The sequence below is a fragment of the Bacillus sp. SRB_331 genome (assembly GCF_003264175.1).
In the GTDB taxonomy this organism is placed as follows: Bacteria; Bacillota; Bacilli; order Bacillales; family Bacillaceae_G; genus Bacillus_A; species Bacillus_A mycoides.
The window spans coordinates 820-58,490 of record NZ_NADV01000020.1; the positions used below are offsets into that span (position 1 = coordinate 820).

Sequence of the window (57,671 nt, forward strand, 5' to 3'; positions counted from 1 at the left end):
TTTCCATATTATTTCCTCCTCTTTTTTCGTATTAAGATATGATAATTTTTATAAATAATTGCGGAATAATGAACTTACATTACTGCTTTTAGAAGTTCTGTTACTAATGGAAGTACTCCACCTAAGAATGATAAAACTGCCATTGCGATTGTCATATTATTTCCTCCTCTGTTGTTGATGCTAAGATGTGATTTATCTTTATGCTTTCATTATAGTAAGCGCTTACATTTTTATCAATACATTCTTATATGCAATATTGCATATTTATATATTCAGACAAAAATTAGACCTCTATTAGTTATTCTTTAATGTTATCATAGCGAGGTGAGAGTCTTGAAGGGTTCTCCTTAATAGGAGGAAACGAATATGGAAAGAGTGCAAGCGATTATTGACAGTAATCTGAAACTCAAGAGCTGGGGTAAACAGGTACTAGCTGTAGGCGGAATGTTAGGGTTCTGCTACTTGGTATTATATGTTTTATGTTTCTTAATTGTTATGTAAATATATACAGCTATACTAGTGAAGCCTTACCTACAGAGGTAAGGCTCTTTTGTTGTATCTGAGGTGAATTTTTTTGGGAGGTACTCCAAAATATTGGGTTGATGGGCATGGGGTGGAATCCCAATAATCACTAAATTCTCCTCTCTCCTTACAACGAGAATAACAACGTATTTTTTATTTACTCAATTACCGAAGCCTCAAATGTTTTAAATAGCTTCTTATCCCCTAATCACCGAGTACGTTTATTTCTCCAAATTACTGTCCATAATAATAAACAAAGACAAACCCTTTATCCTTAAGATATAGACGCTTTCTCAATGGTATCAAACTCGGTGATTAGGAGGGAGTGGTATAATTACATAGTAAAATTTTGTTCTGCAAGTACACTCATACTGAACTTCCTTTTAAAAAAAATGTTTTTAAACAATCAAAAACATCTGCTTTATTCTTTAATATATAATACCTAAACTTCTCATCTTCAATGTTTTTATAAACAGAAAAAAGGGTAGATGATGAGCGATTATACTGGTTTAGTTAGCTAGTGTATACCCTAGTTTTCTATTACCTTTAAAAACTTTTTTTCTTTTAGTGCATCCATAATTAAATGAATTAATCCATTCATTATTCCAAACGTAGCTTCCTTAACCTGAGTATATTCTTCTTCGCTAATTCCTTTTCCCTCAGTACCATGAGCAATATTATTTCTTCTATTTAATAAAGTTTTTATAGCTATTTCATACTCACTAAAATTTTCAAATGGAAGACCAATTCGAAAAAGCATTTTCTTTAATACAACCGGCCATAAATTATCTGTTGATTAAGTCCTTCAGGACTTATAAGGACACCTGTAGATGCTTCTAGACAGCTACATAATTGTGTAAGCGGAGTACTCGCAACCTGTTGACTAAGCCATACACATAAAGCAATTAATTCTGGTGCTTGATATTTACTCTTTCGCTGAACGAATCCTTTTTCTTTGGCCAGATGTTCTAGAACATGAGAAGACATATGTCGTTGTAATTCTTCAGCAATTGGTTGAAGTTCATCAAGAATCACAGGATTCATAAAGAAACGCCATCCTTTCCTATAATTCTACAGAAAGGATAACGTCTTTTTTACTTTATGGCTAGTGTAAAACCTTAGCTTGATAGCAATGTGGCGGTACCCCTTATATAGGAAAAAGAAAACTGGAAAAAATCGCTAGTCCAGTCGCCAATAACACCCATTTCCCTTTTTGTAAAACCGCCTTCATATTCACTTTTGCCTCTCCCCTTACCTGCTATGATTCCAGGTTATTTTTTAGCAAATTCAAGTTCAATCCTCCCACTTTGCGAAAGTTTAAGATACGCATCAAACGGCTTCTCTTTCTTTCCTACCATGCCTTTGACAAGTCCTGTCTTCTTTCCTTCTAATAATTTTTTAGCATTAGTTTCACTTATTTTCTTTCCTAAAAACTCTCCTGGAAGCGAAAACTTACAACTTTCTTTATATCCGTTACAACCATAAAACGTTTTGCGATTCACAATTTCTTTCCCACATTTCGGGCATTTCCCCACTGAATCTTTTTCTTTCATCTCCTGGATCTTGCTGTCTACTTGAAGCTGATCTATTGATTTTGTAGCATTTTCAATTAATTGTTTTGTAAATTCCCCAATCTTCGCTAAAAACACATCTTTAGAATCAAAAAATACTATTTGATCACTTAGTTGTTCTGAAACCTCCTCAACAATTGGAGCTAATTGTCTACACCCAGAACACCAATCTGCCGTAAATTTTAATACAATAGTTTCACTTCTTTCTTCTACTTGTTATTCAAGTTCATTTAAATTGATTTCTTTCAACATGGGTAACTTTGCCCATCCCCCGAAAAAGGGGAATAATACATAATATACCAATTTCATGTTAGATTGAAAACAGATTGTTGTAAACTAATAACCAATCAATGTAACAAAAAGGTAGAAGATTAATATTGTGACGATTTATTTTTGGTACAGTATTTAGTTACATCTAATTTCAACATAATCAGTGTTAGAATTTGAAAACAAAAACTGTAACATAAATGTTCGTTTTTGTTACAGTTTAGTCTTTTTACCGATTTTAAATTTTAATCCAAGTCTAATTTGGGATAATTTGTCTTAATCCTCCTTTTCGGGGGATGGGCAAAGAAACCCAACATAGATAATCCCTCCTTAAAAATAAAAATGTAAGTTTTTCACTCTCATCATTTAACTAACAATTTGACTTTTCAAGTTATCTAATCCAAAACGATTAACAAATTTGAAGAAAGGTTCTCTTTTTTTTCCATGTTCAGAATAAATATCAATGATTTTTTCTACCACTTCATAAAGTTTTTCAGGAATTAACTGCTCCATAAATAACGTACCAACTTGTGCATCCATCCCTTTTGCTTTACCACCAATATATAGATTGTATCCGTTTCTTATTTTCATAATTCCAATATCATTAACAAGTGGTTCACCACATCCAATTGGACATCCAGTGTATGCAGGTCGAATTGTAAAAGGTACCGATTTCCCAGCTATCCTCTTATTTAATTCAATTGCAACTGGCATGCCTTCTTCTTCTGCACCTTTACAAAAGTTACAGGTTCTTAAACTTTTTACAAAATTCCCTATCGGGTAACAGGACAAACCAACTTCCTTAAATTTTTCTTCCACTAGTCCTAACTTATTTTTAGGTACTTTGATGTACAGCTGTTGGAAGGTTGTTAATTCTATCTCATCACCATCATTCATATACTCAGCAATTACAGAAAGTTGTTTGGCATTTAATTTTGCACCAAATGATATCCCACCGTTTACAGCTAATTTAACCATTGTTTCTTTTGGCTCCATTGTGAGCTTCACATCCTTTTTTCTATTTCATATTTGTTTACAACCTCATCATACTATACCCTTGTAAGGTATAGTATAGGCTGTTATATTTTATATCTTCACTTTCTAATACTAAGTAAAGTTTTTATTTCACTTTGATTCCTTTTTAAACACGAAAGCTGGAACAATTCTTGTGCCAGATACAGCTTTCAGTTCTTCTTCTTTAATGGTTGCTTACTGAGATCATACTCTACATATTGCACTTTATTCTCAGAAAGAAACTCTTTTGCAGCTTTACAGTCTGAACAAGTAGGTCTAGTTCAAGTTGCGTATTTCTCATCATTAATCATCCTCCATTGAGCGATTTTCTAAAACAATTTGTTATAATCAAACCTTTCATATATTTATTAAGTTTACTTTTCTTGTCTTGTCTTATAAATTAAGCTTCTATCTCTAAAAATAATATGAAAAGCCATGCAGAAAACTTGCGTGGCTTTTCGTTTCTTATTTTACTTCTATAACATATGGGTAGGCATTTACTTGCCCTCCAAACTTGAATTCAGCCCAAAGCTTATATACACCTGGCTTGTTAAAGTGCGTTTCAAACACTGTATTATCATTTGAAACCGGATGAACATGGATAAATTTTTCACCTTTTTCATCTAGGATGACCACATGCCCTAAAGCTCCTAGATATGGTTCTGGTTTATTATTTTTCACATCAAAGTTAAGTTTAATTTCTTTGTTCACTTCAAATTCTCTAGTTGTTAATTCAACTACTTGATTTTTTATTGTCTTTGTAAAATCTGTATCGACAACTAAGTCATTTACATGCTGTTCCTTATGCGCTTCACCTACATGTAACTGAATAGGCTCTACTACATAATTTAAATCTTTCGGTTTTATATCAACAAATACTTTATAAGAATTGTCGGGCAAATTGAACTTCTGTGAATATACTCCTTTGTTCTTTTCTTCCGGATGTAAGTGATGATATTCTTTTAAGTCTGAACTAACTACAATTAAATGCAGGAGCTTTTCATGGGAAACTTCCAGTTCAGGAGCATTATTATTTTTGTCTTTTAATTCAATTGTAATTTCTCCATTAGTATAGGACACCTTTGGTGTAACCTCACTATTCCCTTTTGTATCGTGGCCTGCATGTGCGTTATATTGTTTATCTCCTTTTTCTTCCTTCTGATTGTTGACTGCATGATTAGTATTTTCTGCAGTTTTTGGATTGACACTTGCATATATACTGTATCCTCCAATAACTACTCCAAGATACACAATACCCGAAATTGCCCAAATCATTATACTACGTTTCATACGTACGCCCTCCTTCCTATTATTAAGCTTTTAACTTAATTCTCTGTAGTCTTAATGCGTTAAGAACAACTGATACAGAACTAAATGCCATCGCTGCACCGGCTAACCATGGAGCTAAGAAACCTGCTGCCGCTATTGGAACACCTATACAGTTATACGCAATGGCCCAGAAAAGATTTTGTTTAATATTTCTAATCGTCATTTTACTCATATAAATAGCATCTGCAATACTATTTAAATCGCCTCGGATAAGAGTAATATCTGCTGCTTCCATCGCTACATCAGTACCTGTACCAATCGCCATACCAATATCAGCTGTTGCTAATGCAGGAGCATCGTTAATTCCATCCCCTACCATGGCTACTTTTTTACCGGACTGTTGAAGCTTTTTCACTTCTTCCGCTTTACCTTCTGGTAAAACTTCAGCGATAACATGCTTAATGCCAACTTGCTCAGCAATAGCCTTCGCTGTTTGGCTATTATCTCCTGTTATCATAACCACTTCTAAGCCCATTTTTTGTAAACGAGCAATCGCTTCTTTTGATGTACCCTTCACTGTATCTGCTACTGCTACAATACCTGCATAGTGATGATCGATGGCAACTAGCATAGCTGTTCTACCCTGCTTTTCTAAATTCTCCATTTTCGATAATTCAGTTTGAACATTGATGTTATATTTCGCCATCAGTCTACGTGTACCAATTAATAACTCTTTACCGTTAACTGTTGATTGTATTCCAAAACCAGGAATTGCTTCGAAAGTGTCGGAAGATCCTAACGCAATCCCTTTTTCTTTAATACCTTCGACGATCGCTTCGGCAAGTGGGTGTTCTGAGTTTTTCTCGGCGGCACCAACCAGTTGTAGAAACTCAGTTTTATCGATACCTTCTGCTAAAATAATATCTGTTAAAGTTGGCTTACCATTTGTAACCGTACCTGTTTTATCAAGAATAATTGTATCTAATCGATGTGTCGTTTCAAGGTGCTCTCCACCTTTAAATAAAATACCGAATTCTGCCGCACGACCTGATCCAGCCATAATAGAAGTTGGCGTTGCAAGACCAAGTGCACAAGGACAAGCGATAACTAAAACGGCAATAAATTTTTCAAGAGCAACTGCAAACTCTCCAGGACTAACAGCAAAATACCAAACAAGGAAAGTTACGATAGCTATCCCAACGACAATCGGGACAAATATACCTGAGATGACATCAGCTAAACGTTGAATTGGTGCTTTTGAGCCTTGTGCTTCTTCAACGACCTTAATAATTTGAGCTAACGCTGTATCTTTTCCAACTTTTGTTGCTTTTATTTTTAAGAATCCATTTTTGTTAATCGTTGAACCAATAACAGTGTCTCCAACTGTTTTATCAACTGGAATACTTTCACCAGTTAGCATAGATTCATCAAGTGCTGATCTTCCTTCAACAATTTCACCGTCAACTGGTACTTTTTCACCTGGTTTTACGTAAACAATGTCCTCTTTCAAAACTTCTTCAATTGGAATTACCAACTCTTTTCCATCACGAACGACTGTTGCATTTTTCGCCTGCAATCCCATCAATTTCTTGATTGCCTCAGATGAACGTCCTTTCGCCTTAGCTTCAAACAGTTTACCTAATATAATTAATGTAATAAGAACTGCACTTGTTTCGTAATATAGGTCTACCATATGAGCATTTGAACCAATTGACATAAAGCTTAAATAAAGACTATAGAAATAAGCAGCTGATGTACCTAGTGCAACAAGTACATCCATATTTGCACTCTTATTTCTTAATGCTTTAAAAGCTCCGACGTAAAATTGTTTCCCAACTATAAATTGAACTGGTGTTGCGAGAGCTAATTGTACCCACGGATTCATAAACATATCTGGCAACCAAATAAAACGTGTAAATTCAAAATGACTCACCATTGCCCATAACAGTGGGATTGATAAGATGAGAGAGAAAATAAATTTTCCTTGTTGTTTTTCAATTTCTTTTTGACGATGGTCTACTTGTTCTCCCATTTTTTCTTGCTTTTGTTCCAGTCCATAGCCAAGCTTTTTGATTGCCTCTTTCATATCAGGAATAGAAACTTGATTAGAGTTGTATTCTACAAGAACTGTTTCTAGCGCAAAGTTAACGGTTGCTTTTTCACCCCCATTTAACTTGTTTAAACGTTTTTCAATTTTGTTTGCACAGGCTGCACATGTCATTCCTGTAATATCAAATTCAACTTTATCACTTACAATGCTATACCCTAAAGATTGGACTTTTTCTTTAAATTCCTTTATGTCCGTTTTATCTGGATCATATTTGATTTGTGTTTTTTCAAGCGCGAAATTAACATTTGCATCTTCTACACCCTCAATTTTTTTTAGCCCTTTTTCAATTCTGTTTGCACAAGCTGCGCATGTCATTCCTGATATTTGGAGAGTGGTTTCTTTTTGTCCATTCATTTCATTCACCTCTGTCTCATACCCGATAGGAGTATATTTTTCATCGAAAGAAATCGTACCATTATAGTACGATTCCCATTATATATAATAATCTATTATTGAATTTCGTACCCTTGGTCTTCAATTACAGCTAAAATATCTTTCAGAGTAACGACCGAAGAATCAAATTTTACTTCTACACTCCCTTTATCTAAATGAACCTTTACATTTTCAACACCATTTAAAGCTCCAACATTCCCTTCGATAGAGTTTACACAGTGACCACAAGACATGCCTTCAACTTGTAATGTTACGTTTTCCATTATAATTCCTCCTTGGAGTAGTTAAGATTTTGATTACACACCGATATTACCATACCCCCCTACGGTAATCAATAGGGGTTTGAAATTTTATTTTGTTATTTTAGAAATTGTTTTTAAAAACTCATTTATTATTTCTGGATCATCTTGCTTCAATCTTTCAATCACACATGTATTTATATGATTTTCTAATAACAAACATAAAACTGAACTTAATGCAGCTTGTGCTGCAGATATTTGGTGTAAAATGTCATCACAATAAGTTTTTTTCACAATCATGTTTTTTATACCTTTCACTTGCCCTTCAATCCTATTTATTCTATTAATTAAATTATTTTGAATTTCTTCTGGATAATTTCCATTCATATGCCTTGTATTACAACATGTTTCATTAGCGTTCATAAACATAAATTAATATACTGTACTAACTAGAAACTAATGTCTTTCTAATACGAATTTACCATACCCCTATTAGGTATTTAAACATAAAAAAAAATAAACCAGTTAATAAACCGGCTTGCTATATACTACATTATGATTTTGAGAAACGGTCAAATACTGCCATTAACTCTTCGATTGATTCCTCACCATTCTCATTTTTTATCGCATTGGATACACAGTGACTGGTATGATTTTTTAGTATACTCATACCAACCTTTTTCATAGCAGCATTAATTGCTGAAATCTGTACTAAAATGTCCACACAGTAACGGTCATTTTCAACCATTTTTTGAATTTTTTTTATTGCGCAAAGTAATGCTGGTGCTTTTCCTGTTGTTAGAACCGCTGATTCTCCAACCATTTTCACCAGTCTTTTCATAAGGGAGCGTAAATAATGAAGAAGAAACAGCATGGAATTGTGGAATGGTATAGAGCTGAAGAAGGATATGGTTTCATTCAATTAAATGGAGAGGACGAAAATAAAGTCTTCATCCATTTCAGTTCCATTATACTTGATTCGAATCGATTTCCAGATGGGTATCGATTCTTGAAAAAGGGATAACGAGTAGCATTCAATCTCATTGAAAAGTCCTTTTAAAGGAGATAGATCAAGCGATGGTTGCTCAAAATGTTATCATTCTTGCTGGTTAATCCGAAGCTTCATCTCCTTATTCCATTTTTGTAACAATTTTTGCTAATAAGAGCAACGTTTATTTAGAAGTTTCTCTTTTGATATAACACTTACAGCTATAAGAAAGACCCACTTATTCCATGAAATAAGTGGGTCTTTTCTAGAGAAACCTGAACTAATTTATATCCTTAACCTAGGATTGTCATATTAAAAGCCTTTGCAACTTTTACAAGGTGTTGAAGCTCTTCTGGAGAAGGCGTTTTTACTTCAGGAAGGTCTGCATCTTTAGACACAGGAGTACCTAATTCTTTTACAAATGCATCAAATTTTGCTGGGGTTGACGTAACAAGAAATTCTGCTTGCTCTGGACCTGATACTAACCTATGAGGAATACCTTTAGGTGCAAATACATAGTCTCCAGTTGATGCTTCAATAATCTCGTCTCCTATATAGAAGGTGACCTGTCCTTTTAAGATATAAAATGATTCATCATCTTCATGGTGAATATGAAGTGGTGGTCCTAATTTTGGTGGTTCAGTAACATGTGCCAAGGCATATTCTCCGTTTTTTTGTTCTCCTGATACTATCACTGTTATTTTTCCAGTCAAAAAATGATAGGTTTTTTGTTAATTTTGGGTACAATGAAAAGCCTTTTTATTCTCATTTTCAATTATTGTCATTTTTCTATCTCCCTTTTAGGAAATTCAATACAAGCTCAATTTCTACATAAATGGCTGAATTCCCTTTCATACCCTAAAAGAATTTTATTTTCTCTATTTCTACAAATTCAACGTGATAATTTTTTAAATCAATTAATTCTATTTCTAAATACGGATTTTGTTTTTGGCTTTCATTAACACTTCATTTACTGTCTTTTTTCCACCTAAATATCCTGGTACACTTAATAACTTCATTTTATTAACTCCCTATTTAAACACACTCGTACTATGCAAAGGCTGAACACGTGATGACGGATCAATAAATGATTTTGCATTATTAACCGCAATAGGTGCTTCGCCTAATCCAACCGCAATCAGTTTCACTTTACCTTCATAAGTACAAATATCACCCGCTGCATAAATACCCTTTACATTTGTTTCCATTTTTGTATTTACAATTATAGAATTTTTGTCCATATTTAAATTCCAATTTTTAATTGGTCCCAGTGAAGATACGCTTCCATAATTCACAATAACATGATCTATCTCAATCTCTTCTTCCGTACCATTTTTATCTACAATTATTACTTTATGAATGCTTTCTCTATCCCCTATCAACTCTTTAATTGCGTAAGGTGTTTTTATCTTTACATTTGAGTTTAAAAGAGCATCGACACTACTTTCATGCGCTCTAAAATCTGAACGTCTGTGACAAAGTGTAACTTCTGCAGCAATATCTTTTAACATTAAAGACCAATCAACTGCTGAATCGCCCCCACCACATACAAGCACTTTGGAATCTTTGAAATGATTTATATCTTTCACCTGATAGTATAAATTTTTACCTTCATACTCTTTTTCGTTACTAATATTTAATTTTCTAGGTTCAAAAGCACCAATACCAGACGTTATAAGGATAGTTTTAGAATAGTGAACCCCTTTATTTGTAATTAATACAAAATATCCATCATCTTGTTTAATTTCTAAAACAGTCTCCTCTAAACATGTTTCCGGAGAAGCATACTCTGCTTGACTAACTAAACTCTTAACTAAATCTTTAGCCAATACTTTAGGAAAACCGCCCACATCATAAATATATTTATCTGGATATAACTCACCCAGTTGTCCACCTAATTGATGTAAGCTATCAATGATTTTCACTTTCATATTCCGCATGCCTGCATAAAAAGTAGCAAATAAACCAGTGGGGCCACCACCAATAATTGTAATATCAAATACTTGTTGTTTTTCCATAGATGTTACACCTCTTTTATACCTTATTTATTTATCTATTTATCCCTCATTAACGGGCAGTAATACTTCAAACTTAACATTCGGCAGAAACAAAGAAGTTAAGTGGAATATAAACCGCCCGTAAAATCCCGATTGATGAGGGCTAATAATCAGTGAAGGATGAAGAACTCCCCACTGATTAAAGTTTCACTTTATTTAATCGCTTCATTGTACTTTTCCGAAACTACATTCCAATTAATTACATTAAAGAAGTTTGATATATATTCAGGACGTCTATTTTGATAATTTAAATAGTACGCATGCTCCCATACATCTAATCCAAGGATAGCCGTTTTCCCATCCATGATTGGATTATCTTGATTAGCTGTACTCATAACTTCTAATTTTTTATTCTCATTTACAACAAGCCATGCCCAACCTGATCCGAATCGGCTTACAGCAGCATTTGTAAATTGTTCTTTAAATGTATTGCATCCACATGTACCACCTAAATCATTTTGGATTGCTGTATGAATCGAACCTGTTGGTTTGTTTTCTCCTCCTGGTTTCAATATTTCCCAAAATAGAGAGTGGTTCAAATGGCCTCCTCCATTATTTCGAACAGCGTTTTGAATTTCCATTGGAAGTTGATCAATATCTTTTAACAGATTAACTACACTTTTATCATGTAGCTCTGGATAATTTGCAATTGCATCATTTAATTTATCGACATACGTTTGGTGATGTTTTCCATGATGTAGTTTCATCGTTTCTTCATCAATAAATGCTGTTAATTCATTAAATCCATATGGTAAAATAGGTAATACGTGTTTATTCATTGTTAATTCCTCCATTTTTTTAACTTTAATAACTAAAAAGTTAATAAAGTTTCGAAATAATGTATTATAGCAACTAATCTATAAATTGCCTGTTCATTTTAAAATACGATTTACGATACAATCATTGACAAGGTGGGTGAAAGAAATATGGTTGCACGAACTAACACAAGAGATAAAGTGCTAACATTATTGAAAAGAGAACACCAACTTTCAGTAAAAGAACTTGCTCAATTATTAAATATTAGTGAAGTAGCTGTTAGAAAACATCTAAATACTTTAGAACGCGATTCTCTAATTCAAATAAATGAAATCAAACAACCAATGGGCCGACCTTTACAGGTATACTCATTAACCTCTAAATCCGAAGAACGATTCCCTAAAAATTACGAAAGTATGACTGTAGAATTTTTACATGACTTACAAGAATCTCAAGGAAATGAAGTTATCGATTTTTTATTTGATAAAAGACAAGATAGATTAGAAAAAGAATATCTTTCAAATATGTTAAATAAAAATCCAGAACAAAAAGTGACAGAACTAGCAAAAATTCAAAACGAAAAAGGCTACATGACTGAACTTACAAAAATCGATGATGATTCCTATGAATTGATCGAATACAATTGTCCTATCTTTTCTGTAGCAAGTCACTTTAAAAAAGCCTGCCGTTGTGAAACAGCTATGTTCCAAAATGTATTAGGAACAAAACATGTTGATAGGGTATGTTGTCAAACTGATGGTGAAACCCATTGTAAATTTTCAATACAATTTAACAACTAATAATAGCCCCACTACATGATATGTTTGTTTTTACTTTTACTATTCTCCCTCTAAGATTAAGCTTCTTCGGGGGAGATAAATAATTATCAAATGCTATTTTTAAAGATTTTATCAAGAATCTCATTCGAAAAAATCAACTCTTTCTCTGATAACCCTTGTGTAACCTTTTTTTCATATTCTATACTGACTGAATATACTTCAGATTTAATTTCTATTTCTTTCTTTGTTACATAAACACTCAAAAATCGACGATCTTTTTTATCTTGCAAGCGCTGAATAAAACCTTTTTTCTCTATATTGTATATCATGCGACCAACAATTGTTTCATCTCTATATGCTTTTTCTGCTATTTCTTTTTGTGTTATGCCATCTTTTCCCCAAAGAATCATCATAATTATCCACTGATCTGGAGTTATATCAAAGGAGCTAATATCTACTTATAATAATTTTTTAATCCTAGATATGTACGATGTATAGAAAATCCACAAAAGTCTTCTAAATGGTATCTCAATAATCACACCTCAATTATTTTTTATACTTAATAATTAATATGCTCATTGTACCATTCTTCTATAATACTTTAATATTTTAGGAACGATTGATAATGATCCACGGAAACGGGTTCTATTATTACATGGAGAGTAAAAGTGAGAGTAAAATCACACCAATCATTCCTTGATTATATAATAATACTAACTTTAAACTTTTTCAACTTTTAAGTTTAAAAAGTTTAAAAACAATTCAATAAATAAATAAATAAATAAATCCCCTTGAAATACATGAACAACTATATTTATTACATTTGCTAAGAAATTGTTTTCATTATTCATACAAAGGATAGTAGAGCAGTTCAAAATCTACTGCCCAAACAACAAAGAGCTTTCATCTTGAAGCAGAAACTCATGAATCTGCTGGTAATTCCTTCTGTATTGGTCGGTTTTACCGGCGTACATAAAACGCTTGCAGCTTATACCATTGATAAGGACTGCGAGGATTTCCAATCCCAAAAAGAAGCGCAAATATACTTTTTAGAGCAGGGAGGTTCCATCAATAATAACGTGAACCGATTGGATGTCGTCCGTAATGATCAGCGTAACGGCATCGCCTGTGACAAATATCCATATCAAAATAAAGAACGCTATGAAGAACTCACATTACCAGGTCAAGGCGATAATAACAATGGGTCTGACATGAATAACGGATTCGACATGGGTAATGGCATGAATGAAAATAACAACGCGGACAATGGTGGAGAAATGCCAAATACCACAACATCTTATGGAAATTATGCTGTATTCTGTCTAGGAATGATATTGACTGGACTATTCTTGATAATCCATAGAAAACGCAGCAACTGATTGAATACAATACTAAACAAGAGAGGCGGATCCAATCCATCTCTCTTGTGTTTGTTCTAGTTTCTAAAATACTAAATGAGATAAAATTCGGCACTTGACATTAGGTGCCTGTTCAGCTCCCTTGCTATTGTACCTTAGAAGGGACATTTAAATTGCTCTTAAAAATATTCTCAGGATCATATCGTTTTTTTAATTTAATTAATCTATCGAGTGTCTTGTCAGGATAAACATCATTTAGGCGATTTTTCTCATCATCCCCTAGAAAATTGATTTCTGCTCCAGCAGAAAAGGCTTGGATTGTTTGCCAGAGTTTTTTATTTAGTGCACGACTTCCTTCTTCTTGCTCTTTAGTCATGAAAATGTTCTGAACTATGACTAAAAAGGGTTTATCCCGATGAGCAAAGGCAGTTTCATCAGCTGGTACACGACTTACGGCACCGCCAAGGACACGCAATTGTATTACCGCGAAAGGAGGAAATGGATGCTCATTAATATCTTTAACAAATGTTTCGGCTGTTTGATGGTCAAATGAAGGAAGATACATATTTCGGCTAATATAGCCGAATCGATTATCTAAATTTTCCATAAGATCAGGATAAGCCATTGGTTTAACCATATCGGCAATGACTGTTCCAATTTCTCTAAAAGGTGCAATTACTCGTTCGCCTTCTTCCAAATTACCTGTGTAACAAAACATCACAGCTAAAACAGGCTTATTATGGTACTCCGATGGAACAAATGGGTCTGGTGCTGTCATAATGGATATGCTGGTTGTAAGCTCTTCCGGTGCTTTTTCGGCTAATTGTCCTATTTTAAGGAGGTCTGCAGCATTTGCACCTTCGTAGAATAGAAATCCACCCAAAACTTCACCGCCATCGTGAACATCAAATTCCAGAGCAGTCACAATTCCAAAGTTACCAGCTCCCCCGCGTATACCCCAAAATAAATCTGGATGTTCATTTTTACTAGAACGAATGATTTCCCCTTCTGCAGTTACGAGTTCAACTGCTTTTAATCGATCAATTGTTAAACCATATTTACGTACCATAAAACCAATCCCACTTCCTTGAGTAAGGCCACCGACACCGACACCAGCATTATCACCCGATGTGATTGCAAGACCATGCGGTTGTAGGACATCGACTACGTCTCCCCAAGTTGCTCCTGGTTCAATTCGAGCAGTACGGGATGCCACATCAAGTTCAATTTGTTTCATTTGTGACAAGTCAATTACTAAGCATTGATGCCCAGCACTAAATCCTGCTAAGCTGTGACCAGCGCTTCGCACAGCAATCGGTAATTGGTGTTCCTTTGCGAAAGCAAGTGAGGCAACTACATCTTCGGTATTTTTACAACGTACAATTAAAGCAGGTTGTGCATCGACGACCAGATTCCAAATGTGGCGAACTTCTTCAAAATCTGAATGTTCCTTCAATAAAATTGTTCCATTGATTTTTTTTTCAAAATCTTGAATGATTGAATCAGTAGCTGAGAATAAATTCTTATTCATTATATTTTCATCCTTTTCTTGTTCTTTAGTATTAATAGTGAATCAAAAAATCAGTATAAATTTGTTCGTTGTCAGTAAAAAATGTGGTTGAAATAACGGCTAGTAATTGACCAAATAGACCGCTGAAATAAAGAATTACAAAGATAATATGTCCAATAAGCCACCATTATTTGAGCTTATGGCTGGATTATTTTGATTATTTATTTCCAATAAAATACGATAACTAATATTGATAGTGCTCTTCCGAAAAAAAACACCGTTCAATACACCCTCCTAATTCGAAATGTTGTTATCTATTCAATCTTCAAATCCCTATGATTCAACTGCTAGTAATTGGGTTGTAAGTTATTTAACTCAACATTATTGTTAAATAGTTAATAATAATGTTAAGTGAATTCTAAACTCACAACATCAATTTGTCAACAATAATTACTTTATAAGAATTATTATCAATTAGAAGTTAGTGTAATATTAAGTCCTACGTTAGGAGTAGCGCTTGCGAGTACATTATTTGCGGTTGCTTTACTTGCTTCAGGACAAAATGCTACGATTACTGGAACGATCCGTGGTCAAATCGTTATGGAGGGATTTATTCAATTAAGAATTTAACCTTGGCTTCGTCGCTTGATTACACGCTTAAAAGCAGTCATTCCTGCTTTTTTTGTTGTAACTATAGAAACTAAAATCAACATTTCGTTGCTTTTTGAAAATTACAATCATTTATTTTATATCCTGGTGATTTCCAAAAAGATGATACATATAAAGAAAATACAGCATAATTTTCACAGAAATTACATGTACGTGTATTTGGTAATAACATTTGTATATGGGGTATCTGTAATTCTTTTAAAGCAGTTACAACATGATCTTCACATACCAACAATTTAATTCCTCCCTATATAAAACTCTATGACTTATTAACTTTTGAAGATGTTTCTTCCATAACATTTAAGTTTTCAATTGTATCTGTATAACGTAATTTACTTAACATTGTAATTAAAGCTACAAATATAACAAGAGAACCATTAATAATAAATAAATTAGAAACATAGAAAAAGTCCCAAAACCCATTACCAAAAACAAAGTACCGATGAAAATATTCGCCTGGCTATGTACCGTTTTGATCGTCATTTTGAATATATTCTTAATCGGTTATATTGTTGTTACAGGTCAAGAGATAGGATCGGAATTATTCATTTAAACAAAAGGTGAAAACAAAAAAGAAAAGAGTCCTAATTATTCAGAACTCTTTTTCAAATTAATGAATTATAACTTTAATCGAACTGATACATGGATTCCTAAAAAGAGCCCATTTAATTATTTCCTTTTAATAATCGCAAGCCATTTAAAATAACAAGAATTGTGCTTCCTTCATGACCAATAACGCCAAGTGGAAGAGCTAAAAATTGTAAAAAGTTTGAACAAATTAACATCGCAATTACTGTTAGTGAAAAAATAACATTTTGTTTTACAATACGATTCATTCGTTTTGATAAACGAATTGCTTGAGCAAGGCGAGAGAGTTCATTTTTCATAAGAACAACATCTGCTGTTTCTAAAGCAACATCTGTTCCTCCTCCCATAGCAACGCCAATGCTTGCTGTAGCGAGGGCAGGTGCATCGTTAATACCGTCACCAACCATTGCTACTGTACCGTATTTCTCTTTTAGTTGTTTAATCGTTTCTACTTTCGTTTCTGGTAAGCATGATGCATAGTATTCTTTTATATTACTTTCAGTTGCGATTGCTTTAGCTGTTTGTTCATTATCGCCGGTAATCATAATTGCTTCTACACCAAGACTTTGTAAATCGCGAATTGCAGCAATGGTTTCTTGGCGCAGGGTATCTTGTAAGGCAATAAGACCTAGAACCCCTTCTTCATCACCAATATATACAACTGTTTTTCCTTCTTGCTCAAGTGTAGTCACGATACCATTATGAAATGTTTTTGCTTCTTCGCCGATAAAATCTGCCTTTCCAATTTTATAAGCTTTATTGTCTAATACACCCTTTAGACCAAATCCAGTTACATCCTCTACCTTTTCTGGTTTTGTTAATGTAATGTCATACGCGTGTTTTGCATATTTGACGATTGCTTCTGCTAGCGGATGTGTTGAATGACTTTCAATAGAAGCTATAATATGCAATACTTCTTTCTCGGATATTTCCTCACGTACATATACGTCTGTTACAGATGGTTTTCCTTGTGTTAATGTGCCTGTTTTATCAAAAGCAATTGCTTTTACAGAAGCGAGTCGCTCAAGGTGAATGCCGCCTTTAAATAAAATGCCGCTCCGTGCCCCATTAGAAATAGCAGATAGCGTTGCCGGTGTAATCGCTGCAACAAGCGCACAAGGAGATGCGACAACGAGTAAAATCATAGCCCGGTAAAATGTTTCATTCCAGCTCCAATCTAGTAAAAAATGGGGAACAAACATCATAAGAGCAACGATGATGAGTACAGCTTTTACATACGTACCTTCAAATTTTTCAATAAAAAGCTGCGATGGTGACTTTTCACTTTGAGCATTTTGAACGAGACTAATAATTTTTTGGAACAATGTTTGATCGCTTCGCTTTGTAATTTCAACTTCAATAGCACCGCGTAAGTTCACAGTTCCAGCAAACACTTCATCTCCAATTTTTTTCTCATTCGGGATTGATTCCCCTGTAATTGCTGCTTCATCAATATTCGTTTCACCATTGTGAATGATACCGTCAGCCGGGACACGCTCACCTGGTTTGATTAAAATGATATCTTTAATTTGTAATTGACTTACTGGAATACGTTCTTCTTTTCCATTTGAAATACATAAAGCTTCTTCGGGTTGTAAATCAAGCAGTGCAGAAATTTCTTTTTGGCTTTTGTTTAATGTATAAGATTCCATTGCACCGCTTAATGCAAAGATAAATATTAGGATGGCACCTTCTGCCCAGTAGCCAATAATAGCGGCACCAATTGCTGCAAAGAGCATTAACATTTCAACGTTTAGTTCTTTTTCTTCGATTGTATCTTTAACACCTTCTTTGGCTTTTACATAACCCCCAGTGAGATATGCAAAAATATAAAAAACAATTCCAGCTGTTATTGCTCCGTTTTTTGTTAATATCCAGCCAGCTAAAATGAAGATACCAGATATAATCGCAAAGATAAGTTCATAATGTTTTTGTAATGTTTGCATCCATGAAAACCTAGATGCATTCTCTTTTATTGGCAATATTTTTTCTTGTGAATTCATTATTACTCACTCCATTTACATTTTTATTGAGAAAAAGAATCAAAATCGAAACCTCTATAAAACGACGAAAGCTGCCATCCCTATGGATAACAGCTTTTTAAAGTTTGCATCCATGAAAAATTAGATGCATTCTTTTTTATTGGTAATATTTTTCCTTCTGAATTTATTATTACTCACTCCTTTTACATTTTTATTGAGAAAAAGAATCAAAATCGAAACCCCTATAAAACGACGAAAGCTGCCATCCGTATGGATAGCAGCTTTTTAAATAACTACACTTTGTGCAGTTATTTATTTTATAGTTATTTTACATTATAACATATGTTATGATTTGTAGAAAAGTATTTTTGCATTAAAGGGTAGTGACGTCATTTCGCGGATTTTATACGTTAAGACAAATATTGTGAATTAACGTAGCCAAAAACGTTTATATGGGGGTGCCGCCACATGCCCATCAAGCTCAGATTTTCAGAAACCTCCCATAACAAAAATTTTACCTTTTCACAGTTATTCATACGAGTTCGGCTCATTTTTTCTTTTTTTGGGCCTTTATTTTTCTTAAGTTGATGAGTATGTATGGTGCCCCCCTCATGCCTCCTTACAGGGAGAATGATAAGGCATTTTTTATTTACCCAATTACCGAGCTCTCAAATGTTTTAAGTAGTAACCTATCCCCTAATCACCGAGTATGTTTATTTCTCTAAATCACTGTCCATAATAATAAATAAAGACAAACCCTTTATTCTTAAGATACAAGCTCTTTCTCAAGAGTATCAAACTCGGTGATTAGGGTAGAGTGGTATACGTTAAGAGATAAAAGTACTAAATCCATTAGGGTTGAACCCTGGCGCTCTTTTAAAGAGGAAATGAAGGTGCTTGGTATTACGGATAATGACATTTTTCAAATTCAACTAATTAAGCGTGTGTGAAATTGAAAATCCTTTTATATATTTTGTAAAACTAATTATTTTTCCATCTCACAATATATAAAATTAAATATTATATATATTCTGTAAAATAAGGTATAATTAAACAATAACTTACTGTTATTACAAGTTATTTATAATACGAAAATATTCTTGAGGAGGGATTTATCATGTTCAAAAAATCATCAAATAATGAACAAGCTAGTGTTATTACTGCTAGTGAAACTTATGATGTATTTTTATTTCCCAATATTAGCGATAATAGATTCCATTTAATTACAGAAAACTTTCACAATATGGGATGTAATCATTTTGAGTTATATGTTGATACAGAAAATAATTTATTACATATTTATGATGATATTGGTTGGGGTACAAGAGGAACAAGTGCAATCAATAGAATTAATAAATACTTAGTAGACAAAATATACACTTCTCTACACCTATCTAATTCCGAAGAAGCCAAAGTCCTTATCTATTTTCCTGAAAGCAACACAAAAGGGGTAGGCATTGTCACATACGGTTATCATGCAGAAGAAGGTAAATATGGTTTCGGACATCCTTTTGATGAAACGAGTACATATGAACCATTTATCAGCATGGCTAAGCAACGAAAATACTAAAGTAATCCTCAAGAGATAAGACGCTTAATTTGGGTCTGAACGACTATATAAGTATTAACCAAAAGGGGAGGAATTCAAATGAAATATATAAGTTATAAATACGCAGATGGAAACACTGGCTATTATATTGATGAACCAGGTGTAGGCTGGAAATATGCACATAAAAATGCTGGTGATCATCACCTTCCAGGCGGGGGCGGTCATTAACAAATAACACCTACAGATATATCTGTAGGTGTTATTTGTTAATTTATTTATGATTGTAAAATTCCTTGTATTTCTTCAATACGTAAATTCGTGAATTTTGCAATATCTTCTATTGGCATTCCGTTTTTATGCATTCCACGAATCAATTGGATTTTGCCTTCTTCAATTCCCTCTTGACGCCCTTCTTTCTTTCCTTCATTACGAGCATGAGCAAATTTTGCGGCCTCATCCATAAGAACTTTTTCCCTTGCTTCATACGCTTGTCGGAAAGAAGAATCTTGACTCATACGTTCCCATTTATTCATTGCTTTTTGTAAAATGGGGTCTTGGTTCATCGCAATATCCTCCAATGTTTGGGTTAATTTTTCATCTTCATTCGCTGGAAGTAATAATAACCAACGAACAAATGAATCCTCCCAGGGATTGACTTGTTCATTTCGCCACTGTTGCATGAGTTTTGGAATCTCCACAATGTGAACTTCGATATCACTACTCAATATCTTTTGTTGTTGTTGATTCCATAGGATTCCTGTTGTATGGAATGCCTCGTATTCAGGAAACATAACGAAATTTAACAAATTAATCGTAATTGTTTTATGAAGAGAACTATATGGCATTCCTTTTTGAAGTTGGGATGTGTATAGCCTTCCCCAGTAATATAAACTTCTCTTAATCATGTCATGATTATTATTCAGCTGTATTTCAACATTTACCTTTGTTCCTGTATCTAATGTCGCAGAAATATCTAAAATCGATAATTTATCCTCTTCGTGTTCTCGATGCAGGTGCGGGTCTTCTAACTGTAATGAAGCAATAGGTGATTCTAATGAATCTTGTAACATAGCATTTAAAAAAGCAATCAAAATATCTTCATTTCCACTTGTACCAAATAATTGTTTAAAAGCAAAATCAATACGTAAATTGACTAATTGTTGGTTGGACATGGGCTTTCTCTCCCCATCTCATACGATGTTTTTCTTTTATTGTACATAAAAGATTGATAAACATGCAAATAGACCATTAGGATGGATTATACGAACCTGTTCATTCTCATTCTTTTTTCTTGAAAAGGTTTAATATATTGTGTATTTAACAATGGTTTGTATTCCTTTATTAGTTGTTTTTCAATCAAATTCGTATGATCGCTTGTATATTTTCCTATCTCAAAATAAATCAATATAAAATTAATTAATCCTCTGTTGGCATAATATCTTGTTCTAGGCTCATACCCCTTTAAATGATAGAGTAATCTATCACGAACTTTTGATGATTTACCTATATAAAGTGGTGTATTAGGGTAATGAGCTTTTGACTCAAATAATACATATACTGCGTTACAATTCATCTGTAAATTATCTTTGATATCATTAGCCTCAATAAATAAATGCGGGTACATGAATTCTTCTTTTTTCTCAAAAGCAAAAAGAATGTCTTCGGGATTCCTATACAATATAAATTTGTCTTTCATCACAATACTCTCCTTTTTCTAAAAGAGTTTTCCATTTATCCAAAACTGAATTGATTTCAAGAAAAAATTTATACAAACTTTCTTTCGCTTGGCTATTACCTTTGTAAATACCCGTATTTATTTCCCTTTTATGTACAACAATCCCTTGATTATTATAAAAGGACACCTCAACTAGATACATTTCCCACTTTAATTTTACTAATGAAGTAGCATATGATAAATCTTGCAGTGGAATTAAAAACACCTCATCTTCGGTATATTGATTGTATATTTGAATTAATTTAACACTTAACATGTTCTTTTGTAGTCCAATAAAAAGTGTTCCTTCTATAGGATTCCAAAAGTGGTTTTCAAAATCCGTTACTAACCTTTCATTAGAGATATTTCCAGACAAAGTAATTTCGGTTTTCCAAGCTTTATATGTGTCATTTTCAACATCTGTAATAGAAAATGCAAAGAAAAAATTATTTAACTTATTCTGCTGAATTAATAAAACACAACGCTTCAAGTTACTATCCATCAAAATAGTTCCTCCTTACCTTTTCAGTCACAATTCTATCCAATCTAACTTATTAAAACACCATTTTGCTTCATTTCTTATCCAAACAAAAGGATTGATACTCCATTTTTTAAATTTACTCGCCATCTGTCACATAATAAGAACTACATACCTTTAAGCACATATACCTGGATTATGAAAAAAGCTTGTCATTTCAACATTTTTTAACACTTTTCTCCCCAAAAAACAAAAGATTATACAGCTTTCAAAACCGCAACTTAATACCCTTTTACAATAAGGAATTTCATGTGAAAACAGACATACAAAATAAAAAGGGAAAAGTCTTGCTTTAGAAACAAGACTTTTCCCTTTTTATTTTTTCTCTATTGCATACCGACTATCCTCTGCAACACATAAGCTTGCCGCGTTAACTTTTATACTACATTTTCCTAATCGCCGCTTTACCTCCGATTGTAATTTTTCATTTGCTTCCTCTAAAGAACTTGCTGGAATAATCGTAGATTGTGAGTCTGTTACCTTGCCGCCATACATCACTGAAAAGTTCAATTCATATTGATGTATCAAGTTTTCTCCACTCCTTTTCCCTAGATTTCCTCACAGATCATTCTTACTTGTCGCTTCTTTTTGCAGTTTTTGAAGAGTACGCATTTGTGGTACATACCAGCTTTTTCTTAATCGGATGATCGTAATTCCTACAATTAAAATCAAAAAGGCTTGTAGGAAAATATCTTGTGTTTCCCATAACGTGCACAAATACAGAAGACTTCCCGAACAAAAATAATACATGGCCAATATTAGATTTATATTTGCGATTATCATTTGTTTCTTTACAATCGCGGCTATTCCTGCTAAAACAACTGTACAAACACCTATACTTAACAAAATATATGCAATAACTTTTAAAAAAATCATCCCCACACCCCTTTCCCTCCCAAAAACTCATTTAAACCACTTAAAAGACTGAATAAAGATCATAATCTTATTCGATACCAAATGTATTAACAGTTTCTTTAAAATCAATTACAAGCGGATTTGAAGCGTCATTTTTTCTGAAAGGGAAACTTTTTATGCTGAAAATCATATATGCATTGTTTTCCAACGCATCCAATTGAAAATCCTGTAAAAAAGGTTGCACCAGCGATTTTCACTCCCCATTGCCATATATTTTCTTGTAAAAAATGATGTGAAATATAGAGGCATATCCCTGTACAAATAATGATCCAGATTCCATATTCGTCATATTTTCTTTGTTCTAACTTTTGTTCACGAAACGGATACACCTGGATAAACAAAAAGGCTATCAGCAAAACTGACAGCCCAATTCCCAATACAATCATTTTTTATCGCCCCATTTCCACTCGATTACACCTCTTTATAGCGCTTCCGTAACAATTGTTGTACACGTGCCGCATACATTCTAAAATAGGGAATGTTTTGTGCGGCAACCTTTCCAAAATCCATTTGCATTAATGTTTCTTCTAACAGTTTGAACTCAAATTCTAAGAATTTATCATGTTGTTTCTGAATCGAATGCGGGATATTATGCAAGGCATCCGCAATTTCTCGTACATATGTCACACTGTATTCATCTTCGTTTGAATAAGAAAATACATTTCGAATTAATGCAAACGTTTCTTGCAATACTTCATATCCGATATGATGCAATACATTTTGATGTATCAACTCCCCCTCATTCCTTTCTCTATGGTCCTTCAATTCCTGTATTGATTTGAAACTCGTAATTTTCTACAAACCACTTGTCACCTTCTAATAATAAATTCAATTTCATGGTGTGTTTTTCTTGTTGTTCTGTTCCATCTATCGTTACAAGATAATCATATTTAACCGTTACATCTGCTTTATTATCAGCGGTTTTGATGTAGTACATATCTGTTATCTTTGCTTTCGTTTGAATATGCATAGAGCCATCATCTTCTATATGTTTATGTTCATCCTCTGGCGCGTTTAACAATTTGTTTCGTGCTTCTCCTGTTATCATTTCTTTGATTTTCTCAAACCCTGGCTTTTCTTTTTGTTTATTATCATTCTGTATTAACAGCTCTACAAACTGTTTTGCCACTTCTTGCCCTTTATCTTGGGTGTTTTCTGTTAAAACTGTCACACGCTTTTCCAATGCTCGATTCTCTGTTTTTAGCTCTTTTACTTGTTCCGTCCATTTCTTTTCCGTTTGCTCGACTTTATGCTGTAAAGTGCGATTTTGATTCCATAACCATACACTGATACCTACAAGTACAAGTATGACTAAACCAACGATTCCCTGTTTCATCCCTAATCCTCCCTTTCTTTCCGCTTATTTCGGCAAATATGGCGCTGGATCGACTTGCCCAAATTTAAAGGCTGTTTTAATTTCAAAATGCAAATGTGGCCCTGTTACTTGCCCTGTTCTTCCGCAAACGCCTACCTGTTGACCGACTCCAATGTTTTGCCCTTTCTGTACGGTAATGGATGACATATGACCGTATAGACTCCAATATCCATTTCCATGATTAATTACAACTACGTTTCCATACCCGCCGAAGCCGCTTCCGCCTGCGCCAAATTCCGCCAACTCTACAACGCCACCTTTCGACGCGGCAATTGCGGTGACACCGTCCTGGCAAGAATAATCGATACCTTTATGAATTGTGCCCCAGCGTGGTCCAAATGGGCTTGTAATCGTCGTTTGAGCGATAGGACGAATAAATCCTTGTGAACTTGCTGATCCCGTATCTACAACGCCGCCTGGCTTTCCCGCTTCACAATTAAAAGTAAGGCCGCCCATTTGCGCCACAAACTTTGTTACTAATACAGGCCATAAACCATTTGTACCATGCGGATCATTGGCGGCTCCTGGCGGTGCATATTTCGCTCCAATTGCTTCTATTGTTGTAATCCCCATACCGATATAGTTTTTATATAAATTTCGCGCCATAGCGTTGATTCCTTCATCCAAAGTGGCAAACTTCATAAATCCTTTCATTTGTGAACTGCTAGGGTCCATGAGGCCCCCAGGGTTGTTATAGTTCTTTACTGCATTAGAAGTACCATTACCCGTTTCCAATCTTGCAATGGCCGCTAGTAAAACGGGATCGATTTGGTTTTGTGTTCCTGCATTTAAAAAGGCTTGTGCTTTCCCTGTAAAAACGCCGCCCAGGTGGGGTTGTAGTTCTTCTGGTGCCACTGTTTTTCCACCTGGCCGACAAACCGTCATTCCATTACTTGGGATGGTTGCTGGTGCTTCCTCTTCTTTTTTGCCAATGCCTTGCCCCAAAACGATAAATAAAAGAAATCCAATACAGACGAACAATCCTATTGTGAAAGTAGAACTCCCAAAAAGAAATGTCAGTAACCAGGATTTCTTTTTCTTCTTCTTTTTTTGCTCTTGTGCAATCTCTTCTTGTATCGTTTTGTCTACGACTTCTTTTATTTCTGGTCTCATATCATCCCTCCCCCCTTACAACATGTATCAAGATTGATTAGAATATTTTCGAACAATTAGCCCATATGTAAGGGCCAAAAGAATAGGTATAATCGCAAAAACATGGAATAGTAATGTTAAAACAGTAGATTGCTGGTTTTGTATAAAGTCTAATAATCCAAAATGACCGATTCCTACAAACCAAATGAAAAAGGCTAGTTTGGCCCTGTCATCAATACGACAATTTGTTTCACGATGGATGATTTGGAGAGCAAGAAGAATGAGCGTATACCAAATAAGTAACCCTAAACCAATCCATCCTAATAAATCTGTTGGCCATTCTCTCTGTATGAAAAGAATAATTATGTTCATCCATCCCAAACACCCGATACAAAGAAAAATGCTGATACTCACCATTTTCATACACGTTAATCCCCAGTATTTCATAGCTATATCGCTCCTTTTTTTATGAAAAGATAGTAAAGTCCTATAAAACTAGGACTCTACTCATCTTTTTTTGGTGGCTCCAAATCATCTAAGTTATCTAAGTTTTGTGGATCAGTAGAAGGCATCCAATTTTCACTTCCAACGGCTACAGCTCCATATTGTATATCTGGTGTATCGATCGTTACCGCTCTTTCTTGAATCGGCTCATTTTTGCTTACTTCTTTCTCATTTACTTGTGCCAAATCGGAAGTGGAAACGGATTCCGTTGGGATAAATGAGTCAGAAGAGTTTGATACTTGTACGGTTGACTCGACATCTATATCAAGTCTTTTAGCGACAATTTGCCCCGCTTCATTCACTTCTGCAGGTATAGCATCTGGAATGTCTGCATTGGATATAGAAGAACCTGTTTCCATTGTACGTGGGACAATGACACCTTCTTCATTTACATCTGCACGAATTGTATCTGGTATTAACGGTTCATTTACATCTGTTTCAATCGGTGTGGATACTTCTTGTGTTGAAATTTCTTGTTGTGGGATATTTGTTGAAATGTCCTGTTCTGACTGGATTTCTTCTCTTGAAATATCCAGCGGAATTTCTTCTGTTGGAATGTCTTGTTGTGGGATATCGGATGGGATTTCTTCAAATGTTTCATGATCTGCTGATACTTCCTCTAATGGAAGTTCTTGCGTTGGTACTTCTGTCTGGATTTCTTCATACGCTCCCATATCGCTTGGAACTTCTTCTAGTGGTATTTCTTGTTCTGGTACTTCTTGTTGTACATCTTCATGTACTTCTATATCAGTCGGAATTTCTTCTAGTGGTACTTCTTGTTGAATTTCTTCATAAGCCTCCATACCAGCTTGTGTTTCTTCCCCTATTGGGATTTCCTCATCTTCTAAAGATACAAGCTCTGGTTGAACCTCCATTTCTGATTCTTCTACCTCTGTTCCTTCTTGTTGTCCTTCCATTTCTTGTTCTAATGCTTCTTTATCTAAGCTGATAAGGTCTTGTTGCACTGGCGCCTCTTCCTCACCTGGTAACGTTTGTTCTTTTCCTTCCTCTCCTTGCTGTGGTAAATTCTCCTCTTTATCACGATCTTGTAAAGAAATAAGTTTTCCTTTCTTTTGATTCTCTTCTTTTTCTTGTTCCATTTGGTTATTTGGTATATCTTTCGGTATATTGGCTTGCATTAATGGATTGGCCTTTGTCTTTTCATCGTCTGTTCCTGCATTTTCTATTTGACTACCTGCCGCCGCCAATTCAGCCGCATTGTTAAAATGTGCTCCCATTTTGTCCCCAATATAAGACATTGTATTTCCAGTGTACTCTTTTCCTTTATCTACAAAGTTTTCAGTCATAAGGGATATATTTGTGACCGTTTCATACACGCCACGTGCTTTACTAAAGGCCGCAACAATATTTCCTCTAAAGATGTAACATAAAACGAAAACAAGAATTTGGAAAATCATTGTAGACACATATCCTGCAACGCCCGCTTCTGGTAACACGTATAGCAATTCTGCTATTGTAAAGATAATGACAAGCATAACAGACATAAAAATTTTTAATGCCAATGGGCGAATCCATTGTGAGGCCCAGCTTTCAATTACGCGTCGATGTCCTGGCAATAGGGCAACCGCCATAACAATCGGTGAAATAATACTCATGACAAGGAACCATAATTGGAATGCTACAATCAGTAAACAAAATGCAATTACTGGAACACCTGCGAATGTATTCACGACATAATACATGACTGTAAATACAAGACGCTCTCCTACAGAGGAAATCACCATCATTTGGTTTCCTTGATCCTTTACCTCTTTTTGTACTATTTTTACACGATCTTCACCTGGCGCTTTCGCCAATAATTCATCTACTCGTTTAGCTCCCAATTTTTCTTTTGAGTCTTCTCCATACTGTAAAAATAAATATGGTCGTTCAACTAACAAATCCCAAATTTGCTTTTTCACTGAAAAGATTGCGTCCGCTTTAGAACGTCCTGGATCACCCGCAACCGTTCCCGTTGCCTTCGCTAATACTGTTACACTAATTTCGGAACTAATCGTATTTGCACTCTTTAAAATCGTACTTGCGTTTCCAATGTACGTAACAATAAAAGCAATAACAAGTACCGTTTTTACTAACTCGCTTAGACCTTTTGAGGGTTGGCGCTTAATAAAGAAGATATAGCCTGCGTAACAAGCGGATAACACACACGCAATGCCGATAATTGCTGGGAATAGTCCAGAAGATAAAAAGCCGCCTTTTTCAATACCAGCAATATTTTGCATAGCCGCTCCTAATTTATCCGCTACCGCATCTACAATATCCAGGTTCAACGCTTGATCGACTAAAAAGATTGTTAATTGGCCGAGAATCACATTTAACTGAAAGGCCATATTCGCAAACCATTGACAAGTTGTATACAACATCCTTTGTAAATCTTTACCCACACTATCATCACCAAATAAGTATCCACCAACTTTTTGAAACACGTTCTTATCCTCTTCTTTTGGCTGATAAGTGTCGATTTCGTAATACTTATCTTTGTAAATACCATCTGTGTACCCACTAAATAGATTTTCAGAAATTCGCGCCCCTTTTTGTTCCTGTTTCTCTTCCTTTTTTGTATCTTCCGCTAGGGCCACATGGGACCCTAACGGTAGTAAGAAGAATACAAGAATCATACAAATAGAGAAAAGTTTTTTCATTCCTTTTGCCCCCATTTATGGACATGTACAGGTTTCACATCTCCCACAATTGAACTAAGACTATTTGTTGAATCCCATGCCCATTCATAATTTTTCCACTTATTATCCTTTTTATCTTTAACCATTCGGAGGTATAACCCCATTTGAGCCTTTTCTACAGGATCATAAAATTTTATTCTGTAATAAAATTCATCCTCACCCTCTTGTAAATCATATCTATACAAATCGTAGCGCTCTTTCATTTCTTTACTAATGCCTGGATTTTTTACTCGATCTTCCCCAAAATCATATTTTTTGTACTGTAGTTGATTCAATTTTTTTCGGTCCATTTCAATATAAGCCTTTAAATACTCAACTGCGGCTTTATCTGATTCTTTCAGATCACGTTCTTTCTGGCTCTCTTGTTGATTCGCATTGCTTTTTGTTTCATTTGAGCAACCTGCAATCCCCGTTACCATCAACATTCCTGCTACACATAATCCAGATAACATACGTAATTTTTTCATTGTTCCATCCTCCATATACAGATAATTTAGAATACTCTTATCTGTATTGTAATACGAATTACGCCAATTGTTGTGCGCGTTCTTCGTCTGTTTTCGTAGAGGAATCAAATGCAGTCTTTAATTCTTGGAAAACAGGATCAATTTCTACAACAGCGGTTCGGCCAAAAATATCCTGGAACAAGGCTTCACCGCGTCGTAGCTGGCGTAACATCAAGATATTTTCTTCTGTGATCGGTAAGTTATAGTAACGCAACATTTCTTCCGCTTCTTTATCATATTTCAGCGCAAAACAGAACTTCATACCCACATTTGCAACCTCTTTGTTTTCAGATTGATAATCGGATGCGTTTTGTGTTCCTAAATACAAGCCAATATTGTGATAACGTCCTTCTCGAATGATTTTGTCAGAGGAAGCCGCACCCTCTTTATTTTTCAGAATACTTGACGCCTCATCCTGTAGGTATACTTTGAAAATACTACGATCGGAATGCATTAAGGATTTACCAAATGCCGCTAATGCGATTAAGATACTACGAGATAATTTGTCTGTAACACTCTCATTCTTTTCCTCTGATTTCGGAATGCGTAAATGTTGAATTTGTAATACTTGTAATGGACGCTCTAGGCTCAATACGCGGTATTCTTGACCTGGTCTACCAAACAATAAATCTCCCAACTGAATGCCTTCTAAGGTTGCTAAACGATTGGTAAGAGCGTTTAACCGTTCTAATTCAGTTGGTAATAAGTTGGGTTCTAACTTCATTTCCTCTAGTTCTACACGAACCAAAGTTAAACACGCATCTTTCTTTTTCGCTACTCGTTCAATGGCTTTATATAAATAGTCATATCTGATATCCTCTAAGCCTACATCCGATAGGAACGTCAAAATTTCAAGTGCTAAACTCTTCGCATCTTCTATCGTTGCGCTTATTCGGAATGGGTCTAAACAGCCCGCATCCTCTTTATTCTTCCCAAGTGTCCATACCTGCAAGGTATCTTCATTAAACCCTGGTAATAATTCTGGCCACCTTGTACGGTCCCCTTTTGGATCGATTATAAATGCCCTTCCACCACTCATAACAATCCAGAAAGCAAGTAGGTTCATTAAGAATGATTTCCCTTTCCCTGTTTGCCCCGCAAACATAACCGATAAACTTTCAAACGCCGTCACAATGTTATCTAATGCTTTCGCCGCTAGTTCGGGACGAACAAAAACAGGACGATTTAATTTCTTTGTCTTTCCAATATAAAACCCTTGATTGTCACCAATTTGTGTTGTGGCCCCGAACATTCCCATTGCAAGCACGCCTGGTTCCACAAACAATTTGAAGTCCGTATTATAACGTTTAGAACCTGGTAAGAACTCGTAGAAGTATGCTAACTGTTCTCCAAATGGATTGACCAATTCAATTTTCATTTTGCGATATTCTGTAATGAGCGTATTTACACGTGATTTTAATGTTTTTTCATCTTCGGCATACACGCAAAACAGTACACTTAATTCATATCCAGGTGCCCCCGTTGTTTCAAATCGATCTTTTACAATTTTGACGCCTCTTGCTTTACGATCAATTGTTAAATCTGTTGTGCGACCGCCTACCATTGCTTGTTGACGTTGATCGTTTAATTCCAGTTCACTGTTCGAGAGCTTTTGTGTAACCATCTGGTTTTCTAAATGATAAGCTCGAATACTCATTTCAACAGGAAACTTTAACGAATGAGATTGAATGCGATAAATCCACTCTCCACCAGGAAAAGCTGATATTTCGGGCATATCTTTCACCGCAAGAAAAGCCACATGGGATGTTTCGATTTCTCCTTCTTCATTTTGTCTTTCGAGTATAAGAGAACGCCCTGGGCTTTCATCGATTACCGTATCTGTTAATTGGACCATTTCTTGTAAATCTGGACGGCGTACTTTTACCGCCTTTCCTTCTTCATTTTGCAACGTAACTGTAGAACCTACTTTCCAGTTTTGATCCCGATTCAGTTCTTTCATGCCACGTTTGAAGTTATGATGGAATAAAAAGCGCGTCGTAGACGGTTTCGCACGTCTTGTATTAGGAAATGCCCCTCTAACCTGGCTAAATAACACGTCTTCTACTTCTAAATAATTTTCGATTTCCTCTTCTAAAATATCCGTCACATTCATACCCGATATGTTTTGGGCTGTCTCTGCAAAACCTTCTCTTATCTTCTTCATAAACTTCCATGTTTCTACAACAGGGTTACGAATTTGTCTTTCTTTCTGTTCCATGTTCAGTTGTACTAAAACGAAAAAGCGATATTCCATGTTCTCTTTCGCAATGGCCGCATTTCGTAAGTATTCTTTTACTTTTTTAAAAAGAAAGCGGCCTGTTGGTGCCATTGGTCCTTTTAAAGTGGAAATATGTTCATCCAGAATTTCATCTGAATTTGTTGTACGAGGAATCACAAGCAAGTGGACATCATATTCTTGATGGGTAAAAAGAGCGAGTTGATTGCGATAATATACTTTTTTCGTGCTTTCGTCTTGATGATCGTATTCGAATCCGTCTACTTCATATACTGCGGATACTTTTTCGTCTGTACTAAACGCTAAATTCTTTTCAACGTGCTTTAATGGTGATCTGTTCATCGTTTTCAACATCTTTCATTTCCTCCTTTTGGGGTAAAAATGTTAGGTTATAAGCGTGTATGTCCTTCTCTTCTTCTTCACTATATGAATGTACGATTGGTATATCTTTGACATCATATTGCACACACACATGACCACGAATCACATGTTTTTTTAATTTCGGCAAGGCGACTAATCGGCTACTTTGATGCTTACGTAAACGAAATGTGATCCAGGACCGAACAAAAGAGAAAAGTGATTTTCCATCTGTTTTATATTTATCTGCGCCCCATACAAGGAAAAGAGGAATCACACCATAATACATGAGCCAAACTTGATCGATCATATCCCCAAATATCCATTTAAAGGGAGGAAGGAAGCGGAAGGCTACAAGCCCCGCTTCTACCGCCGCAAAATAACCAAGTGCCCTCCATGTAACCGCACGCGGAAGACGATACCCCATAATTTCGTACTGTCTTCGCATATAGTTCATATAGCTTCCGAAACAATAGACAATGATAGAATTTGAGCCTTTTTCCTCCATGTAACTTCCTTCCTTTCCATTCGTTACTTAAACGCCAAACAATCCGCCTAACCACGTTCCTATTGTTTTTAATGCATCTGGTTTGTTAATGAAGAATACAACAATCCCGCCGCCAACAATTAACGTAATTGCTTTTCCCCATGCGCGCTTTGCCGCTACGATCAAGATAACAATGATAAACGCACAATATAAGGCGTATGTTCCTTGTGTCTTCATCATTTCGAAAAATCCTTCCAACCCGATCCCTAACACAAAATGATTTATATTGAACATATACATGCCCCTCTCCTATTTTGTTTTTAAGTCTTTTACAACCCATTGCTTTCCATCTTGTTTGACAAACAACGTGTAACCTGTTTTCATTTTCGTTTCAGAATGCGGATCAATCATAGATACCTCTGTTTGTACCTCATACGTGCCTTTTGTTTTTCCTGGATAAATCTTAGAGGAAAGTACATTTTCAAATTTCATGGCTCCTTCTAACCCTTTAATATCCGTATTAGCTAACACATACGCGAGTTCTTTTTGTGTTGCGGTAGTATAGGATTTAAAGAAAGTGGGTAGAAATTCTCGAATGTCTTCTTTTACAGCGAGTTCATGGACTTCCTCTCGGTCTTTCTCTTCTTTTCCTTCTGGTACTTCTGCTTTTTCATGTACCTTAACAATTTGAGGGAATCCACTAATGACAAAAGCCTTTCCATCTGATTGAACAGAAACCGACACTTGCTGGATCACCTCCTTATCCTCTGGCCCGCTATTATCCGCTTTCATGCGGCTTAATTTATATTTCACTTTAAAAATTACGTTTGCTTCTTTATCTGTAACTTCATCTACTTTTAATACAGTTGCGTATAGAAAATTGGAATCCCATTGCATACTTACGAAATCTAAACCAACTTGCGGATCAAATATTTTCGGTATATAGGGATGTAAGCGCTCTGAACGCTTCTTCTTGCCTTCATCCCCTCTTTGCCATGTAAAGTATTCCTTTGCGAATCCGCGCGCAAACTCAATCGCTTCTGGACGTGTAGCAAGGTTTTGTTTTTGCGTGACTTCCTTTGGAGTGGTGCTGGCCTTTGCTTGTGTATCTCCCTTTCCTTTTACTACGGTTGTGATAGATACAATGAGCATCCAACTAAACAGGAGCCAAAAGGCCCATTTTCCAATTAGGCGGCCTTTATAAGAAGGAAACTTTGTGGCTTTCCTTGCCTTCCCTTGTTTACTTTCAAATGTTTTTGCAAACCACTGTCTCACCTTTTGAAACATATTCATCCCCCTTTCAATTTCGGTACTGGCGTAAAGATCGTTCGTAGCAATCACAAGCAAATGACGCCATGCCAACCGCTGTTGATTCATCTTTTATTTCGTTTCTTGCATAATTAATAAAATTGTTGAGTTTCGTTTGACTGCCTGTGATATAGGGAAATTTAGCATGAACCACATACCGTTTGTCTTCATCCCTCCCCACTTCAAAAGACGTTCCATCTGTAGCCCGAAACTCCCTTACAAACTCCAAACCTTCCAATATATCCATTGTCATCCCCCCTTATGATCGGCCATCTTCCATATTCCCACTACCACCAGGAAGAGAAGTAACACGCCTTCCCATCCTTGCGTATAGTAAATTTCCACCACTTTACTTTTTACCGCTTCCCAGGCTTCTCTTGATCCTGGTACTCTTTCAAATAACCAATCTGAAAAGACAACTAACAGAAAAATACTGGCGCTTATCGATAAAATAAACCGAAACACATTCTTAGAACCTCACTTTCTCACTTGGATTTTGAATATTCCGATAAATATTCCCGAATGGGTCTTGTAATATATCTTGAAACAGTGTGATATACACTGGAATTTCTGGACTACTTACCCCTTTTAAGTAGCGAATCAATTCTTTTTCCCTACTTTCACTACCTGCAACAAATACCAGGCGCCATATCGGTATTTCATATCCCATACCAGCATGTATCCGATAGTCTGCCTTTTTTCCTTCTTGTGTCATGAAGTCGTTATAACGGATAATTTTTTTTTCTAATACTTCTTTTGATCCATAAGATCGTTCCATTTCCATGAATACACCGATGTTTTTATCGATTGCTTCTTTTAATCCAATTACCGCAACCCCATCTGGGCGTATAACACGATTTTTTCCTTTTGCATATTGAAACGTTGCCCGCGGTTCATTGATCCATTCCTTTAGTTCCAACTTTCCTTCTCGCTTAGATATTAATGTCATGGCACATTCAATTTTCGCTAACATTAAACTGTGATACACAAAGGATGCTGAACGTTTGGACCAACTATTTTTCCAATGTACTTCCCCTCGAAACCCACGAACCATCTCGACTCCTTCTGGTGTTAACGTATAAATTCGTTGTGGTTTCGCAAATTTTCGTTTCTGGTTTCGTGGTGAAGTAACAGGTAAATACTCGTAACGGATATAGCCCGCTTGCTCTAGCTTATATAAACGATTTGTTACAGATTTTTTTGTATAATCTACATACACCTTTTGATGAATGTACTCAATATCCAAGTAGATGTGTGTATGCAAACTCATGAGTAGTTGTTCATCTGAAATTTGAAATAAAATGTTTCCCATGTCCCTTACTCCTTTTCCCACATATCGAAAATGCTCACTTCTTCTTGTGGTGTATCCTCTTTTATTTCTACATTTTCTGTTTCGATTGTTATAACAGGCTCTTTTACTGGCTTATCTTCTTTCTTTACTTCTATTGTTGTCGTAGCTTGTTTTCGGAATGGGATAATTTGCGCTTGATGTGTGAGTTCGACTTGCTGTGTTTCCGAAACAGGTTCTTTCATTTCTTCATTGGAAGACAATTTTTCTTCTAATTCATCTAGCCCCGATGTCACAACAGGTTCTTCTTTGGTTAAATTGACTTTTTCGGCTTGTTGATACTTGCCTTTTCCATATAGGAACTCATCAATTTCCTTATCGATTTCTAATCCTGCTTTCCCATTTTGTTGCTCTAAAGAATGAATCTTTGCTTTGGTCCATTCATTTGATGCGTGAATTTCTTTTTCATTTTTATAATTCGCCGCTTTTCCATTTGGTAGGTATCGGTCTAATGGTGGAACACGTATGGTACACCACACATTTTTTGCCTCACCTCTGATATAATCTTGTGTTTGTATGGCTACAACTAAGTTAGGAAGGTTTTGCAAATACTCTGTACGGAATTGCTTTTGCATAATGCCCTCTAACGTTTTTGCGGAATTATGACCTTGCCTACATACAAAGTAATTTCCGCCCGCTTCTGTTAACATGTCTGTTAACTCTCTGTCTAACTGTCCCGAAACTTGCTGTGTAATCACCCATAATCCAAATCCATGCTTCCGATCCTTCGCAATAATTTTAGGAAGAACGGGTACTGGAACGTCATGCGCTTCATCTATCACTCCTAAATGTAGTTTGGAACCATGCGGCCGCTGTTGGGCGATACGGTGATATTGGTTACAAATGTAACCGACTGTCAGTAATGTATCTTCTTTTCCCATGCCCGCTAAATCATAAAAGATAAGGTGGCCTTCATCCATCCATTTGCGAATCTCTAAGGAAAAGCCCGTTTGCCCATACATACGCTTTAAATACAGCGTATTGCGGAAAATATCTAATCGGTTTAAAATCGCCTGTGTGCTGTCTTCTAATGCGCTTCCTACTTCATATTTCCAAAAGTGAGAGTAATATTTTTGTTCTGGCCCTTGTAAATTGGCGATTACTTTTGCTCGAAATAGTTCATCACTAATGAATAATGGGATGCTTAAAATGGTATGAATTTGACTCTTATCACAAAGTAACGTCCCAATAGTCGCTCTTAGTAATCGTTCTGTTTGTTGTGCTTGCCCTTGAATCATTAACTTAATCATTTCCATAATGGATTCAACCACTGTTTGGATATCTTCATTTGAAAAACGATGAAACAAATTCAAAGCTGGCGGATGATCTGTGTTTCGAAAACGGATAAAGTGAACCTTACTCCAATCCACTTCTTTCCCATCCTTTTCCGCTTTCAATAGTCGATTCATTGCTACATATGCCAAATCTTCGGTCGGATCAAATAGAGACAATCCACCCGCTTCATTCGGATTTTCTAGCCATTTATCAATGACACTTTGCATCAATCTCATGGCAATGGTACTTTTACCAGACCCAACTTTCCCCGTAATGTAACCATGATTCTTGAAAAAGTCTTCTCGAATTTTTACTAATCGATCCTTGATATAGGGATGCATCACATGGCCAATTGAAATGCCTTCGGCCAATAAATCATTCGGTATCATGTTTTCCCCTTTATCTAGATACAAGATGTTGCGCTCTGTCTTGCTGTTTTTATCCCCTGTTACGTTAGGAAAATGGAACAAGTTTAATAGCTCTGATCCCGTCCATATCATTTTCCCGTATACGGGATGTGGTACAGCTGGCATACTGCGTCTAAGCCTTCTGTATCTAAGCTCATTCACATCGGCCATAATACTTGCTACCATATGTCCTAAATGCTTAATAACAGGTACACCAGGATAATAATCACTTGCAAATGAAACAGATACTTGAAACGCCACTTCATTTTTGGCAAACCGTTTATTTAATGCACGAATTTCTTCTTTTTCAAAAGCATCTAGCCCATGCTTTTTCTTCTTTCGAATGGCCTTTTCTGCTTTTCGAATCCCTTTTGTCAGCTGATACCCGTTATCTGGTGTAAAAGCAACATCAATCCATGTCTTTTCTTCCATTGCACTTCCTAACATCGGTAATACATCACGTGTATAGCGCGCTAGTGATAATGTGGCATCTAGCCGCTTTCTCTTTAATACCATCCGTCCTCCTACCGCTTTTCTTGTTGGAAATGGCATTTCTTCCTTTTGGACGGTATAAATTTCACTGTGGGTATAGGCGCTTTGTATGGCTTGCACAACCTGTTTGATTTTATCTTCTGGACCACCTACATAAAAGCGAACACGTTCATTTTCTCCCTCTGGACGATACATCGTCATGCGGTACCAATCGCGACCTTTTAACAGACGTTCTAAAGGCTTTCGACCCGAACCATGTACATGCCGAATCATTTGCCCTAGTTTATCTGGTGTGACCTCATCATCTATGTGCGGAATGAATAATACGTATCGATACCGCTTCTTTTCTAGATATAAATAGATGCCATGTAAGACAATCCGTATAACAATTCCTAACAGGATCAGCAAGGCAATCCCGCGAAACACACCGACTACGGTTGGCACCAGCTTCATCAATTCTGTGAGGATTTTTTCTTTAGAAAACCAGACAAATGCAATAGCTCCTATACCTAAGAGCATTTTCCAGTTCTTTTCTATGAAGTTTTCAATTTCTTTGTCGAGCTTGCTGTGCGCCACTTCTTCACTTCCTTTCTATCCTTGAAATGGCCTTATGCAAGGGCGAATCGTTTTTCACGATGCTTTTCTGTGCGTTCTTCTGCGGCTAATTGAATCAAGATTTGAGGTTGCATGATCCCGTTTTGAGGTTGATTAATTTGATCTAAGAGTGTTTTATAGTTGAAGAGTTCTTGCTTCACTTGTTCGATATCTAATTCACCATCTACCGTTACTTGTTCTTTCCAGAACGTTTCCCAGCATTCTTGACGATTTTGATACGCTTGTTTTCCCATCTTGCTTCCTCCTTTTAAGTTGGGAGGATATTCACTGAATGTCCTCCCGTGAATATTATGATTTGTGCGCTTTTTTATAGGGGTCTAATGTGACTAAGAGGGAAGAGAAAATCATGCTCTTTCCCATTCTTCCCGTCCATTCTTTTGTACGATTATTTGTTGAAGGTGTATGTGTTGTATGTGGAACTCTACCAATATAAAAACCGCGTTTACTTCGCATGTGCTTAATTGGTTTCATAAAAAAACCTCCTGTATTGTTTTATCGTTCTATATCGTTAAATAGAAATATTGTATAGTTTTAAGCGATGAGTGGGTCTAATTCTAAATACACATCAAATCTGTGCAATAACTCTTCTGGTATCGCTTGAAAACTCACGAAAACTCTTACATTCAGTTCCTCTAGTTCTTCTAAAAGATTGATGAATCCCTCTGGATTATTGGAATACAACCTTAATCCTTCATCTATGATAACGACATCCGATTGTTTGCATGTTTCTATTTCGGTTTGGCTTAGAAAAGAATCCTTTGATGTAAAAGTGACAATTTGAGCACCCATTTTTTCGTATTCTTTATACTCTCCATCCCCATCTAAGACAGTCGCTTGTTGATTATCCGCCATGACAAGAGTAAGAAGTTGCTTCATCAAACCTGTTTTTCCTTTTCCTGTACCACCTCGTACCAGGATATTTCTATTTTCTTCTCCAAATACAAATTGAGGATTCATTTTGTTCCCTTCATTCTCTATGACAATCGAATTTGACTTACTCATGTCATACCATTTTGGTTTTATAAATGATGGGATTTGTGCACTTCTTCCAATAAATGTTCCACACATAGCAATCTCACCTTTCCATTCGTATCAGTTTTTTATAAAGCTACTAAATCTAATTCCTCTAAATCTGTAGAAAGAATCTTAATTTCTTGTTGGTGCTCTTTGAATAGAACATGTTGGATATTTTTTCGCAACTGAAACCCATCTTCCACCAATGCAAGTAAATATGATTTCGTATATTTCCTATCATTGATTTGATAATGTACATCAAATATGCACATTTGATCCCGCCCTCCCTTATCAGTTGAGAGTGTTTTACACTTCTTGATTCTTACGTTTTCTAAATGCGTAAACAGCTAGGATGCTTCCAAGAACGACAAATGTAACACCAATCCATTTCCAATATGGATTTTCAGCTTTGCCGCCTGTTGTTGGTAAATGACTTTCTACTTTCTTAGGTTGTTCTTTCATCGGTTGTGGTTGTTTTACAATGTGTTGTGGTTTCTCTGGTGTTGGTACAGGTTTTTCAATGACCTGTGGTGTTTGTGGCTTCTCTGGTTGTGGTTGTTCTGGCTGTGGTTGTTCCGGTTGCTCTGGTTGTGGCGTTTCTGGTGTTGGTGGAACTTCTTTTTTCTGATCTGCTACAACATGTTTGATAATCTCACCATCTGTTTTAATTTCAAAGGAGAATGTTTCTTCATTGATTAAATATCCCTCTGGTGCGAATGTCTCTTTATATGTGTATTTACCAGCTGGTAATTTTTCAAACTTTGCAATGCCTTCTTCGTTTGTTTTTCCTTTTACAACTTCCTGGCCTTGCTCGTTATAGATTGTAAACTCTGCACCTGGTAACTTGTTGTTTCCATCGGCTACGTCTACTTTTGTAATTTCTAAGCTACCTTCAATCTTTTTGTTTTTTACGGTGTGTTTAATAATTTCACCATCCGTTTTAATTTCAAAAGAGAATGTTTCTTCATGTGACACATAACCTTGTGGTGCAAGTGTTTCTTTGTATGTGTACTTTCCTGCTGGTAGTTTATCGAACTTCGCAATACCTTGTTCGTTCGTTTTTCCTTTCACGACTTCCTGGCCTTGCTCGTTATAGATCGTAAACTCTGCACCTGGTAACTTGTTGTTTCCATCGGCTACGTCTACTTTTGTAATTTCAATTGATCCTCTAATCTTCGTATTCTTTGCAACCAGCTCAATTATTTTTCCATTTTCAGTGATGCTAAACGGAATCGGCTCTTTTACCAGTACATAGCCCGCTGGTGATGTTTTTTCGATGAATTGGTACTTTCCAAATGGGATATTATCAATTTTGATTAACCCGTTTTTGTCTGTCTTATGCTCACTGATCTTCTTACCCTTTTCATCAGCTAGGATAAAAACAGCACCTTCTAATTTCGTTTTTCCGTCTTCATCTACTTTTAAGAGCTGTACATTTCCTTTTACTTGATCGTTTTTCACTTCAAACGTAAGTATTTGATTATGCTCTTTTACTTCAAATGGATACTTTGTTTGATTTAATAAGTAACCTTCTAATCCTTTCGTTTCCTGGAAGTAATACTTTCCAAACGGAAGAGAATTTACTTTCGCAATCCCTTCTTGATCTGTTGTTATTTTTGTGACTGCCTTTCCTTCTGGCGTAAATACTGTAAATTCAACGCCTGGGAGAATCTTGCCTGTATCACTTACCTTTTTAATTTCGATATTGCCTTTGATTTGTACATTTTTCATTTCAACAACAGCAACTTCACCTGTTTTCACTTCAAAAGGCTTTGGTGTAGCATCTAACACATATCCAACAGGTGCTTTCACTTCTTTTACAGTGTATGTGCCAAGTTCTAAGTTACCCATTTCAGCGATACCGTTTTTGTCAGCTGTAATCGTTCCCATAACTTGTTGATTGCTGTTTGCGATTTCAAATACTGCGCCTGGTAGTGGCTTTTTGTTTTCATCCACTTTCATCACTTTTAAGGCGCCATTTGCTTTCCAGAATACTTGTAAGTCTGTGCTTACTTGTTCTGTACTGCGCTCTAATAGTACAGTTGCATCTTGAATCGTACTTGTTCCTTTATATACGACTGCATGAATATTTGTTAGATTTGAAACGACTTTTAGAGATAGTTCACTACTCTTAGAGGATTTTGGTACTTGAATACGGAACTTTTCTCCTAGTTGGAATGTTTCTTTCCCTTCACCTTGTTCTGTGACAATACGTGTGCCTTGTGGTGCATTGTTCATTTGCACTTGAAATGTACCTTTTTTTGCATTTGTTTGAACGTTGTATGTTGTTGTTTCAAAATATTCACCGTTTAATTGTGCTTCTTGTTTATCCGTTGGAATGACGTTCATCCAGACATCTTGTGTATCCTGGCTCTGATTTGCCGCATGAATGATGTTCTCTGCCGCTTTTTCAACAGCCGCATTTTTGAACTGTAATTCATCAACGGAAATCTGGCCAAGTGCATTCCAAAGAGCTAATTGCGTTGCGTAATGGGCTTCTTGCCATGTGGAAACACCTAAATTTTCTGGTGTGTTCTGCGGGTACCCATTCATTAAGATACGATAAGATACATCATCTGTTTTGCCCGCTTCGGGTAAATCTTCTCCATTTGGGGATTTTAAACCGTATACCAGACAATACGCGATTTGACCACTAGCGTTCTTTAGAAGCTCTGTACGAATATCTTTCCCATACTGCGGACTATAGGCCCAATCCATCTGATACCTTTCTCGATTGATTACCTCCGCACTGGCTTGATTCAGTGGAATCAAGAAGCTCATTACAAATAAAAGTACACTCGTAAAGAGTAGTAGTGTTTGATACGATCGTTTCAAAATCATTTTTTACAGCTCCTTTAGGATTATTCAGTTTTCAAAGGACAGAATATTCAGAATTTTACCTTTCTAAATATAGAACAATATACTTTAGTCATAATTATTTCGTCTTTTAGCTGAATTTCATTTACAATACACTTAGTAGGAATAGATGTGATCAATAACATGAGGTTTATTCATTCTGTGATGGATATTGCACGATAATATGTTGGTCTGAAAAGTTTCTCGATCGGAACTTCAAGGAAATCAGCTATTTTTTTAGCTTTATTGTCTTTCAGGCTCCTTCTTCCAATTTCAACATCATATAATGTGCCGATTGGAATTTTAGCGCCTTTGGAAACTTCCTTAATACTTAAACCTTTGGATTCCCTGTATTCTCGTACAACGGTTTTGTTTTCATGTGACGCTAGCATTTTTTCACCCTCCCTTCCCTTAATTACATTGTATTCGGCTTAAAGCCGAAAGTCAACACAAAATGAATAATTTTTATTCAAAAACGCAATTTCGTTTTAAAATCCATGCAAAGGAGTTTAATTATGGCCAATACATTTCTAGGACAAAACCTTAAACATCTCAGGAACTCACAAAAGCTAACTCAAAAAGAGCTAGCTTCCAAAATTGATATCTCTTATTATGCTTATAACAATTGGGAAAATGATTTAAGGGAACCAGATTTGCTATCTTTAAAAAAGTTTTCTATTTACTATGACCTTCTTATTGATGAATTAGTTAATACACAAATAATTTCATCAGATTCTATAGAAATACAAAATCAAAAACTAGATATGATAAAAAATTTAGAAAAAAAAGATGTACTAAAACCACTTGAAGAAAACTTAAAAAGACTAAGATCATTAAAGGGACTAAGTCGCAAAAAAATCGCAGAAGAATTAAATACTCCCTATAGTACCTATGCTGGCTGGGAAAATGGATTCAGAGAGCCTGATATTTCCACGCTCAATAATATAACTTCATACTATAAAGTAAGTATAAATGATTTATTGAATCCAGAAGCGGCCGTTAGGGATGAAGATACATTAAAGCTCATCTCGCGCTTATCTAAGAATTTATTTGAAACATACATAAGCGTTCCAGATGAGCATAGAGCTGAATTAGAGAAAAAATTGATCGCCTATATGAATGAATTTAAATCTCAAAAAAAGATCAAATAAGATTAGTTAAAATAATTATGTTTAAATTAGCCTGTCTTTTCTATATTTTCCCCTGTACTTTCTTGTTTACATATTTGGATTAAGTCCATATATAGGTTGAAAATAGTATATACATCAGTTGTACAACAATTATTCTTAACGTTTTGCTCTAACCAATGAACATTTAATTCCATGACAATGCCACATCCTTTTCTTATAATTTAAGAATCAGCGTCAAGGTGGTGTATTTTTTTTACAGAATCAAAAATCGCACCACCCCCTACAAAGTACGAAAGACGCTACAATAAGTAGCGTCTAATCATTTTAAAATTCAGTTTTTTAAATTTACACTCAACCGGTCCCAGGGTCTACCATCATATAAGATGAAGTTAAAGAGGGATTATCTTGAACCTTAGCAAACTTTTCAACAGGTTCATTATGTAAAGAAGTTACTGAAATCCCTAAAACAAGTAGTATGCACATTAAATATTTAGTCAACTAAATTCACCTCGCTTTTCAATAGCGCTTGTTTCACACCTCTAGCATAAAACAAGTTTCCAGATCTTTCAAAAGATATTAATGCCTCTTTTAAACCTTGTATGTCTCCAATTACTTTTGAATAAGAATATAATTGATGTGCACTAAATCCATTTTGTTCCAAATCTTTATACATTGCAAGCCCTTTTTCTCGATCTCCATGTAAACATTCATAATGAGCATGTTCACCAATATGAATATAATTAAAATCAATCTTATGAAGATTAAAATTATTTTCAATGTAAAGATGTGCCAATGTTGTTTTAAAAGCAAAATATTTTTGAGATTTTCTAGGGACATGGATATTATCAAGAAGCTCCAAAGCTGATTCTATGTAGATTTCTGCTCTCAAAGGGTTCTCATATATGTAACTTTCCCCTAAACACCCTTTTGCAACAGCCTTAATCATCGGAATTTCTAAATCTGATTTTAAGATCGATTCACAGACTTCTCTACATTTATCAATTTTGTCACTCAACAAATATATATAAGCAAGCCTTTCTCTATATTGCATATATAAATGATCTTTTATATATGTCTGTTTAATGTCTTTTATAAATTTTTCCGCGTCTTTTGCAAAGGGAGCGACTGCATTTGATTCGTCCTCATCATACATAGCCACAGTATAAAGCAAATTTGATAACGCTTGACACTCTGCGTTAGAAGAAAGTTTTAAATTTTTAATTTCATCAACTATTTTTTGCCCCTTAATTTCATTTTTATTTCTTCGATTAAATAAATCATAAATTAATAGGTACTGACTCACACTATCGGTATTAATATGTTTTTTTATTAATACATCTATAATCTCATAATCACCAGAAACATGCGAATAACACAAGGCTTTCCTAATGTTCAAAGGACTTTTTATTAAGAGTATAAAGGTATTAATTTTTTGACGTCTTACCTCTAAATTGTCATATAAGATACTAACCACTTTTAAAAAGCTGTCTAATTTCATTTCATATTTATTTTTACATTCAATTGCCCTAGTTATTTTTTCTCTACTTACCCCCGATAATTTAGCTATTTTACGTAATGTATATTTTTCGTTTATTTTTTGCGATATTTCATCCATAAGATGTTTCATTGTAGTTTCTTTTGTAATGATCTCGTTCATAGTGACAATTCCTCCTCACTAAACCCTATTAGCCCTTTACAAAATTTTAACATATCTTCATGTTTTTTATTTTAGAATATTACGAATCTTTACCAACACGGTTGAAAAAATAAAAACTGAAAATTCTGAAAATTTTTATTGGAATTTCGAATAGGTTTTATTCATCTTTTATTGATATTTTGCGAGGAACGTTTTACAATACAAATATAACAACAAAAAAAAATAAACCCACCTCGAGCTTTTATCTGGCTGAAGTTTGGCGACGACACCAGATAAAAGCTCCCTAACAGGGTTCATTCACATAAAAAATTTATATGATTTTTTTTAGTATCATACTTGATACTGAAATTATACCATATTGTATATGTAATGTGAATATAGAACCTCTGTTTTTCCAGCATTTTTCTGTTTATTTTAGGTGGGAAAAATAGGAGGTTTTTTCATGCTACTAAATAACTTTTTGCTAAGTAAAGCAAAACGAGAATTAAGTCCAAACCTTGTTCATGTTCCTACAGGTGCTATCAATAAATCTGTTAAAAAAGTAATTAAAGCTATTGATATTATTCTGTTCGAGTATGAAGGTAAAACCACTAAAGAATACTTCGAACAAACACCACGCCGCTATAAGGCATTAGAAGTTGTTTTATCTTACCTAGTACAAGAAGGCTACTCTCAAATGAGACAAAATCAAATCAGTGAAAAATCGGGTATTTCTGTGCCGATCATCAACTTTATTCTGAATTGGTTAGAGGACCTTGAAGTATGCCATCAAATCAAAACAAGACGTCATGGTAGGATTGCACCATCTATTTACATATTAAGCCTCAATACCAATTATTTAAAAATCATTGAATATTTTAAGCAAAAATGGGCTTTTTCAATTGAAATTTTTGCTACATTTACAAAGTTTCTATCTAAAAAACTAAGTAAAAAACAGGAGAAACCTACAGATCAAGCCGAAAAACCAACTGTGCCTACATGCCAGGGAATAGATATATTGGATTCTGTTGCTCCTATAAATGAAGAAGTAGAAGAAAAAGAGCCAGAGAATGCCCCTACTTTGGGTGAAAAGTTAGAACTACGATTCCACGAAATGGATGAATTTATGAGTGAAGATCAAAAGAGACTTTATATATACATCTTAAGTAAAGACACAAACATTACTGAAAAAGATGCTTATACAATCGCATTGCGTATGCCGCCAAACGTAGATTGGCAAGCAAGAAAGTCTTTTGAGGATTGTGTACAGATGTTTGAGGTAAACAAATCGCAAGTAAGTACGCCTGCACATTTCATGAAAATTTACACACAACAGCTAACTGCAAACAGAAAGCGTAGAGAGCAACAAACAAAAGAACGTAGAACAAATATGGCATTTGGAAAAACAATGAAGAGTCTCATACCATCAATGGATTTATTCAAAAAAATGACTGATCCAAACGCCTAAATCTCATTTTCCACAAAAAAATAATTGTTTTATAGCCTTGTTCAAAAAATTCACCTCTAACAAGGCTTTTTGTCATGCCATTATTTATTTTAATAGATTAAACACATTATCAATCTATTATATTTTTATAAATTAAGGGCGTTTTTCACAACAAATCCACTATGAATTTACACTCGAATTGAACCTGCTCTTAAATCAGTAATTAAATAAGAAGAATTTTCTAATCCCTTGTGAGAGTAAGGCTCATTGGGCAAAAATAAATCCTAATGTATTTAATAGTTTTAATTTTTTTTAAAACAAGATTTATTAATAAAAGTATCCTATATCGGAAGTTTCTTTTTTTACTTCTAAATAACATCCCAAAATTGATCTAAATATGAAAATAAGAATCTGTTCTTCACTTAATATATAAATCTACAGTATTTTAGTTACTCATCATATTTCCGAACAACCATACTATTTATAATTAGCTTTATTCGCTTATTTACCTACATATCATGATGATCATTTACTTACTATCATTTCTAATTTTATCTAAACATACAGCAAAAATGTTGATGTCTATATTATCTCAAAGTGATGCAAATGTGATTCTTATGTGGTGTATACATTGTGAAAAGCGGCATCGCTTCGGCATAAGCGTAAAGCAGGTGTTATGTACATGAACCCTAGTATTTTTCTACATACATAAAGTAAAAGAAAAACGAAGCTCTCCTGGTAAGGGTATCTTGATTCAGCTATGAATCAGATTCCGTTGCCAGGCAGATTTTCATAAAACTACGTAGGCGGGGCGGCGGCCATTCCCATTCCTAGCATATCGTCCTCCCTCAACATCGGCCCATCATTCGCCTTCCACTCATTCCAATACATCTATATATTGCCCTATATCGCAACTGCAAGCCCTGTCTAGCCAGGCCCATATGCCCCCGCATAGACCCGCAATGTCCGGGCTCCTGCATCCAGCACAAACCCCTAAAAAAAAAACATCACGACCTAGAATCCCTTATTGCTTGTTTGTATGGTTCTCGCTTATAATTGCGGTACACAATTTTTAAGACAAAGGAGTATATAAACATGACTTGGGACCTTTCTGTTGATGTTTTCCTTTCTGATCTGTTAAAACACGGCCGTAAATCCTCCACAGTAAAACAATACCGCTACGATCTCACGCTTTTTACATCCTGGGTTCAGAAACACGTCAAATCGCCCCCAGAATCGTTTTTCCGTTCTTTTGATGCAAATGTATTAGTTAGGTACTTAACAGCTCTTAAAAAGGAACGTAGCGCGTCAATTTCTAATGTGAAGCGTGTACGGGGCATTCTGATTAACTTTTTACAATTTCATGGCGCGGGCCAAGATTTAAAAAGTGATGTCTCCCCTCCTGGACTGACTTCTAAACACTTTGCATCGGACAAGGAAATTAAAAAGCTATTCCGCGTCATGCGTAGTTATAACGGATTAACCGACTACCAGGCGTCAGGAAGAAAGTTTATTCTAGAACGTAACCTTTTATTGATTCATTTCATGTTAGATTACGGATTATCCATCCAGGACATACTTACGCTTTCTATGCATGATGTACACTTTGGAACCAATACGATTACCCCAGGAGGGCTACACGCCCATAAACGATCTATTACTCTTTCAAAAGAGCATGTAAAACTTGCCTTATCTTATTACACCAAGATTCCTAACCTTGTAAGACCGCGCCAACAAACAGGCGACCCCTTCTTTGTGGCGTTTGATTTCGGCCCGCAAACATTCCGCTGGGACTATGAAAAAGATCAACCCGCCGCTTTAACTAGAATCGCTGTACAACGCATGTTACAGAAAGAAGTGAAACGCGCTGAAATTCATGTCACGCCTACCATGCTACGGAACCGTTTTATACTAAATGCGCTACAGAATGGCATGAAACCCATTGAAATAAAATCGTATTTGGGATTAAAAAGCATTGAGGCCCTACATAGATATGTTCAATTCTGGAATAAACAGCAATAACATGGGTGCTACCCCGTAATGGAATGATTTTAAATTGTGATATAATGAACAAAAAGATAGATATAGAGGGGACATTATGACAGAAGAGCAGTTATTAGAGCTTGCGGAAGAAATTTACCAACAATCATTTGAAGCAAATAACTTTTATGAAATAATGATGCAATTAGAAAGAGAAAAAGTGGAATATTTTGATGAGATAAGAGTTTCTTCTGCTTTTTATTCTTACATTTATAATTCATTAGTAGTTTCAACGTTTGCAGTCGTGTCCAAATTGTATGATAACACTAAAAACAAAGATGCAATTAGCGTTAAAAAATTTCTTGATCGATGTATGGAGTATAAAAATTTTTCAACTGAATTGATAGTAAGCGGATCAACACCAGAAACCTTTTTTAAATTAAAAAAACAAGAATATGAACAATTCGAAAAAAATAACAGCTTAGACTGGTTGTATACTCAAAGGAATAATATATATAGTCATAATACTAAAAAGGCTATGAAAAACATGGATAAATTAATTGAAAATAACCCTTTAAGAAGAGAGCATATAAAACAATTTATTGATTTTTCACTTGAACTAAGTCAAGTTGTCATTGTTAATTTAACAGGCAAATTAAGAGCTTCATTACCAAAAAATATTTCTGATTTAAAAAATACATTGATGTTAGTTCGTATAGGGAATGAATATAAAGAGACTTATATTAGTGAAAAATCACGTGAATAAATCGATAAAAAAGCCCTGGTTTTACTTGCACCAGGGCTTTTTTATGTTATTTGTTAACTTTTTAAAGCATTTCTAAAAAATACAAAATAAGTAAAAAAATACTTGTTTTGTGCGCTAGCGCATGATAAAATGAAATTAAGAAATGCGCTAGCGCATTCAAATATTGAAAAGGAGCTGTTGACCATGAAATTCTTTCAAAGTGTCACTACCTTAGAGGAACTGAAAAAGCAATATAAGAAACTAGCTAAAAAGCACCATCCCGATTGTGGCGGGAAACATGAAGACTTTATCGCATTAAAGAAAGAGTATGACAGACTTTTTGAACAACTACATAGTAACTCTGGGAAACAAAACAATGGAGCATACCAAAACATCATAGACGAACTTATAAAATACGATATTGAAATTGAGGTCATTGGGACCTGGATTTGGATCACGGGCAACACCTACTCATTGAAAACTGAATTAAAACAACTTGGATTTAAATGGGCATTTAAGAAAAAGGCTTGGTTTTGGTATGAAGGAGAGTACAAGAAGTTTCATAACAAAGACTTCTCGCTCGATGAAATCAGATCAATGCACGAGGTAAAACGAATTAAGAAAAACAAGCCGAAACTTGAAGCATAAGAGGGGTTTCCCCCTCTTATCTTTCTAAAAAAAGGAGATGCCCACATGTATATAAATGCAAATTGTGAAAAATTCAAGCATATCTATGATATGAAAAGATTAAAGAGTTATAGTGATATGGTGGATCGGGATATAGAAAGATTAGAAGAAATTATAAAAAAACTTAAAAATTATCAAATGGATATCTACGAGCATGCTCAAACTGTTGCAAATACTCAATTTAAAAGTGTTGTTACACTTGTGAGAAGAAGAAATTATGATACAAATCATGTGAAATACCATGTACAACTAGAAATGCGCCCAAACGTTGGTACAGATTATATAGAAAATGAATGGGTGTACGGTTTTTATAAACATGAAAAAATGTTTACAGGTAGAGAACGTCACCTGGCTTTAAAATATGCGGATCAGCTGGCAAAGCAGTATCAATCCGAAATTGAAAGGAAGGGATTTTGATGCAAAGAAAATTTAGGCTTCCAGACGATGTCTGGGAGCAATTTCTAAAAAAAACAAGTGCCCCAGGAGAAACATTACGTCTATTAGTGGTTAATTACAATAGTGATGATAGCGACCCATTAGAAGAGGTTATGGGAGTTGAAGAAGCCGCCGAAAAGTGGGGTATGCCACCAGGAACAATAAAAAATTTATGTGCCGCGGGAGAAGTAAAATCAAAAAAAATAGGTAACAGATGGATTATTTCAAAAAGACAGTCAGCCCCACGATTCAAAAATAATTAAACCTTGTAGAAATCAATAAAAGTCAATACAAATGAATACAAGTGAATATGAATCAATACGAAAATACTTGTATTTTTATGGATTTTTGCCGATTATTTTGTATTGACTTGTATTAAATTGTATTAATTCATATGTAATTGTATTGACTTTTTAAACGTTTTTAGCATATAATGGAATTAAGTTAATCGATAAAAATAATCTTTAGGAGGTTTTTATATATGGTAATTCTTAAAGCTGGTGGCGACGCGGGAAACAGTGGATTAAAGTTAAATGTATTAGGTCTTAATCCTTTATTCATACCAAGTATTTATGCGCATCATATTGGAGAAATAACGAATATTTTAAGTGAGGAAGATATTTCTGTAGAGGAATTAGAAAATAACATTGATGTGACGATTTCATCACCTACCCTACAAGTAAACAACATACGCTACATTATTGGTCAAAAAGTGATTGATGAAAATATTAAGGGTATTGAAATGGAAAAGAAATCTGATAAATCGAAAGATGATCTTGTGCTCCTTGTTACATTAGCTGGTTTAGCAATTAACGCTATGAAAAAACAACCAAATAAAAATAAAATTGATGTGACTTATGATCTATCTGTTGCATTACCTGTCGCAACAATCACGCCTCAAACAGCACAAGAATTTGTAGAACGTTATATGAATCATCATACGGTGAAATTCCACCACCCAAGCGGACGTGAAGTAGTAGTTAATATTCAAGTTGAATTTTGCAAGTGTTTACCAGAAGGCGCGGCGGGTTCATGGGGAATCGTTTATGATGAAAAAGGTAAAACAATTAAAAGAAAAGTAGAAACTACAGAAGATAAAACCACTGAAATAGACTTTGTTGACAAAACAATATTATCTTTCGATATTGGCGCTGGTACGACAGAAGAAGTTGTTTCTCATGGTGTTAGCTTTAAACATAAAATGAGTCGTGGTTTACCATATGGAGTTAAAGAAACTTTACTTGATATTATTAATGTTTGGAACTTAAACAATAAACAAAAGACAATAGACAGTATTGCTGAATTTAATGCAATTTATCTTGATTCTGAACACCCTCGTCATATTCGTTTAAAAGAGGCATCACGTGGCGCATTATTAGGTTTAGCAAATCGAATTGCAACTGATATTATTAATAAAATTGATGATATGAAAGATGATCCGTATGTATTCATTTATGGTGGCGGTGCCGCAATTGTAAAAGAAAGTCTACAGCAAATTTTAGAACAAAAAGGCCGTTTAACAAACGTTATTTTCTTAAAAGATCCACTTTTCGTAAATGCACGCGGATTACTTGTGTACACATGCTCTCCGAGATTTGAAGAATTAAAAGAAAAAGCGCTTGCTCCTGTCGGTGAAAAATAATGGCTCGTAAAATATACAAAGCTGGTGATAGAGCAAATGTCTATATCAAAAAAGACATTTCACCTGAAATGATCGATTTCATTAACAAGCAAAGTGATCTTACAATGTTCTTTTTGTATGCGGCGCAACAACTTCATAAAAAAATTGGTACTACAGATGTAGCGGAAATTTTACCACGCAAATATACATTTGCATTAGATAACGCAACACAGCCTTTACCAATTAATCATGATGAAGATTTAAAAACTGTCCATACACCTGTTTCAGATCAAACGCATATCGAAACAAGTCAAAAGATAACGAATCCTGGGGAATCCAATGATGAAGAAGAAAATATATCATGGAATAAACTGAATGATTTAGAAGATGATCCATATGCATAATTCAATTAGAAAGAGTTGTTCTTTTATAAGAGCGACTCTTTTTTTATTAAATACACAAGGATTCTATTAAAAAGTGTATAATATTATCCGAAAAGGAGGTGTATGTGACGTGTCACATGACGCCGTAACAGATATACAAAATGTTTACTGGACCCGCGAAGTTGCTGAATTATTAGGAGTTAAAGAAGGAACTATACGTAAGTATGCCCGTTTATTAGAAGACCGCGGCTATAACTTCCACCGTAACGACCATGACCAACGCGGTTTTTTTGACAAGGACGTTATAATTCTAAGAAAAATACAAGAATTAAGTAAAAGTAAGTCTATGACGCTTGATGATGCCGCAAATGCTATTATATCAATGAATCCTCCCAATAATTTAGCGCCCATTACGCCCCCCGTCACAGCCGAAAATGAGCATCATATAACGCGTTATGAAAATGTAATGAGTGTGTTACAGGGTTTAACACAAGAAAATAGTGAGTTAAAGCAAATGTTAGGTGTCATTTCAGATGAAATGATTGAGCAAAAAAAACTATTACAAGAACAATCCAAACAAATTGAGCAATTACACGTAGAGCTAAAAGAAAGTAAACAAGTTCTTAATGCTCCAAAAGAAAAACCAGGATTCTGGTCTAAGCTCTTTTCAAAAAATGAAGACATATGATAATTTCATCATACGTCTTCATTTTTCTTCTAACAAAACAAGTTCTGATTTTGTAGAAGGTTCTATTCCTAATTCATTTAATGTTGCCACCAACAAAAGTATTTGTTTTTCAAATCCATTATTTAAAGAAATATTAGTAATACGAATCACTTTCCAACCACTTGTTTTCATGTATTTATCTCTTCTTCTGTCTCGTTTTATTCCTTCTGGTGTTCGATGAAAAGGCCCATCAATTTCTACATCTATTTTCAAACCATTTGGAGAAAAAAATGCAAAGTCTAACTTAAAACGTTTATTCGGTACTTTATATTGCACAATCGGATGATATCCCCTAAAGCGCAATGCATCGTATACTTTCTTCTCTAATTTGTTAGAGCATTTCGCCCTTTGGGTATTATTGTTTGGATTATAGGTAGATGGTGGCGTGAAAATTTGTGCTACAAGAAAAAATACAAGCGTGCATCCTAATACAACGAATAAACCTGTCATCATTTCACACCCCAATACAAATTTGAGTTAATACTCAAAATGTAATATGTACAAACCCTTTCTGTTTATCCATTTTTCATTTACTTACCTTATACGAGTAAAACAAAACTGCCCTTATTCATGTTCTCTAAAATTAGATGAATTTGATTTTATTTTGGAAAGCGCCTTGCAAAGATTTGTTGTATGATGCGTAAGTCAAATCTTTGCATTGTATGTATACCTCATTCCAAGTGAAATTATCAATAAATCGTTCGTGTAAATACTCTATGAATCTTGTTATCTTGTCTCCTACTTAAATTTAATTCGAATTGACTTGTATATGAACTTAACATTCTGTCCATAATTGTAAATAAAAAAATTGAGAGTAGGAGAGTGAGATAAATGTTTTTCCGCAAAAATAGGACCAAATTAAAAAGATGGTTAGATCGACAAGGAATTGAACAACAGGAACTAGCAAAAAAATCAAAGGTTTCTGTTCAAACCATCAGTAAAGCGTGTAGAGATACAGACTATGTCCCCCAACCTGCAATCATGAAAAAGCTATTAAATGCTATTAGAAAAATTGATCCTCATGCCAAAATCAATGACTTTTGGGACATGTAAAAATGTCACTTTACCTATAAGTTTGCCGCAATTGGAAGCATAAACTTGCCGGAATTCACTTATTTTAGAAGATATTTATCTAATTGTTCAAAGAAAATGGAAGCATAACTTTGCCGTGGATTAATTATTAACCCATAAACTTGCCGTGAATGCTGTTTGTTTGTAATAAAGTTTGATCAAAAACATGCTACAAACGTTGATTTTATAATAGATTCTTTTCCAGTAGATTTAAGATTGGTTTTTATAAAAATGGTTGATTAAAATTACACATGTTAACCTTCCTATGTGATTCTCTGATTAATAAAACGCAAAAAAATTTGGGAATAGTAACATCTATACATTACCATTATCCTTTTTTTTATAGAAATGGTTCGAATTCTCGACAATAATCCATCCTATAGTTATTAATGTTATAGAAAATAATCTAAGACCCAATCTATACATATAATCTAAATCTTTAAGATAAAAGAAAGATAATATCCCTATAACAGCACCAATTATCCCAATAATCAAACCTTTATATTTTTGTAAAAACATATAGTTACCCCTTTCATGTAAACAAAATATTCCATATTTAAACAATACTAAATTATGGAATATTTTTAAAGGATTAAAATGTTTTTATATTCAGTTTATATATCATGTTTCTTTTATTAATAAAAATATCCCTATAGATAAGTAAACCCAAAGGGATAAAACGATCAACTTTTTTATAATCGGTACGAATTTATTTCAAAGCTACAGGAAGCATAAGTTTGCCGCAAACAAAAAGAACCATAAGCTTGCCGTTTCGGAAAACTTATGCTTCATATCACAAAAAAGCACAAGAAACAGTATCTTGTGCTTTCATAATTTTGCTTTGACTGAACCTATTTGAACCGAAATGTCTTTAGGTTGTTGTACTTGTGCAAGAAAATGTTGAATAGAGGGCGCTTGAAAAATACGGAAATTAGAACTAGAGATTGGATATTTGAGATCAGTAAGGATTAAAAGTGAGGGAAATACCATATTATGTTTCGGTTGCCAGGATTCTTTTTTCCATTCCATGCTACGATAATACGATTCATAACGTTTTATTTTCGTTTGGATCGTAGCCTTATTATAAATGGAGTTCTGGACTTCTATAAAAAATGGGCTTTTACGCCAAATGGTAAATATATCGGGTTCCATATAACCTTTTTTGTATTTAGGTTCTACTTGAAAAATTTTCGGTCTTTCGGTTCGTAATAACTGCTTATATACATCCACAATCGCTAAAAAGTGACGTATCTTTTGGCTTCCTTTACGAATGGTATTTGGATAAGGGAAATACACGTATGGACGTTGTGATGTATCTACATCAATATATCCTTCGCGGCTTAACCGCTTTGTAACAGTATTACAGCATGTTACTGCATTTTTCACATTTCTAAAATGAAGATCAATAATATCATCACGCGACATACATCTAAATTGCTGTAAATGACCGATAATTTGTTTATCTCTATTCGTTAGCATCATCTAACACCCCAAAGATTTTGTCTTCTTGATGCTCTGGTTCTTCCTTCTTTATACTTTGCTCTTTAGATAAACGATACGGTTCTATTATTTCTTTCGCCTGGTCCAATGCCAAATAAGGAGCCTGCACCTTCTTTAAACCATCTAATTTTAAAATCATTTGGCCCGATTGACTTAAATTTTCTGATCCAGGCGTCCCCACAATGTTACTGTTAATTAAATCCGCACATTTAAAGCCCATTCTTACCGTCAAATTGAGCTTTAACTTACCATCAAGTATTTTTGCATCTGGACGTTGCATACTTAGCATGAGGAAGATACCAAGCGATCTGCCGACAGCTGATATTTTTTCTATTATGGTGACACATTCCTTTTCGTCCTGTAGCATTGCTACTTCATCAATGGCAATAAAAATATATGGTAAGGGTTTATCTCTTGTAATTTGATTGTATTCATCAATATGACCTAGCTCATATTCTTCCATTAACTTTCTTCTATGCAATACCTCTTTCCATAATTTTGCTAACATGTTCGTCATTTCATGTTCTTCCATGCAAACATACTTCACGTGCTTCACTCTTCTTAAAAAATGAAACTCTGAATTTTTTAAATCTCCCAGGTACAAATGTAAATGTTCTGGTGACATCTGTTGAATTAATGTAGCTAAAATCACACGTACTATACTACTTTTTCCGCTTCCTGTTTCTCCCGCAATCAGTAAATGTGGTGTGTTTGAATCAACCATATCATACACAATCGTATTACCAAATTGATCCCGACCTACCACGATTGGAAGACGATATTGTTTTAATAATGGTTGCCATTGTTTATAACTGTAATCGTAAGGCTGTAAACTTGCATTAGAATGAAATACATGGAGTACAAACTTTTTAATATTACCTTCCATCATAAGATTTTCACCTAGTATTTGCTGAAAACAAAACCATTTCTTATGAATTTGAGCTGGATCAACGCCGTTTGGCAATGTAAAAGTGTACCGTACACTTTCATTCCCTTCGAAAACATCATGGATTTTAGGATAAATGGGGACCTTTCCAGCTCGTGTAATGTGCTCATCGTATAGCTTCGCTTTCTTAAATACTTCTTCTAACTGATATTTATATTTTTTCTTTTTTAACCATCCTTTCATTGTTTACCCTCCTTACAACATGAGTAAAATGCGAATAAATACATAACCAATGAACCCAATCCCTCCAATTCTTACACCGTAATACAGACCATTAGAAAGGAGATTGGATGCAAAAATATAATCATTTCGTACTAAGTATTTTTCTAACAAAACAGCTCCAATTGTAAGGCCACCTACTATTCCCAGGGCTACATACGTATGAACAAGCGGTGATGACATATGAAAAAATGCGAACGGACTAATAGGGCCAATACTATACATTTTTGTTTGCTTTTTCTTCTTATAAGATTGGTCCATAAAGGCTTGAAAAGAAATTGTTTCTTTTCGATTCAGCATGTTTTCCCTCCTAAAAAAAGAATATCGTTAACAAATTTGGTATCCAGTCCAGTCCAATACAAAGCATATACAATCTAACACCATATGAGAGGTATTCTTAATGAGTTCAAATGTCTCAACAGGTACATTTGTTATGAAACTCGCAAGTTCATCTGGTAACTTTCGTATTTCTTGTGCTGTACTATCTAAATGGTTCTGTCACATACCAACTAATCCACCTATATAAGAAATCTGTTGTATCCGTCGTACTCATCGCATTTTGATTAAGCGCATCCCACCCACACATAATTTCATTTGTTGAACTTCCACACCATTCTGTAATTTCTTTCACATTTCGAAATCGCGGACTAGGTATGTTGTTCCATCCTCTCGTTAGATCATCCCTCAAATAATATTTAATTTGATTACCAATAATCTCATAAGAATCATTCATTTTTCCCCCTCCTTTTTCTCATTACATTCCTCCTACTATAAACAAAACTCAAAATCCACTAAAAACATGTGCTAATCGAGGAGTTCTTTTGATAGTGATACCATGATAGTTCCTTTGGTTATAAGATTGATATCTACTTTGGTAATTGCTTTGGTAAAGAATATGTATCGCTGATTGTCTGATATGCAATTCCAAACCTTGTCTTTACAAATAAACCTTGCTACCGTCCCCAATTCATAAACTTTAATGATACAATATAAGAGGAATTTTAAATCAATTCAGAAAATAGAGGGGGGAAACAACTATGTCACTTTTACAGCAACATTTTGAAGAAAGAAGAGAATACATTTTCAATCGTCTTAAACAACCAGAATACATGGAAAGAAGCATAGAAAAAGTTCGCCAAGCTCAAAAAGAGATCAAAAATACAGTGCGAACGATTAAAGATTTGTTACTCTTAGACAAAACAACCGATCCTTGTTTACCAGAGGTCGCTCAATTTTCTCTTCAACACATTACAAATTCAGAGTCATTTGAGAATGTCAAAAACCTTGTTCCATCCTCTATAAAAAAGTTAAGTGAAGAAGAACGCGCAAAAGTGTTAGATGAAACATTAAGCGTAGCAAACCAAGTCATGAATCTAGAGCGTACTGTTTTTATCATGATGTTTAATGCAAAAGAGAAAATCCTTATGGATTCTTATAAGAAAAAGCATAGATCACAAACAGAACTTCATTATGATGTTGCTGACAAAGAAGGGTTCGACAAAGCGTTTTATGATGAGCGTATTGATTCATTACGAAATGACATTCGTATAATGTCTTTCAAAAAGCTATGTGAGAATGAACCCGCACCAGAGGACTTAGAACTATTCAAACAACGTTATGAAACAATTATTTTACCAAAGGTACAAGAGATTGTTTCCCTAATTGAACCAAGTTTAATAGATGTAGACGTATTTTTAAATCCAGTAATTGAGTATGGTGTAGGAGAAATCACTTTAGATGAAATGATTCAAAAACAACACAAAAACCTTTCTCTATTTCACG

General features: G+C 34.9%; 64 protein-coding genes and 8 pseudogenes (1 of these 72 running past the window's edge). 19 read left to right on the plus strand and 53 right to left on the minus strand.

The features are described from left to right. Positions 1-366 precede the first annotated feature (366 nt). Positions 367-501 (plus strand): hypothetical protein, encoded by a 135-nt coding sequence (locus B5P42_RS32645; protein WP_258397494.1) that lies wholly within the window; start codon positions 367-369, stop codon positions 499-501. Between the two features lie 387 nt (positions 502-888). On the opposite strand, the pseudogene B5P42_RS32650 reads toward B5P42_RS32645, so the two are convergent. The 13 genes and pseudogenes from B5P42_RS32650 to B5P42_RS13735 form a co-directional block, all read right to left on the minus strand. Next, positions 889-1,035: pseudogene (locus B5P42_RS32650) on the minus strand (sporulation protein YhbH); the annotation flags it as partial. Positions 1,036-1,051: 16 nt separating this feature from the next. Then, positions 1,052-1,282 (minus strand): MAE_28990/MAE_18760 family HEPN-like nuclease, encoded by a 231-nt coding sequence (locus B5P42_RS13680; protein ID WP_113734407.1) that lies wholly within the window; start codon positions 1,280-1,282, stop codon positions 1,052-1,054. 29 nt (positions 1,283-1,311) lie between these two features. Beyond that, a pseudogene (locus B5P42_RS13685) lies at positions 1,312-1,566 on the minus strand (IS4 family transposase); the annotation flags it as partial. 112 nt (positions 1,567-1,678) lie between these two features. Further along, positions 1,679-1,759, minus strand: a pseudogene (locus B5P42_RS32655) (CPBP family intramembrane glutamic endopeptidase); the annotation flags it as partial. Positions 1,760-1,793: 34 nt separating this feature from the next. Then, positions 1,794-2,180 (minus strand): annotated as a pseudogene (locus B5P42_RS13695) (topoisomerase C-terminal repeat-containing protein); the annotation flags it as partial. A 15-nt stretch (positions 2,181-2,195) separates the two neighbouring features. Further along, a pseudogene (locus B5P42_RS33240) lies at positions 2,196-2,294 on the minus strand (thioredoxin domain-containing protein); the annotation flags it as partial. Positions 2,295-2,726: 432 nt separating this feature from the next. After that, the gene (locus B5P42_RS13705; protein ID WP_113734408.1) at positions 2,727-3,356 is read right to left on the minus strand and encodes an NAD(P)/FAD-dependent oxidoreductase; all 630 of its coding nucleotides are present in this window, start codon (positions 3,354-3,356) and stop codon (positions 2,727-2,729) included. 188 nt (positions 3,357-3,544) lie between these two features. Then, positions 3,545-3,610, minus strand: a pseudogene (locus B5P42_RS33245) (hypothetical protein); the annotation flags it as partial. Positions 3,611-3,839: 229 nt separating this feature from the next. Then, on the minus strand, positions 3,840-4,664 hold the full coding sequence (locus B5P42_RS13715; protein ID WP_113734409.1) for a hypothetical protein: 825 nt from the start codon (positions 4,662-4,664) through the stop codon (positions 3,840-3,842). Between the two features lie 22 nt (positions 4,665-4,686). Beyond that, positions 4,687-7,107, minus strand: a complete 2,421-nt coding sequence (locus B5P42_RS13720; protein WP_113734410.1) for a heavy metal translocating P-type ATPase — start codon at positions 7,105-7,107, stop codon at positions 4,687-4,689. A gap of 95 nt (positions 7,108-7,202) precedes the next feature. Beyond that, positions 7,203-7,409 (minus strand): copper chaperone CopZ, encoded by a 207-nt coding sequence (copZ, locus tag B5P42_RS13725; RefSeq protein WP_113734411.1) that lies wholly within the window; start codon positions 7,407-7,409, stop codon positions 7,203-7,205. Between the two features lie 87 nt (positions 7,410-7,496). Further along, entirely contained in the window at positions 7,497-7,814 is a 318-nt protein-coding gene (locus B5P42_RS13730) for a metal-sensing transcriptional repressor (protein ID WP_113734412.1), read from the minus strand. 124 nt (positions 7,815-7,938) lie between these two features. Continuing rightward, positions 7,939-8,208, minus strand: a complete 270-nt coding sequence (locus tag B5P42_RS13735; protein ID WP_258397495.1) for a metal-sensing transcriptional repressor — start codon at positions 8,206-8,208, stop codon at positions 7,939-7,941. Between the two features lie 33 nt (positions 8,209-8,241). Here B5P42_RS13735 and B5P42_RS13740 point away from each other — a divergent pair, with 33 nt between their 5' ends. Beyond that, on the plus strand, positions 8,242-8,409 hold the full coding sequence (locus B5P42_RS13740) for a cold shock domain-containing protein (protein ID WP_113734414.1): 168 nt from the start codon (positions 8,242-8,244) through the stop codon (positions 8,407-8,409). 257 nt (positions 8,410-8,666) lie between these two features. On the opposite strand, the gene B5P42_RS13745 is transcribed toward B5P42_RS13740, so the two are convergent. The 3 genes from B5P42_RS13745 to B5P42_RS13755 all read right to left on the minus strand — a co-directional run bounded on the left by B5P42_RS13745 (position 8,667) and on the right by B5P42_RS13755 (position 11,209). After that, positions 8,667-9,029, minus strand: coding sequence for a cupin domain-containing protein (locus B5P42_RS13745; protein ID WP_258397496.1), 363 nt, complete (start codon positions 9,027-9,029; stop codon positions 8,667-8,669). Positions 9,030-9,404: 375 nt separating this feature from the next. Beyond that, positions 9,405-10,391, minus strand: a complete 987-nt coding sequence (locus tag B5P42_RS13750) for an NAD(P)/FAD-dependent oxidoreductase (protein WP_113734415.1) — start codon at positions 10,389-10,391, stop codon at positions 9,405-9,407. 191 nt (positions 10,392-10,582) lie between these two features. Beyond that, entirely contained in the window at positions 10,583-11,209 is a 627-nt protein-coding gene (locus B5P42_RS13755; RefSeq protein ID WP_142674050.1) for a superoxide dismutase, read from the minus strand. A gap of 147 nt (positions 11,210-11,356) precedes the next feature. Between B5P42_RS13755 and B5P42_RS13760 the strand changes: the two genes are divergently transcribed. Then, positions 11,357-11,986 carry a helix-turn-helix transcriptional regulator gene (locus B5P42_RS13760; protein WP_113734417.1) on the plus strand — a complete coding sequence of 210 codons (630 nt, stop codon included), beginning with the start codon at positions 11,357-11,359 and terminating at the stop codon, positions 11,984-11,986. Between the two features lie 86 nt (positions 11,987-12,072). Here the strand turns inward: B5P42_RS13760 and B5P42_RS13765 are convergent, their stop codons facing one another. Next, positions 12,073-12,378, minus strand: coding sequence for a MarR family winged helix-turn-helix transcriptional regulator (locus B5P42_RS13765; RefSeq protein ID WP_113734418.1), 306 nt, complete (start codon positions 12,376-12,378; stop codon positions 12,073-12,075). Between the two features lie 495 nt (positions 12,379-12,873). Here B5P42_RS13765 and B5P42_RS13770 point away from each other — a divergent pair, with 495 nt between their 5' ends. Then, positions 12,874-13,344, plus strand: coding sequence for a hypothetical protein (locus B5P42_RS13770; RefSeq protein WP_113734419.1), 471 nt, complete (start codon positions 12,874-12,876; stop codon positions 13,342-13,344). A 124-nt stretch (positions 13,345-13,468) separates the two neighbouring features. On the opposite strand, the gene B5P42_RS13775 is transcribed toward B5P42_RS13770, so the two are convergent. After that, a complete protein-coding gene (locus B5P42_RS13775) occupies positions 13,469-14,779 on the minus strand; it encodes an FAD-binding oxidoreductase (protein ID WP_181458798.1) in 1,311 nt (436 codons plus the stop codon). 543 nt (positions 14,780-15,322) lie between these two features. On the opposite strand from B5P42_RS13775, the pseudogene B5P42_RS13785 reads away from it, so the two are divergent. Then, positions 15,323-15,529: pseudogene (locus B5P42_RS13785) on the plus strand (divalent metal cation transporter); the annotation flags it as partial. Between the two features lie 10 nt (positions 15,530-15,539). Here the strand turns inward: B5P42_RS13785 and B5P42_RS13790 are convergent. Next, complete coding sequence (locus B5P42_RS13790; protein WP_113734421.1) at positions 15,540-15,737, minus strand: hypothetical protein; 198 nt, start codon at positions 15,735-15,737, stop codon at positions 15,540-15,542. Between the two features lie 430 nt (positions 15,738-16,167). Beyond that, on the minus strand, positions 16,168-18,093 hold the full coding sequence (locus B5P42_RS13795) for a heavy metal translocating P-type ATPase (protein ID WP_113734422.1): 1,926 nt from the start codon (positions 18,091-18,093) through the stop codon (positions 16,168-16,170). A gap of 1,096 nt (positions 18,094-19,189) precedes the next feature. Between B5P42_RS13795 and B5P42_RS13800 the strand changes: the two genes are divergently transcribed. Next, positions 19,190-19,642, plus strand: coding sequence for a hypothetical protein (locus B5P42_RS13800; protein WP_113734423.1), 453 nt, complete (start codon positions 19,190-19,192; stop codon positions 19,640-19,642). Positions 19,643-19,720: 78 nt separating this feature from the next. Further along, entirely contained in the window at positions 19,721-19,849 is a 129-nt protein-coding gene (locus B5P42_RS32660) for a hypothetical protein (RefSeq protein WP_258397497.1), read from the plus strand. A gap of 47 nt (positions 19,850-19,896) precedes the next feature. Here B5P42_RS32660 and B5P42_RS13805 read toward each other — a convergent pair whose 3' ends face one another. The 26 genes from B5P42_RS13805 to B5P42_RS13930 form a co-directional block, all read right to left on the minus strand. After that, entirely contained in the window at positions 19,897-20,793 is an 897-nt protein-coding gene (locus B5P42_RS13805; protein WP_113734424.1) for an Rpn family recombination-promoting nuclease/putative transposase, read from the minus strand. A gap of 86 nt (positions 20,794-20,879) precedes the next feature. Beyond that, positions 20,880-21,317 carry a GIY-YIG nuclease family protein gene (locus B5P42_RS13810; protein ID WP_113734425.1) on the minus strand — a complete coding sequence of 146 codons (438 nt, stop codon included), beginning with the start codon at positions 21,315-21,317 and terminating at the stop codon, positions 20,880-20,882. Then, the gene (locus B5P42_RS13815; protein WP_142674051.1) at positions 21,292-21,840 is read right to left on the minus strand and encodes a hypothetical protein; all 549 of its coding nucleotides are present in this window, start codon (positions 21,838-21,840) and stop codon (positions 21,292-21,294) included. Before B5P42_RS13815 ends, B5P42_RS13810 begins: the two co-directional genes overlap by 26 nt. 348 nt (positions 21,841-22,188) lie before the next feature. Continuing rightward, positions 22,189-22,401 carry a hypothetical protein gene (locus B5P42_RS13820; RefSeq protein ID WP_113734427.1) on the minus strand — a complete coding sequence of 71 codons (213 nt, stop codon included), beginning with the start codon at positions 22,399-22,401 and terminating at the stop codon, positions 22,189-22,191. A 30-nt stretch (positions 22,402-22,431) separates the two neighbouring features. Next, positions 22,432-22,749 (minus strand): hypothetical protein, encoded by a 318-nt coding sequence (locus B5P42_RS13825; protein ID WP_113734459.1) that lies wholly within the window; start codon positions 22,747-22,749, stop codon positions 22,432-22,434. A gap of 128 nt (positions 22,750-22,877) precedes the next feature. Then, entirely contained in the window at positions 22,878-23,174 is a 297-nt protein-coding gene (locus tag B5P42_RS13830) for a hypothetical protein (RefSeq protein ID WP_113734428.1), read from the minus strand. A 25-nt stretch (positions 23,175-23,199) separates the two neighbouring features. After that, on the minus strand, positions 23,200-23,520 hold the full coding sequence (locus B5P42_RS13835) for a hypothetical protein (protein ID WP_113734429.1): 321 nt from the start codon (positions 23,518-23,520) through the stop codon (positions 23,200-23,202). Positions 23,521-23,539: 19 nt separating this feature from the next. Then, complete coding sequence (locus B5P42_RS13840; protein WP_086387825.1) at positions 23,540-24,124, minus strand: hypothetical protein; 585 nt, start codon at positions 24,122-24,124, stop codon at positions 23,540-23,542. Positions 24,125-24,148: 24 nt separating this feature from the next. Further along, positions 24,149-25,276 (minus strand): peptidoglycan DD-metalloendopeptidase family protein, encoded by a 1,128-nt coding sequence (locus tag B5P42_RS13845; protein WP_113734430.1) that lies wholly within the window; start codon positions 25,274-25,276, stop codon positions 24,149-24,151. A 27-nt stretch (positions 25,277-25,303) separates the two neighbouring features. Next, positions 25,304-25,702 carry a hypothetical protein gene (locus B5P42_RS13850; protein WP_113734431.1) on the minus strand — a complete coding sequence of 133 codons (399 nt, stop codon included), beginning with the start codon at positions 25,700-25,702 and terminating at the stop codon, positions 25,304-25,306. A 56-nt stretch (positions 25,703-25,758) separates the two neighbouring features. After that, positions 25,759-28,422 carry a CD3337/EF1877 family mobilome membrane protein gene (locus tag B5P42_RS13855; RefSeq protein ID WP_113734432.1) on the minus strand — a complete coding sequence of 888 codons (2,664 nt, stop codon included), beginning with the start codon at positions 28,420-28,422 and terminating at the stop codon, positions 25,759-25,761. Further along, complete coding sequence (locus B5P42_RS13860; RefSeq protein ID WP_113734433.1) at positions 28,419-28,928, minus strand: hypothetical protein; 510 nt, start codon at positions 28,926-28,928, stop codon at positions 28,419-28,421. The genes B5P42_RS13855 and B5P42_RS13860 overlap by 4 nt, the downstream gene beginning before the upstream one ends. A gap of 58 nt (positions 28,929-28,986) precedes the next feature. Next, a complete protein-coding gene (locus B5P42_RS13865; RefSeq protein ID WP_113734434.1) occupies positions 28,987-31,557 on the minus strand; it encodes an ATP-binding protein in 2,571 nt (856 codons plus the stop codon). Continuing rightward, a complete protein-coding gene (locus B5P42_RS13870) occupies positions 31,517-32,068 on the minus strand; it encodes a TcpE family conjugal transfer membrane protein (RefSeq protein WP_113734435.1) in 552 nt (183 codons plus the stop codon). Before B5P42_RS13870 ends, B5P42_RS13865 begins: the two co-directional genes overlap by 41 nt. Before the next feature lie 27 nt (positions 32,069-32,095). Next, complete coding sequence (locus tag B5P42_RS13875) at positions 32,096-32,347, minus strand: TcpD family membrane protein (RefSeq protein ID WP_000281809.1); 252 nt, start codon at positions 32,345-32,347, stop codon at positions 32,096-32,098. Positions 32,348-32,356: 9 nt separating this feature from the next. Beyond that, positions 32,357-33,334 (minus strand): conjugal transfer protein, encoded by a 978-nt coding sequence (locus B5P42_RS13880; protein WP_113734436.1) that lies wholly within the window; start codon positions 33,332-33,334, stop codon positions 32,357-32,359. Positions 33,335-33,347: 13 nt separating this feature from the next. Further along, positions 33,348-33,602: a hypothetical protein gene (locus tag B5P42_RS13885; RefSeq protein ID WP_113734437.1), complete on the minus strand. Its 255-nt coding sequence runs from the start codon at positions 33,600-33,602 to the stop codon at positions 33,348-33,350. Between the two features lie 2 nt (positions 33,603-33,604). Further along, complete coding sequence (locus B5P42_RS33115; protein ID WP_113734438.1) at positions 33,605-33,820, minus strand: hypothetical protein; 216 nt, start codon at positions 33,818-33,820, stop codon at positions 33,605-33,607. Positions 33,821-33,824: 4 nt separating this feature from the next. Further along, positions 33,825-34,667: a replication-relaxation family protein gene (locus B5P42_RS13895; RefSeq protein ID WP_113734439.1), complete on the minus strand. Its 843-nt coding sequence runs from the start codon at positions 34,665-34,667 to the stop codon at positions 33,825-33,827. 5 nt (positions 34,668-34,672) lie between these two features. After that, positions 34,673-37,453, minus strand: a complete 2,781-nt coding sequence (locus tag B5P42_RS13900) for a type IV secretory system conjugative DNA transfer family protein (RefSeq protein WP_113734440.1) — start codon at positions 37,451-37,453, stop codon at positions 34,673-34,675. Between the two features lie 32 nt (positions 37,454-37,485). Next, positions 37,486-37,725: a hypothetical protein gene (locus tag B5P42_RS13905; RefSeq protein WP_098618151.1), complete on the minus strand. Its 240-nt coding sequence runs from the start codon at positions 37,723-37,725 to the stop codon at positions 37,486-37,488. A 55-nt stretch (positions 37,726-37,780) separates the two neighbouring features. Then, positions 37,781-37,963 (minus strand): hypothetical protein, encoded by a 183-nt coding sequence (locus tag B5P42_RS13910; RefSeq protein WP_000802606.1) that lies wholly within the window; start codon positions 37,961-37,963, stop codon positions 37,781-37,783. Between the two features lie 60 nt (positions 37,964-38,023). Further along, a complete protein-coding gene (locus tag B5P42_RS13915; protein WP_113734441.1) occupies positions 38,024-38,560 on the minus strand; it encodes a type IV secretion system DNA-binding domain-containing protein in 537 nt (178 codons plus the stop codon). A gap of 32 nt (positions 38,561-38,592) precedes the next feature. After that, the gene (locus B5P42_RS13920; RefSeq protein WP_016099495.1) at positions 38,593-38,778 is read right to left on the minus strand and encodes a hypothetical protein; all 186 of its coding nucleotides are present in this window, start codon (positions 38,776-38,778) and stop codon (positions 38,593-38,595) included. A 34-nt stretch (positions 38,779-38,812) separates the two neighbouring features. Then, on the minus strand, positions 38,813-41,347 hold the full coding sequence (locus tag B5P42_RS13925; RefSeq protein WP_113734442.1) for a SpaA isopeptide-forming pilin-related protein: 2,535 nt from the start codon (positions 41,345-41,347) through the stop codon (positions 38,813-38,815). A gap of 170 nt (positions 41,348-41,517) precedes the next feature. Then, the gene (locus tag B5P42_RS13930) at positions 41,518-41,754 is read right to left on the minus strand and encodes a helix-turn-helix domain-containing protein (protein ID WP_000881200.1); all 237 of its coding nucleotides are present in this window, start codon (positions 41,752-41,754) and stop codon (positions 41,518-41,520) included. 123 nt (positions 41,755-41,877) lie between these two features. Here B5P42_RS13930 and B5P42_RS13935 point away from each other — a divergent pair, with 123 nt between their 5' ends. Continuing rightward, the gene (locus tag B5P42_RS13935) at positions 41,878-42,513 is read left to right on the plus strand and encodes a helix-turn-helix domain-containing protein (protein WP_000024067.1); all 636 of its coding nucleotides are present in this window, start codon (positions 41,878-41,880) and stop codon (positions 42,511-42,513) included. A 469-nt stretch (positions 42,514-42,982) separates the two neighbouring features. On the opposite strand, the gene B5P42_RS13940 is transcribed toward B5P42_RS13935, so the two are convergent. Further along, positions 42,983-44,149 (minus strand): AimR family lysis-lysogeny pheromone receptor, encoded by a 1,167-nt coding sequence (locus B5P42_RS13940; protein ID WP_113734443.1) that lies wholly within the window; start codon positions 44,147-44,149, stop codon positions 42,983-42,985. A gap of 442 nt (positions 44,150-44,591) precedes the next feature. Between B5P42_RS13940 and B5P42_RS13945 the strand changes: the two genes are divergently transcribed. The 9 genes from B5P42_RS13945 to B5P42_RS13985 all read left to right on the plus strand — a co-directional run bounded on the left by B5P42_RS13945 (position 44,592) and on the right by B5P42_RS13985 (position 52,114). Next, entirely contained in the window at positions 44,592-45,596 is a 1,005-nt protein-coding gene (locus B5P42_RS13945) for a Replicase RepFR55 (protein WP_113734444.1), read from the plus strand. 1,074 nt (positions 45,597-46,670) lie between these two features. Beyond that, positions 46,671-47,597, plus strand: coding sequence for a tyrosine-type recombinase/integrase (locus B5P42_RS13950; protein WP_113734445.1), 927 nt, complete (start codon positions 46,671-46,673; stop codon positions 47,595-47,597). Between the two features lie 76 nt (positions 47,598-47,673). Then, on the plus strand, positions 47,674-48,321 hold the full coding sequence (locus B5P42_RS13955) for an AbiU2 domain-containing protein (RefSeq protein WP_113734446.1): 648 nt from the start codon (positions 47,674-47,676) through the stop codon (positions 48,319-48,321). A 183-nt stretch (positions 48,322-48,504) separates the two neighbouring features. Next, a complete protein-coding gene (locus B5P42_RS13960; RefSeq protein ID WP_113734447.1) occupies positions 48,505-48,948 on the plus strand; it encodes a molecular chaperone DnaJ in 444 nt (147 codons plus the stop codon). A 45-nt stretch (positions 48,949-48,993) separates the two neighbouring features. After that, complete coding sequence (locus B5P42_RS13965) at positions 48,994-49,404, plus strand: hypothetical protein (protein ID WP_106103939.1); 411 nt, start codon at positions 48,994-48,996, stop codon at positions 49,402-49,404. Then, complete coding sequence (locus B5P42_RS13970; protein WP_113734448.1) at positions 49,404-49,685, plus strand: helix-turn-helix domain-containing protein; 282 nt, start codon at positions 49,404-49,406, stop codon at positions 49,683-49,685. The genes B5P42_RS13965 and B5P42_RS13970 overlap by 1 nt, the downstream gene beginning before the upstream one ends. A gap of 218 nt (positions 49,686-49,903) precedes the next feature. Next, entirely contained in the window at positions 49,904-51,064 is a 1,161-nt protein-coding gene (locus B5P42_RS13975) for a ParM/StbA family protein (protein WP_113734449.1), read from the plus strand. Continuing rightward, on the plus strand, positions 51,064-51,447 hold the full coding sequence (locus tag B5P42_RS13980; RefSeq protein ID WP_113734450.1) for a hypothetical protein: 384 nt from the start codon (positions 51,064-51,066) through the stop codon (positions 51,445-51,447). Before B5P42_RS13975 ends, B5P42_RS13980 begins: the two co-directional genes overlap by 1 nt. A gap of 109 nt (positions 51,448-51,556) precedes the next feature. Further along, a complete protein-coding gene (locus B5P42_RS13985; RefSeq protein ID WP_113734451.1) occupies positions 51,557-52,114 on the plus strand; it encodes a MerR family transcriptional regulator in 558 nt (185 codons plus the stop codon). 18 nt (positions 52,115-52,132) lie between these two features. Here B5P42_RS13985 and B5P42_RS13990 read toward each other — a convergent pair whose 3' ends face one another. After that, complete coding sequence (locus B5P42_RS13990) at positions 52,133-52,603, minus strand: endonuclease domain-containing protein (protein WP_113734452.1); 471 nt, start codon at positions 52,601-52,603, stop codon at positions 52,133-52,135. Between the two features lie 381 nt (positions 52,604-52,984). Between B5P42_RS13990 and B5P42_RS13995 the strand changes: the two genes are divergently transcribed. Continuing rightward, positions 52,985-53,206, plus strand: a complete 222-nt coding sequence (locus B5P42_RS13995) for a helix-turn-helix domain-containing protein (RefSeq protein WP_113734453.1) — start codon at positions 52,985-52,987, stop codon at positions 53,204-53,206. A gap of 333 nt (positions 53,207-53,539) precedes the next feature. Here the strand turns inward: B5P42_RS13995 and B5P42_RS32665 are convergent, their stop codons facing one another. The 5 genes and pseudogenes from B5P42_RS32665 to B5P42_RS14020 all read right to left on the minus strand — a co-directional run bounded on the left by B5P42_RS32665 (position 53,540) and on the right by B5P42_RS14020 (position 56,622). Then, positions 53,540-53,743 carry a hypothetical protein gene (locus B5P42_RS32665; RefSeq protein ID WP_000479685.1) on the minus strand — a complete coding sequence of 68 codons (204 nt, stop codon included), beginning with the start codon at positions 53,741-53,743 and terminating at the stop codon, positions 53,540-53,542. 309 nt (positions 53,744-54,052) lie between these two features. Beyond that, entirely contained in the window at positions 54,053-54,706 is a 654-nt protein-coding gene (locus tag B5P42_RS14005; RefSeq protein WP_113734454.1) for a replication-relaxation family protein, read from the minus strand. Beyond that, positions 54,690-55,853: an FtsK/SpoIIIE domain-containing protein gene (locus tag B5P42_RS14010; RefSeq protein ID WP_113734455.1), complete on the minus strand. Its 1,164-nt coding sequence runs from the start codon at positions 55,851-55,853 to the stop codon at positions 54,690-54,692. The genes B5P42_RS14005 and B5P42_RS14010 overlap by 17 nt, the downstream gene beginning before the upstream one ends. 12 nt (positions 55,854-55,865) lie before the next feature. Next, positions 55,866-56,189, minus strand: coding sequence for a hypothetical protein (locus B5P42_RS14015; protein ID WP_113734456.1), 324 nt, complete (start codon positions 56,187-56,189; stop codon positions 55,866-55,868). Positions 56,190-56,199: 10 nt separating this feature from the next. Further along, positions 56,200-56,622 (minus strand): annotated as a pseudogene (locus tag B5P42_RS14020) (hypothetical protein). A gap of 304 nt (positions 56,623-56,926) precedes the next feature. On the opposite strand from B5P42_RS14020, the gene B5P42_RS14025 reads away from it, so the two are divergent. Then, positions 56,927-57,671: the 5' portion of a hypothetical protein gene (locus B5P42_RS14025; protein WP_113734457.1), read on the plus strand. 113 nt of this gene lie beyond the right edge of the window; the window shows 745 of its 858 coding nt (coding positions 1-745); the start codon lies at positions 56,927-56,929; its stop codon lies beyond the right edge, outside the window.

What these genes read in the sequence shown, in the direction of transcription:
- B5P42_RS14015 (WP_113734456.1), bottom strand. Translation starts at nt 56,189, where the DNA reads ATGCTGAATCGAAAAGAAACAATTTCTTTTCAAGCCTTTATGGACCAA.
- B5P42_RS13740 (WP_113734414.1), top strand. Translation starts at nt 8,242, where the DNA reads ATGAAGAAGAAACAGCATGGAATTGTGGAATGGTATAGAGCTGAAGAA.
- B5P42_RS14010 (WP_113734455.1), bottom strand. Translation starts at nt 55,853, where the DNA reads ATGAAAGGATGGTTAAAAAAGAAAAAATATAAATATCAGTTAGAAGAA.
- B5P42_RS13870 (WP_113734435.1), bottom strand. Translation starts at nt 32,068, where the DNA reads ATGGAGGAAAAAGGCTCAAATTCTATCATTGTCTATTGTTTCGGAAGC.
- B5P42_RS13970 (WP_113734448.1), top strand. Translation starts at nt 49,404, where the DNA reads ATGCAAAGAAAATTTAGGCTTCCAGACGATGTCTGGGAGCAATTTCTA.
- B5P42_RS13885 (WP_113734437.1), bottom strand. Translation starts at nt 33,602, where the DNA reads ATGGATATATTGGAAGGTTTGGAGTTTGTAAGGGAGTTTCGGGCTACA.
- B5P42_RS13825 (WP_113734459.1), bottom strand. Translation starts at nt 22,749, where the DNA reads ATGATTTTTTTAAAAGTTATTGCATATATTTTGTTAAGTATAGGTGTT.
- B5P42_RS13875 (WP_000281809.1), bottom strand. Translation starts at nt 32,347, where the DNA reads ATGTATATGTTCAATATAAATCATTTTGTGTTAGGGATCGGGTTGGAA.
- B5P42_RS14005 (WP_113734454.1), bottom strand. Translation starts at nt 54,706, where the DNA reads ATGATGCTAACGAATAGAGATAAACAAATTATCGGTCATTTACAGCAA.
- B5P42_RS13965 (WP_106103939.1), top strand. Translation starts at nt 48,994, where the DNA reads ATGTATATAAATGCAAATTGTGAAAAATTCAAGCATATCTATGATATG.
- B5P42_RS13920 (WP_016099495.1), bottom strand. Translation starts at nt 38,778, where the DNA reads ATGTGCATATTTGATGTACATTATCAAATCAATGATAGGAAATATACG.
- B5P42_RS13830 (WP_113734428.1), bottom strand. Translation starts at nt 23,174, where the DNA reads ATGATTGTATTGGGAATTGGGCTGTCAGTTTTGCTGATAGCCTTTTTG.
- B5P42_RS13930 (WP_000881200.1), bottom strand. Translation starts at nt 41,754, where the DNA reads ATGCTAGCGTCACATGAAAACAAAACCGTTGTACGAGAATACAGGGAA.
- B5P42_RS13805 (WP_113734424.1), bottom strand. Translation starts at nt 20,793, where the DNA reads ATGTCCAACCAACAATTAGTCAATTTACGTATTGATTTTGCTTTTAAA.
- B5P42_RS13935 (WP_000024067.1), top strand. Translation starts at nt 41,878, where the DNA reads ATGGCCAATACATTTCTAGGACAAAACCTTAAACATCTCAGGAACTCA.
- B5P42_RS13945 (WP_113734444.1), top strand. Translation starts at nt 44,592, where the DNA reads ATGCTACTAAATAACTTTTTGCTAAGTAAAGCAAAACGAGAATTAAGT.
- copZ (WP_113734411.1), bottom strand. Translation starts at nt 7,409, where the DNA reads ATGGAAAACGTAACATTACAAGTTGAAGGCATGTCTTGTGGTCACTGT.
- B5P42_RS13755 (WP_142674050.1), bottom strand. Translation starts at nt 11,209, where the DNA reads ATGAATAAACACGTATTACCTATTTTACCATATGGATTTAATGAATTA.
- B5P42_RS13910 (WP_000802606.1), bottom strand. Translation starts at nt 37,963, where the DNA reads ATGAAACCAATTAAGCACATGCGAAGTAAACGCGGTTTTTATATTGGT.
- B5P42_RS13860 (WP_113734433.1), bottom strand. Translation starts at nt 28,928, where the DNA reads ATGAAAAAATTACGTATGTTATCTGGATTATGTGTAGCAGGAATGTTG.
- B5P42_RS13715 (WP_113734409.1), bottom strand. Translation starts at nt 4,664, where the DNA reads ATGAAACGTAGTATAATGATTTGGGCAATTTCGGGTATTGTGTATCTT.
- B5P42_RS13925 (WP_113734442.1), bottom strand. Translation starts at nt 41,347, where the DNA reads ATGATTTTGAAACGATCGTATCAAACACTACTACTCTTTACGAGTGTA.
- B5P42_RS13765 (WP_113734418.1), bottom strand. Translation starts at nt 12,378, where the DNA reads ATGATGATTCTTTGGGGAAAAGATGGCATAACACAAAAAGAAATAGCA.
- B5P42_RS13795 (WP_113734422.1), bottom strand. Translation starts at nt 18,093, where the DNA reads ATGAATTCACAAGAAAAAATATTGCCAATAAAAGAGAATGCATCTAGG.
- B5P42_RS13840 (WP_086387825.1), bottom strand. Translation starts at nt 24,124, where the DNA reads ATGAAACAGGGAATCGTTGGTTTAGTCATACTTGTACTTGTAGGTATC.
- B5P42_RS13800 (WP_113734423.1), top strand. Translation starts at nt 19,190, where the DNA reads ATGTTCAAAAAATCATCAAATAATGAACAAGCTAGTGTTATTACTGCT.
- B5P42_RS13865 (WP_113734434.1), bottom strand. Translation starts at nt 31,557, where the DNA reads ATGTTGAAAACGATGAACAGATCACCATTAAAGCACGTTGAAAAGAAT.
- B5P42_RS13845 (WP_113734430.1), bottom strand. Translation starts at nt 25,276, where the DNA reads ATGAGACCAGAAATAAAAGAAGTCGTAGACAAAACGATACAAGAAGAG.
- B5P42_RS13990 (WP_113734452.1), bottom strand. Translation starts at nt 52,603, where the DNA reads ATGACAGGTTTATTCGTTGTATTAGGATGCACGCTTGTATTTTTTCTT.
- B5P42_RS13995 (WP_113734453.1), top strand. Translation starts at nt 52,985, where the DNA reads ATGTTTTTCCGCAAAAATAGGACCAAATTAAAAAGATGGTTAGATCGA.
- B5P42_RS13905 (WP_098618151.1), bottom strand. Translation starts at nt 37,725, where the DNA reads ATGGGAAAACAAGCGTATCAAAATCGTCAAGAATGCTGGGAAACGTTC.
- B5P42_RS13855 (WP_113734432.1), bottom strand. Translation starts at nt 28,422, where the DNA reads ATGAAAAAACTTTTCTCTATTTGTATGATTCTTGTATTCTTCTTACTA.
- B5P42_RS13730 (WP_113734412.1), bottom strand. Translation starts at nt 7,814, where the DNA reads ATGTTTATGAACGCTAATGAAACATGTTGTAATACAAGGCATATGAAT.
- B5P42_RS13915 (WP_113734441.1), bottom strand. Translation starts at nt 38,560, where the DNA reads ATGTGTGGAACATTTATTGGAAGAAGTGCACAAATCCCATCATTTATA.
- B5P42_RS32665 (WP_000479685.1), bottom strand. Translation starts at nt 53,743, where the DNA reads ATGTTTTTACAAAAATATAAAGGTTTGATTATTGGGATAATTGGTGCT.
- B5P42_RS13720 (WP_113734410.1), bottom strand. Translation starts at nt 7,107, where the DNA reads ATGAATGGACAAAAAGAAACCACTCTCCAAATATCAGGAATGACATGC.
- B5P42_RS13810 (WP_113734425.1), bottom strand. Translation starts at nt 21,317, where the DNA reads ATGAAAGACAAATTTATATTGTATAGGAATCCCGAAGACATTCTTTTT.
- B5P42_RS32660 (WP_258397497.1), top strand. Translation starts at nt 19,721, where the DNA reads ATGAAATATATAAGTTATAAATACGCAGATGGAAACACTGGCTATTAT.
- B5P42_RS13940 (WP_113734443.1), bottom strand. Translation starts at nt 44,149, where the DNA reads ATGAACGAGATCATTACAAAAGAAACTACAATGAAACATCTTATGGAT.
- B5P42_RS13955 (WP_113734446.1), top strand. Translation starts at nt 47,674, where the DNA reads ATGACAGAAGAGCAGTTATTAGAGCTTGCGGAAGAAATTTACCAACAA.
- B5P42_RS13975 (WP_113734449.1), top strand. Translation starts at nt 49,904, where the DNA reads ATGGTAATTCTTAAAGCTGGTGGCGACGCGGGAAACAGTGGATTAAAG.
- B5P42_RS13735 (WP_258397495.1), bottom strand. Translation starts at nt 8,208, where the DNA reads ATGGTTGGAGAATCAGCGGTTCTAACAACAGGAAAAGCACCAGCATTA.
- B5P42_RS13850 (WP_113734431.1), bottom strand. Translation starts at nt 25,702, where the DNA reads ATGAAATACTGGGGATTAACGTGTATGAAAATGGTGAGTATCAGCATT.
- B5P42_RS13980 (WP_113734450.1), top strand. Translation starts at nt 51,064, where the DNA reads ATGGCTCGTAAAATATACAAAGCTGGTGATAGAGCAAATGTCTATATC.
- B5P42_RS13950 (WP_113734445.1), top strand. Translation starts at nt 46,671, where the DNA reads ATGACTTGGGACCTTTCTGTTGATGTTTTCCTTTCTGATCTGTTAAAA.
- B5P42_RS13880 (WP_113734436.1), bottom strand. Translation starts at nt 33,334, where the DNA reads ATGTTTCAAAAGGTGAGACAGTGGTTTGCAAAAACATTTGAAAGTAAA.
- B5P42_RS13680 (WP_113734407.1), bottom strand. Translation starts at nt 1,282, where the DNA reads ATGCTTTTTCGAATTGGTCTTCCATTTGAAAATTTTAGTGAGTATGAA.
- B5P42_RS13750 (WP_113734415.1), bottom strand. Translation starts at nt 10,391, where the DNA reads ATGGAAAAACAACAAGTATTTGATATTACAATTATTGGTGGTGGCCCC.
- B5P42_RS13895 (WP_113734439.1), bottom strand. Translation starts at nt 34,667, where the DNA reads ATGGGAAACATTTTATTTCAAATTTCAGATGAACAACTACTCATGAGT.
- B5P42_RS32645 (WP_258397494.1), top strand. Translation starts at nt 367, where the DNA reads ATGGAAAGAGTGCAAGCGATTATTGACAGTAATCTGAAACTCAAGAGC.
- B5P42_RS13760 (WP_113734417.1), top strand. Translation starts at nt 11,357, where the DNA reads ATGGTTGCACGAACTAACACAAGAGATAAAGTGCTAACATTATTGAAA.
- B5P42_RS13960 (WP_113734447.1), top strand. Translation starts at nt 48,505, where the DNA reads ATGAAATTCTTTCAAAGTGTCACTACCTTAGAGGAACTGAAAAAGCAA.
- B5P42_RS13705 (WP_113734408.1), bottom strand. Translation starts at nt 3,356, where the DNA reads ATGGAGCCAAAAGAAACAATGGTTAAATTAGCTGTAAACGGTGGGATA.